Below are 57,671 nucleotides of genomic sequence, written 5' to 3'. Positions count from 1 at the left end.
ATCGAGCGAAACATGATGGCCAATATCCCCGCCAGCACCCCGGGGCCGAAGATCGCCACGAACAGCAGCGCCCAGATGATGGTGTTCACCGAACGGCTGGCGACCAGGATGAAGCGGCCCAGCCACAGGCAGGCTCGGTTAGGGGTAGTGTTCTGGGCCGCGATGTAGGAGACCGGCAAGGCGATGAAGATTGTCAGCGCAGTGGCCAGGGTGGCGATGTGCACCGTTTCGAGCAGCGCGTTGGCGATCGCGGCGAGTCGCGAGGGGTCGGGCGGCCACATGCGCGCCCCGAGGCTCGAAATCTGGTTCGGCGCATCCCACACCCAGGGCCAGAAGATATCGATGTCGCGTACCGCCCAGTAAACCACCATCACGGTGACCAACAGCACGGCGTAGCGGATCAGGCGCTGCTTGCGGTCGTAGCGTTGCCAGACGCGGTCGGCCAAGGCATCGGCATGATCTACCATATCTTCTTCCTCACCCAGCCGCTGATGCCTTCACTGATCAGGATCACGGCAATGATCGTGAGCAGGATGGCAAAGGCGAAATCGTAGTCGTAGCGGCCGAAGGCGTTCATCAAGGTGCCGCCGATACCCCCGGCGCCGACGATGCCCACCACCGCCGAAGCGCGCAGGTTGCTGTCGAGCTGATACATGGAGAGCCCCACCTGGCGCGGCAGGATCTGCGGAAACACAGCGTAGACCAGGGTGGCGAGGTAGCCCGCCCCGGCGGCCTTCATCGCCTCCACCTGGCCCCAGTCGATCTCCTCGATCTCCTCGGCGAGCAGCTTGCCGACGAAGCCGATCGAATAGATCGTCAGCGTGAGGATGCCGGCCAGCGGGCCGAACCCCACCGCGGCGACGAACAGGATGGCGACGATGACCGGATGGAAGCTGCGCGAAATGATGATCACCGCACGCCCCAACAGGTAGATGGGCTTGGGCGCGACGTTCTTGGCCGCCATCACCGCGAAGGGGATCGACAGCGCCACCCCCAGCAAGGTGGCCAGGATAGCGATCTGGAAGCTCTCCTTGAAGCCGGTGATCAGCAGGCCGCTACGTTCGAAGCTGGGCGGAAAGCCGCCGCCGAAGATACGCGCCGCCCGTGGCAGACCCTCGCTGATGCGCGCCCAGTTGAACGGCAGCGAGCCGAAGGCCCACACCAGGTAGACGATCACCACCAGCCACAGCCCATAGCGCAGCAGCGGGTTGGCGATGAAGGGCGGCTTGCGCCAGGTGCGCGCTGCGGCGGTATGGTCAGGGCGAGTCATGCGTCACCCCCTGCGTCGTTTGCCCGGGCTCCTCGGTGATCTCGTCCTCTGCCGTCTCGATGCCGCCGTAGATGGCATCCAACGCCTCTTTGCCGAAGTCGGCCGGCAGGCCGTCAAAGATCATTTTGCCGTGACGCAGCCCGACGATGCGCTCGGTGTAGGCCTTGGCCTGGGCCACGTTGTGAATGTTGATCAGCACGGGCAGCGAGAGCTCGCTGGCCAGGCTCTGCAGCAGCTTCATGATCTGTTCGGAAGTGCGCGGGTCCAGCGATGCCGTCGGCTCGTCGGCCAGCAGTATCTCGGGTTCCTGCATCAGCGCCCGTACCACGCCGACGCGCTGGCGCTCACCGCCCGAGAGCTCGTCGGCGCGCTTGTTGGCGTAGTGGGCGATACCCACCCGATCCATCAGATGAAAGGCGCGCTCGATGTCGCTCTGGGGATAGCGCCGCGTGATCGCCTGGAACAGGTTGACGTAGCCGAGCCGCCCGGCCAGCACGTTTTCCATCACCGTGAGCCGGTCGATCAGGTTGAAGCCCTGGAAGACCATGCCGATCTTGCGCCGGGCGCGGCGCAGCTCGCCCCCGCGAAGATTGACCAGCTCGACTCCGTTGAGCTTGATCGAGCCGGAGGTGGGCTCCACCAGGCGGTTGATACAACGCAACATCGTGCTCTTGCCGGCGCCGGAGGCTCCGACGATCGAGACCACACTGCTACCCTCGACCGTCAGGTCCAGCTCTTTCAGCACCGGCTCGTCCCGGCCATAGCGCTTGACCAGTTTCGAAATTTCCAACATTGAACTACCTCACGAAACGAGAGAACGGAGTTGCCCCCGGCTACGCCGAGGGCTTTGGCGACTTGCCTGCCAGGTTTACTCCTTCTCCAGATCCTCGCGGGTGTAGCGCACGTCGTTGGCGGCCTGGATGGTGCGGATGACCTCCCAGTGCTCCTGGTAGTTGATGGGAATGAATTTCTCCACGCCCTCGAACTCCTCGCCCAGGGCGGTACCTGCGAAGTCGAAGCTGAAGAAGGCTTCCTCGATCTTCTCTACCAGATCGGGATGCAGGTTGTGGGCGTAGTTGTAGGAGGTGGTGGGGAAGCGGTCGGATTCGTAGATCAGGCGTACATCCTCCTCGTCGTAGAGGCCCCGCGCCGCCATGCGCTCGACCACCTCGGAAGCCACCGGGGCGGCATCGTAGTCGCGGGCGACCACGCCGAGCATCGACTGGTCGTGGCTACCCGAATAGACCACCTCGTAATCTTCGTCGGGCACCAGACCGAGTTCCGGGAACAGCGCGCGTGGCGCCAGGTTGCCCGAGTTGGAGGTGGGCGATGTATGGGCGACGCGCTTGCCCTTCAGGTCCTCCATCTGCTCGATGTCGGAGTCGACGTGGGTGAAGACCTGCAGGGTGTAGCCGAACTGGCCGTCGTCGGAGCCCATCAGGGCGAACGGCACGGCACCGGCCAAGTTCACGGCGAACGGCGTGGGTCCGGTGGAGAAGCCGGCAATGTGCAGGCGACCGCTGCGCATCGCCTCGACCTGGGCCGAATTGGACTGCACGGCGAAGAAGCGCACGTTGCGACCGGTCACCTCCTGCAAGTGATCGATGAAGGGCTGCCAGATGTCGGAGTAGATCGCCGGATCCTCCACCGGCGTGTAGGCGAAGATCAGCGTGTCGGGATTCGCCCATTGGGACTCGTCGGTGGGACGGTCGGCGACCATATCGCCATCCTCATCGCAGAAGAGCGAATCCAGGTCGCCTCGTGGGCAATCGGCCTGGGCCTGGGCCGACACCAGCAGGGCGAGCGGCAGTAGCGAGGAGAGGGCCAGGGTGGCGAAAGGGAAGCGGCCGAGTGTCTTGGATGTTGTCATTGGCGTGTCTCTCTGTATCACTGTAATTATTTGAGTCGATGTCGTCATCGTCATTATGGCAGGATCGAATGAGTTGGGTGATTCCATCCATCCTGATCGGAAGCGAACATACGCAAGCCATAATGCTCGTAAACGAAACTAACCACCAATCTAGGTAGTATGACAATACGATGTCAATCCGATTTCACGCCGCCTCGGGTCAACGCTGCAATCGCTACCTGCTGATGCGGCATGGCCACAGCCAGGCCAATGCGCAGCACTTGATCATCAGCACTCCGGGCCGGGGGCTCGCATCGTTCGGCCTCTCCGAGCAGGGCGAGGCGCAGCTGAAAGCGCTGCTCGCCGCATGGCGCTGGCCGGCACCGACCCGCATCCTGCATTCCGACTTCCTGCGCACTACCGAAACCGCCGGGCGAGTGGCCGCTCACTTCGGCCTCGAGCTGCAGCCCGAGCCACGCTTGCGCGAACGCAACTTCGGCGCTTTCGAAGGTCTGGCGGATAGCCATTATCACGATGTCTGGGTACACGACGCTCGCGACCCGGAGCATCGCGAATACGGCGTTGAAAGCGTGGCCAGCGTCGCCGCCCGCATGCAAGGCGTGGTTGCCTCGCTGGAGCAGTCACTGCGCGATGAAACCGTACTGCTGGTGAGTCACGGCGACCCGCTGCAGATCATGCTGACCGCTCTCGAAGGCCGCCTGCTGAGCAAACATCGCGACCGTGAGCCGCTGCTACCGGCCAGCATCACCGTGCTCGACTGAGCAGAAACTGCGGTTTCCCGATGTAACGGCTGACGCTCGTCACGATCTGCGGTAGCATCGGAACACCGGCAGGGATGTCGGTCACCTCATCGTCCTGCGATGCGTCAACGGGAGGACCCCGATGCGACAGTTCCTGTTTCCCCGCCGCCCGATGTCCCGCGGCGTATTGCTCTTCGTGCATTTCTTCCTGCAGTTGGCCCTGGTGTCGGCGGCCATGCTGTGGCTGCTGCCACGCAGCCCGTGGTTCGCCGCCATCGACTGGCACCAGGCCTGGCCAACCCTGGCGCTGGGCGCCGGGCTCTGGCTGGCTGCGGCCCTGGGCCTGCGTCTTGTCGTCGAGCTCTGCCTGCTGCCTCATCACCTGGGCGCCCGGGTCGGCTTTGCCCCTGGCGACGTGGTCACGCGCTCGTTCGAACGCCGACCGGCCGTACACGACAGCCAGGCAGCCTGGACCAGCGAGGCACGCTCGATGGAAATCGAACCCAGCGTTCTCGGCAATGCCCGCGTGACACGCCCCGCAGAGCCCCTCAAGCCTCAGGGAAGCGTCTGAGCGCCGCTCCAGGGATGGCTTAGGCTTACCCACCTACCCGTCAGGCAAACTCACACAAGTTACGTGGGACCACCGGACCCGCATCATGCCGCGGACCCGGCGGAGTCATCCATTCAGTGGCCGAGGATCTGGCTGAGGAAGAGCTGGGTGCGCTCGGACTGGGGATTGTTGAAGAAGGGCTCCGGTGCGTTCTCCTCGATGATCTGGCCCTGATCCATGAAGATCACGCGGTCGGCCACGGTCTTGGCGAAGCCCATCTCGTGGGTCACGCAGAGCATGGTCATGCCCTCGCGCGCCAGTTCGACCATAACGTCGAGCACTTCCTTGATCATCTCCGGATCGAGCGCCGAGGTGGGTTCGTCGAACAGCATCACGTCGGGATGCATGCACAGCGAGCGGGCAATCGCCACGCGCTGCTGCTGGCCACCGGAGAGCTGGCCGGGATACTTCGTGGCCTGCTCGGCGATCTTGACCCGCTCCAGGTACTGCATGGCGAGCCGCTCCGCCTCGCGGCGCGGTTTCTTCTGCACCCACTTCTGCGCCAGGCAGCAGTTCTCGAGTACCGTGAGGTGCGGGAAGAGGTTGAAGTGCTGAAACACCATTCCCACGCTGCGGCGGATCTGCTCGATGCGCTTGACGTCCTGGGTCAACGGCACGCCGCCGACCACGATCTCGCCGGCCTGATGCTCCTCGAGATGATTGATGCAGCGGATCAGGGTCGACTTGCCCGAGCCCGATGGCCCGCAGATGACGATCCTCTCGCCGCTCTTTACTTCGAGGTTGATGTCGCGCAGCACATGGAAGTCGCCGTACCACTTGTTGACGCCACGCATCTCGACCATGAGGGTCTCGGCGCCGGCCTGGGTTGCTTGTTCAGTCATTGTTCTCGTTCCTCACCGCTTGTGGCCGGTATGCAGTTTTCTTTCCAGATATTGGCTGTAGCGCGACATGCTGAAGCAGAAGATCCAGAACATGAACGCCGCGAACACGTAACCTTCCAGGGAGAAGCCCAGCCAGCGGGAATCCGACAGGGCCGCCTGCACGATGCCCAGCAGGTCGAACAGGCCGATGATCATGACCAGGGTGGTGTCCTTGAACAGCGAGATGAAGGTGTTGACGATGCCGGGGATCATCATCTTCAGCGCCTGGGGCAGCACGATCAGGCCCATGCGCATCCAGTAGCTCATGCCCAGCGCCGCTGCCGCCTCCTCCTGGCCACGGGGAATGGCCTGCAGCCCGCCGCGTATGACCTCGGCCATATAGGCGCTCTGGAACAGGGTAATGCCGATGAAGGCCCGGATCAGGCGGTCGACGCTCACCCCGGTCGGCATGAACAGCGGCAGCATCACCGAGGCCATGAACAGCACCGTGATCAGCGGCACGCCGCGCCAGAACTCGATGAACACCACGCAGAAGCTCTTGACGATGGGCATCTGCGAACGGCGCCCCAGCGCCAGCAGAATGCCGATCGGCAGCGCCCCGACCATGCCCACCACGGCCAGCACCAGGGTCAGCATCAGGCCGCCCCAGCGGTGGGTAGGTACCACTGGCAGGCCGAAGTGGCCACCGTAGAGCATGAAGTAGGCGAAGATCGGGAACGCCACCAGTGTGGCCAGTGCCACCCAGCGCTTGAACGGCAGCCGCGGGATGGCCAGCCAGGCGATCAGCACGGCAAAGGTGACAAACGTCACGTCGACCCGCCAGATCTCACCGCGCGGATAGAGGCCGTAGATGAACTGGGTGAAACGGGCGCTGACGAATACCCAGCAGGCCCCTTCACGGGAGCAGTCATCCCGCGTGGTGCCGATCCAGTCGGCGTTGATGAAGGCCCACTGGATCGTTGGCGTCAGCAACAGATAGAGCAGGTAGATCCCCAGCAGGGTGAAAAAGCTGTTCACCGGTCCGCTGAACAGATTGGCCCGCAGCCAGGCCACTGGCCCTACCGTATTCTTCGGCGCCGGGCGCGCCTCGATCATCTTGCGTTGAATCGTCATGGCGCCTCTCCTAGCGTTCCACCAGCGCCACGCGGGCGTTGAACCAGTTCATGAACATCGACACCAGCAGACTGATGGTCAGGTAGACCGCCATGGTCATGGCGATGACCTCGATCGCCTGGCCCGTCTGGTTGAGGGTCGTGCCGGCAAATACTGAAACCAGGTCCGGATAACCAATGGCCGTGGCCAGCGAGGAGTTCTTGATCAGGTTGAGATACTGGCTGGTCAGCGGTGGAATGATCACGCGCAGGGCTTGGGGTACCACCACCAGGCGCAGCACCAGGTTCTGCGGCAGGCTGAGCGCCTGGGCCGCCTCGGTCTGGCCGTGGGGGATCGCCTGGATACCGGAGCGTACGATCTCGGCGATGAACGACGCCGTGTAGATCGAGAGCGCCAGCCACAGGGCGAGGAACTCCGGGATCACCGTAATGCCACCGCGGAAGTTGAAGCCACGCAGCTCCGGCACGTCCCAGGTGACCGGCACGCCGGTTGCCACCAGCACCAGCAGCGGCAGGCCGAGGATCAGGCCCAGCGAAATCCAGCCCGCCGGCAGGCGCTTGCCGGTCGCCTCATGGCGTCGCTTGTTCCAGATCGTCAGCGCGATGCTGGCCACGATGGCTACGCCAAAGGCCAGTGGAATCAGGCCGAAGCCGGACTCGAACAGCGGCTCCGGAATGTAGAGACCGCGCACGTTGAGGAAAATGACCTCGCCGAGCGAGTAGCTGTCCCGCGCCGAGGGCATGGCACGCAGTACGGCGAAGTACCAGAAGAAGATCTGCAACAGCAGCGGGATGTTACGGAAAATTTCGATATAGCCAGTGGCCAGCCTGGCAATCAGCCAGTTGGGCGAGAGCCGGGCAATACCGACGATGAAACCGATGATGGTCGCCGCGATGACCCCCAGCGCGGAAACCAGCAAGGTGTTGAGCAGGCCCACCAGGAAGGTGCGGCCGTAGGAACTCTGCGACGAGTAGTCGATCAGGCTCTGGACGATACCGAAGCCGGCGGTATTGGTTAAAAAACCGAAGCCGGTGGTGATGCCGCGGGCTGCCAGGTTGGCCTGGGTATTGCCGACGATGTAGAGCAGGAAGGCCACTACCGCCGCGATCAGCAGGGCCTGGAAGATCAACGCCCGCTTGGCGCGATCGCGCCAGAAAGGCGGTTTTGGGCCTATGGATGGGGCCTTGGGTCGAACGGACATGAAGGGACTCTCCGCCTGGATCCGTCAAGCAAGTATCAGCCATCCGGCCCGGGAGGTATCCGGGCCGGGGCAGTACGAGGATCGGGGCATCTCGCGATGCCCCGGGCGGTACGATCAGCGAATCGGCGGAGCGTACTGGATGCCGCCAGCGTTCCACAGGGCGTTGATGCCGCGTTCGATCTGCAGCGGTGAGTCCATACCGACGTTACGCTCGTAGCTTTCGGCGTAGTTGCCCACCTGGCTGATGATGTTATAGGCCCAATTGGCGTCGAGACCCATGCCCTCGCCGTAGTTGCCGTCCTGACCCAGCAGGCGGGCAATATCCGGATCCTCGGAGTTGCGCATCTCATCGGCGTTCTCGCTGGTGACGCCCATCTCTTCGGCGTTGAGCATGGCGAACAACGACCACTTGACGATGTTGAACCACTGATCGTCGCCCTGACGCACTACCGGGCCCAACGGCTCCTTGGAGATCACTTCCGGCAGGATCACGGACTGGTCCGGATCGGAGAGCTGGATGCGCAGTGCGGCCAGCTGGGAAGTGTCGGAGGTCAGCACGTCGCAGCGTCCGGCCTCGTAGCCACCCACGGTCTGCTCGGAGGTATCGAAGACGATGGGATCGAATGTCATGCCGTTGGCACGGAAATAGTCGGCCACGTTGAGTTCGGTGGTGGTGCCGGACTGAACGCAGATGGCCGCGCCATCGAGATCCGTGGCGCTTGAGACACCGAGATCGCGGTTGATCATGAAGCCGATGCCGTCGTAGAAGTTCACGCCGGCGAAGTTGAGGCCCAGGGTGGTGTCGCGGGTGGTGGTCCAGGTGGTGTTGCGTGAAAGAATGTCGACCTCACCGGACTGCAGGGCGGTGAAACGCTCCACGGCGTTCAACGAGATGTAGCGTACCGCCTCGGCGTCGCCGAAGACTGCCGCGGCCACGGCACGGCAGACGTCGACGTCAAGACCCTGCCACTCACCCTGGTCGTCAGGCGCAGAGAAGCCCGGCAGGCCGTCACTCACGCCACACTGCACGGCACCACGCTGAAGGGTGTTCTGCAGGGTGTTGGCCGAGGCCAGGGAAGCAGTACCCAGAGCCAGTGCGGCTGCGGAAGTGAGCAGCACCCACTTGTTCTTGTTGTCGCGCATGTAAAGATCCCTCGTAGATGATTTGGAGTTCTTGAAATCAGCATGCCGAAGCATGTGCCTGCACCTTAGCAAGGTTTGTTCCAAGGCAGGGATAGTGCAGGCAAAACTCTTATTCAACGCTCACGGTGGAGAGGATACTTCCTGAACCGTTGCCCCGCTTTGGTGCGACCGGGTGTGCCTCAGCGCACCGGTGGCGCATAGTGCAGCCCACCTTCGGTCCACAGTGCATTCAGGCCACGGACGATATTGAAGTCGGAGCCGGCACCCACGTTGCGCTCGAACATCTCTTCGTAGTTGCCTACCTGCTTGACGATCCGGTAGGCCCAGTCGGCGGTGAGCCCCATGCCCTCGCCGTAGTTGCCATCGCGGCCCAGCAGGCGAGCGACATCCGGATCTTCGGATTCGAGCATCTCGTCCACGTTGCCCTGAGTGATGCCCAGCTCCTCGGCATTGAGCATGGCGAACAGCGACCACTTGACGATGTTGAACCACTGGTCGTCGCCCTGACGTACGGCGGGCCCCAGCGGCTCCTTGGAGATGACTTCGGGCAGTACCATGGCGCTATCGGGGTCGGCAAGCTGCATACGTTGGGCGTAGAGCTGGGAAGCGTCGGAGCTGAGCACGTCACAGCGCCCGGCCTCGAAGCCTGCGATTGCCTGCTCCGGTGAGTCGAACACCACCGGTTCGTACTCCATGCCATGGGTGCGGAAGTAGTCGGCCAGGTTGAGTTCGCTGGTGGTGCCCGACTGGGTGCACACCGCGGCACCGTCGAGCCCCATGGCGCTTTCCACACCCAGGTCGCTGGCCACCATGAAGGCCTGCCCATCGTAGTAGCTGACGCCGGTGAAGTTGAGACCAAGCGTCGTGTCGCGGCTCGAAGTCCAGGTCGTGGTGCGCGAAAGCACGTCCACCTCGCTCGACTGCAGGGCCGTGAAGCGTTCCACCGAGTTCAGCGGCACGAATTGCACCTTTTCGGCGTCGCCCAGCACCGCGGCGGCAATGGCCCGGCAGACATCGGTATCCAGCCCTCGATAGTCATCATCGTCGTCCAGCGCCGAGAAGCCCGGCTGGGCAGCGTTGACGCCACAGCGCAGCTGATCTCGCTCACGCACGTCGTCGAGCGTGGCCGCCTGGGCCAGGCCGATGCTGCCAAGCATCAATGCAGCCGGAGCCAACCAGGCCAGCCTGTCGTAATGGGTCATGTCGTTCCCTCGTTGTCGTTGCCCATGGAGGCCTTTGGTTAGGCCTCGCTTATGATTAGCGCATCTCCAGGCTAAGTGCACTGCACTTCACGGTACACAGCGCTTTCTTCTCTGATACGGAATCTCCCATGACATGACGAAACGCCCCGCAGGCCAGGCCTGCGGGGCGTTCGGGTCACGCATGAGAAGGAAGCGTGGACAACGGGGGCGCTTGTCCTGCCGAGGCAGGCTGTGTCAGTGCCGGATGAGATAGTCGAAGGCACCCAGGGCGGCCTTCGAGCCCTCGCCCATGGCGATGACGATCTGCTTGTAGGGCACCGTGGTCACGTCGCCGGCCGCAAAGATGCCGGGCACCGAGGTCATGCCGCGCTCGTCGATCACGATCTCGCCGCGCTGCGACAGCTCGATCGACGAGTCGGTGAGCCACTCGGTGTTGGGCACCAGCCCGATCTGTACGAAGATACCTTCCAGCTCGAGCGTCTTGATGGCGCCGCTGGCGCGCTCCTCAAAGGTCAGGCCGGTGACGCGGGTGCCATCGCCGTTGACCTCGGTGGTGCGGGCGCCAAGCACGATCTCGACGTTGGCCAGGCTACGCAGTTTCTTCTGCAGCACCGCGTCGGCACGCATCTCGTCCATGAACTCGATCAGCGTCACGTGGCCGACGATGCCGGCCAGATCGATGGCCGCCTCGACGCCGGAGTTGCCGCCGCCGATCACCGCCACGCGCTTGCCCTTGAACAGCGGGCCGTCGCAGTGGGGGCAATAGGCCACGCCCTTGTTGCGGTATTCGGCTTCGCCGGGCACGTTCATCTCACGCCAGCGGGCGCCGGTGGAGAGGATCAGCGTCTTGCTCTTGAGGCTGGCGCCGGATTCGAACACCACCTCGTGCTCGCCGCCCTGATCGGCTGCCGGAATCAGCTTCACCGCACGCTGCAGATTCATGATGTCGGCTTCATACTCCTTGACGTGCTGCTCCAGCGCCGCGGCCAGCTTGGGGCCTTCGGTGTAGGGCACGGAGATGAAGTTCTCGATGGCCATGGTGTCGAGCACCTGGCCGCCGAAGCGCTCGGCCGCCACGCCGGTGCGAATGCCCTTGCGCGCGGCATAGATAGCCGCTGCGGCACCGGCCGGGCCACCGCCCACCACCAGCACATCGAACGGCGCCTTCTCGTTGAGCTTGGCCGCCTCGCGCTTAGCCGCGCCGGTGTCGACCTTGGCCAGGATCTGTTCCAGGCTCATGCGACCCTGGTCGAAGAGTTTGCCGTTGAGATAGATGCTCGGCACCGACATTACCTGCCGCTCTTCGACCTCGTCCTGGAACAGCGCACCGTCGATGGCGACGTGGCGCACGCCGGGGTTGAGGATCGCCATCAGGTTCAGCGCCTGCACCACGTCGGGACAGTTCTGGCATGACAGCGAATAGTAGGTCTCGAAGTGCAGCTCGCCTTCGAGGTTACGGATCTGCTCGATGGTGTCGTCGCTGACCTTGGGCGGGTGGCCGCCGACCTGCAGCAGCGCCAGCACCAGCGAGGTGAATTCATGGCCCATGGGGATGCCGGCGAATACCAGGCCGGTATCCTCGCCGAGACGATTCAGCGCAAAGGAGGGCTTGCGCGCGTCTTCACCGTCCAACCGCAGGCTGATCTTGTCGCTCAGGCTCTTGATGTCCTTGAGCAGCCCGTGAAGCTCCTGGGACTTGGCGCCGTCATCGAGGGACGCGACGATCTCGAACGGCTGAGTAACCTTCTGCAGGTAGGCTTTTAGCTGGCTTTTCAGATTGTCGTCCAACATGACCGCGGTTTCCTTCATGTCTGGCTCAAGAACGACGGCAAGAGATGTCCCGAACGCGGATCGTGATCAGCGCAGGTAAGGGCTTGCTCGTCTTGGAAAGAGCGCCCGGGCAGTGAATTGCCCGGGCGTGGTACACGCGAGGTCAGAGGATAGCCTCGCGGGTCGCAGGATCGATTAGATCTTGCCGACCAGATCCAGGGAAGGAGCAAGGGTCTCTTCGCCTTCCTTCCACTTGGCGGGGCAGACTTCGTTCGGGTTGGCGGCAACGTACTGGGCGGCCTTCAGCTTGCGCAGGGTTTCCGAAACGTCGCGGGCGATCGCGTTGTCGTGGATCTCCAGGGTCTTGATCACGCCTTCCGGGTTGATCACGAAGGTGCCGCGCAGGGCCAAGCCAGCTTCCTCGATGTGCACACCGAAGGCACGGGTCAGCTGGTGAGTCGGGTCACCGACCAGCGGGAACCGGGCCTTGCCTACCGCCGGTGAAGTCTCGTGCCACACCTTGTGCGAGAAGTGGGTGTCGGTGGTGACAATGTAGACTTCGGCACCGGCCTTCTTGAACTCCTCGTAGTGCTCGGCGGCGTCCTCGACTTCGGTCGGGCAGTTGAAGGTGAACGCGGCCGGCATGAAGATCACAACGGACCACTGGCCTTTCAGGTTCTCATTGGAAACTTCGACGAACTCGCCGTTGTGGAAAGCGGTGGCCTTGAACGGCTGGACTTCGGTGTTGATCAGGGACATTCAGCAAAGCTCCATGTCAGTCATTGGTGGGTGATCCGAATACGGGGCATATCATATCCATCGCAACCGATAGGCCAAAATTGATTGGCGCCATGGTTCCGATAAGGCTTGTCTATGGTGGCGCCCACGCCTTATTGCAAGGCTACTGCCTCACCCTGGCGGTTCAGCGCCAGAAAAGCCTGGGTGTTGCCCATTTGCAGCGATTCGACCATGCGCTGCAGCTGTCGTTCGACGGCATCGTCGGACACGGCCTCGCCACCGCTGCCTGACAGGGCTCCGACGAAAACGATGTCCCATTCGATCCCCGTCTTCTGCGATTCGGCCGTCAGCGCCGCCATGTCGTTGAGTTCATCGGGGGTCTTGTCGACGCACAGCACGGGGGTCAATACGCCGCCCTCCCCTTGCTCGAAGCGCTGGCGCTGCTCCGCGGTGGGGTTGTCCGGCAGTTCGGCGCGAGCGAAGACGAACAGCAGCCGCTGTGGTTCGGATTGGCGCCGAGCCTCATCCAGCAGGTCGGCGAAACGGGAAATGGCCAAGATGACTCTCCAGGAATGACCGCCCGCCAACGCGGGCACATGAAACGTTAGCCGGGCGCTCCCGGCATGGTTCCCGACACGATAGCGCACCCCACACTGATACGCACAAGCGATCAGAGCGACCAATCGACGCGTAGAGCAGTCTCGTCGAGCGGCCAGATGCCGCTGGCCGTCTCGGCGCCATCCAAGACCAGATAGCTGTGCGCCAGCTGGTGGCGCAGGCTGCCCAGCAAGTGCGCAAGGGTTTCACGATCGTCGCCGCTGATCGCCACTACCGCCGTGCCCGGCAACGCCCAGGCCCGCGCCTGGCCGCGTCGCGCCATGTCGGGCACGGCGGCATCGAGCCCCTCTCTCTTGAGCCCCTCTCCCTCGAGCCAGTCAGCCACTTGACCGGTCGAACCCACTACCAGCAGTGGCGGATTCCCCGCACCCAGAGATGGAGTTCCTGCCACCGAGGGCAACGGGGCGCCCAAGGCCTCCCTGACCGACTCTGCCAGAGCAGTATCCAGCGCCAGCAGCCGGCTCGCGGGGTCCAGCACTACTTGACGGAGAATCGGCGGTCCCTGCAACTGACGCAGCAGATCGAAATCGGGATCGACGCGCAGCGAGAGCGGCTCCTGCTCCAGCCTCAGGGAGAATTCGCCACGCCTCTCCTCGAGTGCCACCGTGTCCCACTCCAGCCCAGTCGCGGTTTCGATCGCGACAGGTATGGCAAGAGGCCAGGGCGCACCCGCACCGACCTGGTCGAGAGTACCCTCTATCATCCAGCCATGCGGCGTCTGGCTGCGCGCGGCCTCGACGCTGAGCGCAGGACGCCCGGGCCGCTGCGTCCAGGCGTCGACGAAAGGCTGCAGCGGCTCTCCAGCGGCCTCGCTCAGGGCCGCCGCAAGATCGTCCCAGCGGGCTTGGCGATGCATGTGGTGCGCGGCGAAGCGACGCAGCCCCGCGTCGAAGGCCTGGTCGCCGATGCGCCGGCGCAGCATGTGCAGCAGCATGGCGCCGTGCTGATAGCCCAGCAGTCGCAGCGCCGGGTCGCGCTGGCCCTGGAAGTCGACCAGACGCTGGTCGAAGGCATCAGGCAGCGCGGCCAGATCGAGCAGCCAGCGTCTTCGGGTCTCCCGCGCCTCGCCGTGGGCTTCGTCGAGGGCGTAGTCGGCGAGATAGGTGGTCAACGCCTCGGCCCAGTTGCCGTGAGCATAATCGACCAGCACCCCGGCGCCCCACCAGGCATGCATCAGCTCGTGAGCCAGCGAGGTGCGGGGAATGAACGGCAGCGGAATGACCCGCTCGCCGAGCAGGGTGAAACCGGGGTAGGCCAGCCCCACCGGGGCCGGCGAGGCGGCAATGGTGAAACTCTCGAAGGGATAGGGACCGACACGTTGGGCAAAGCGCGGCAAATAGTCGGCGGCGTGATCCAGGTAGGTCCCGGCGTGGGCGTCATCGAGCGTTGCGGGAAACAGCGTGCGCAGCCTTACGCCATCGACCTCACGACTGCGCTCGCGCCACGGGCCGGCGGCCAGCTCCACCACTGCCGTGCGTGGGTGCGCGTGGCGTACGCGATAGCCCGACTCACCGTCCAGCGGCTCGCCCTGCAACGAACCGGTGCCCACTGCCCGCTGCCCTGGCGGCACCGTGACCTGCAGCGACAAGGCAAAGGGCCCCAGATCCTCGAAGCGGGGATACCAGCCACCATGCGCCGGCAGCAGGCTGCCGCGAGGCGAGACCATGAAATGCTCATGACCATCGAGCCGGCCCTGCCAACGCAGCACCAGCGACTCTGCCCCGTGCGGCAGGGTCACGCGATGGCCACCTTCACTATCGGCTTCGACTTCCAGCGCTTCACCCTCCGCTTCGGCAGCCACCACCTCGAGACCGGGTAGCAGTGTGAAGGCCGCCGAAGGCGGTGGCGGCGTGAGCGTCATTTCACCCTCGAGCCGCCCGCTGATGGGGTCGAGCAAGACGTCGAGCCGGAGCTCGGGTAGCGCTTCGGCCTGCAGCGTGCCGACGCTGGAAAGCAGGACGACCAGCGTCAGACCCGCCCATGAGCGCACCAACGAACGCAGTGGACAGCGGTTCGGCATGTTCAGCCGCCGCCGTTACGTGGCGGGAAGCGAGCCAGGATCTCTTGCTGCACCTCGCCCCGGCGTATCTCCAGTGGCAACAGGGAGCCGGGCGGCTGTCGCTGCACCAAGCGGGTGAGATCGGCGGGCCGCGCCAGACGCTCGCCGGCCGCTCGCAGGATGACATCCCCCTCCTCGAGACCCGAACGCTCGGCCACGGAATCTTCGAGCATGCCATGGACTTCGACCCCGTCTTGATGGGGCACGACGAAGATACCCAGCTGCATCGGCGGCAAGGCTTGCGCCGGGGACTCGCCAAGCGCGAACAGCGCGCTTGCCAGCTCGCCCGGGGGTGGCTCGCACTCGCCGCCGCTGGCCACAGGCCATGGCAGCAGGGTGGCGTGCTCGCCGACACCCAGATCATCGAGCTGATAGGGCACGCCGTGACCGTACTGCAGGTGCCCCTGGCCGATCAGACCGACTACCAGCTCGTCGCCGGTAGCAGCCTCCGCCAGCCCGGCAGCCATGGCGCGGTCCCATACCAGCTGCGCCGCGATGAAGCGTTCGAGACCATCACCGTTCTCTCCATCTGCCGTTGGGTGCTGGGCCTGAATGGCCGCAAGCCGCTCGCGGTAGTCGGGCAACGCCTCGACCGGGGGGGAAATGCCGAAGCGCTCGGCTTCGGGTACCGCCGGCCAGCCCTCCTCGACCAGCCGGCCGCGCAGCTCGGGCGTGACGTTGATCGCCTTGAGCGGCACCTGGTGCAGGCGCGCAAAGTGCAGAATCGGCAGATACAGCGCCGGATCGAAGCCCCAGGCGGCATGCCAGTTGCTGCGATCCAGGAACTCCGCTTCGTCGAGCTCACCGGCGACCCAGGCATCCAGCGCCGGCTGAGCCTCGCGGGGCAGCATCTCCAGGCCGATCACCATGGCGGGGCGATGGGCATGCAGGCCGGCCAAGGTGTGCAGCTGCCAGCGGTGGTGGTCCATGTTGTCATGCTGCTCCCCGAGGAGCACGACGTCGCGCCCGGCCAGCTCGGCAAACAGCGCAGCGCTATCCAGCAGCTTGCCGCCGGGCAGGTACCACTGGCCGGGATCGGGGCAGGTATCGGCACGCACCGGCAGGTGCGCAAGTATCATGGGCATGCAGATCAGCAGTGCCGGCACACGGAACAAGGCGGACGAGAATCGCATCGGTATCTCCCTATCGAGTCGACCCCATCATGTCGCATTGCGCCTCGTCAGGCAGCCTCCTCCTGCGACTCGTCGCCCCCCTCTTCGAAGTGGAACTCCATCTGGGTCGGCTCCAGGCGCGGGTCGAGTTCGGTGAAGTGCGGCGTCTCCAGGGTCGGCACCGCCACGAAGGGCTCCTGCTCGACCTTCTCGACCGGCTCGCCGGGGCGGCGGCGCAGCCGCAGCGCCACGAACAGCGCCAGCGCGAGCGAGGCGCCGCCGAGGAAGACCCACAGCCCGTCGGGACCGATCGCCTGCATCACCAGCGAGGCCGAGAAGGGACCGATGATCGAACCGATACCGTACCAGATCATCAGCTTGGCATTGGCGGCGACGATTTCACCGGGCTCCAGCCAGTCGTTGGTGTGGGCCAGGCTCAGGGCGTAGAGGGTATGCAGCATGGCGGTGTGGAAGCAGGCCGCCAGCACCAGCATCCAGAAGTCGATGCGCACCATCATCGACACGAAGGCACCGGAGATCGTCATCACCACGGCCATGCCCAGGATCACCTTGCGCCGGTCGATACGATCGGAGAGACGCCCGAGGCCCCACTGGGCAAACAGCGCCACCATGGTGGTGATCGCCATGAAGCGGGCCGTCTCGCCGGTGGTCAGGCCGATCTCCTGGCCATAGAAGGGTGTCATGGCGAAGAAGGACTGAACCATCAGGCCGGCGGTGAAGGCGCCCACCAGCCCCACCGGGGCACGCTTGAACAACGCCTTCAGGCGAATTTTCTGCGGCTGGATGTCGTGGGTCTGCCGCGGCCCGTGGATACGCACGATCGACAGCGGCACCAACGCCAGGGCGAACAGCATGCCGACGAGGGAGAACAGCGCCGGCCCGGCCGGGTCGGACAGGTTGAGCATCCACTGCCCGCCGGCCAGCGACAGGGTCGATATGATCATGTAGATCGCCAGCACCCGGCCACGGTTCTCGTTGGTCGACTCCCCCGATACCCACGACTCCATCACCATCAGCATGCCTGCCGTGGCCACCCCGCCGAGCAGGCGCCAGACCAGCCAGGCCCAAGGATTGACCCATAGGCCATGGAGCATGGCGGTAACCGCCAGGATGCCGGCACAGGCGGCAAATACGCGAATGTGACCGACGCTGCGGATGCGCTTCTCCAGCATGTAGCTGCCCAGCACGAAGCCCAGCGAGAAGCTCGACATCAGCAGGCCCGCCATGTGCGAGGGGAAGCCCTCGATGGACATGCGCACCCCGAGCAGGGTCATGATCAGGCCATGCCCGAGCAGGAAGCTGATTTCGCAGACGAAGAGGATCGGTAGGGTTGCCGGTAGACTGCGCAAGGTGTCACTCCATTGACGATGCCGGACGCGAACGAGCCCACGCTGTCCGAGGGGCTGCTGGGCCAAGTGTAGGAAGGCCGCCGTGCTTCTGGCCAGTTCCCCTTGAGCCGCTTCGCTACCGACCTGGGCCGCCAAGGTCTACGCTGGGAAGCAAGGAGCTCTAAGCCGTCACCGAGCGTGCAGTACGCAAGGAGGCAATCCATGACAGGCAAATTCCCACTCCAGCTTCTTCCTCTTCTGCTAGCCATGGGTTGGGCCACTCCTGCCCTGGCCGCCGACCCGGCCACGCCGGACGAGAGCGCTGCCGGCATGGACCCTGCCGAGATCACCGAGGCGCCCGACATCACGCCCGGAGGGGCCGGCACCACCAGCGGCATCACCGGTGCCGACATGGATGAAGAGGATCAAGGCAGCGGCAGCGGCGAGACCCAGGGTGACGAGCTGTTCCAGACCCCACCCGCCGCTTCGGACGCAGGCCCGGCCTACGAGACCCAGTCGCCCGAGCGCGAGGATGAAGACGACGGGCAAGCCATGCCCGATGAACCGCTGGGTGCCGAAGACACGGGTCGGCGCGAGAATGGTGAGCCGCAGAGCAGCGCCGAGCACTCACCGGAGTGATGATTCGTTACGAACCGAAACAATACGCGTGCTCCAGCACGGGCCGAAGCCACTAAGCTTTGTGTACTGAGCAAGAAAATCCAGCGCCTGAGAGTACAGCGCATCCTCGCGCTCACTCGCGGAAGTCGGCACGCCCGCAGCCACAGGCGCCAGCGCGACGGGCAACCGAGTCGGCCATAGAGCCGGACGCTACGAGACAGTGACGATACCAACGACAAGAGGGCGGAAGAGCCAGGCAGGAGGCCTCATGACCCTACGGGTAACACGCAGACAATTCTTCAAGCTCGGTGCGACAGGCATGGCCACGTCCAGCCTGGCCATGATGGGCTTCACACCGGAGCCCGCCGTGGCTTCCATTCGCCACTTCAAGCTGACCGGCGCCAAGATCACCCGCAGCAACTGCACCTACTGCTCGGTGGGCTGCGGCGTGCTGCTCTACAGTCGCGGCGACGCAGCGATCAACAATGTCGATGACGTCTACCATGTCGAGGGTGACCCGGATCATCCGGTGAGCCGCGGCTCGCTGTGTCCCAAGGGCGCGGGACTACTCGACTATATTCGCAGCGAGTCGCGACTGCGCTACCCCCAGGTGCGCGAGGCCGGCAGCGACGAGTGGAAACGGATTACCTGGGACGAAGCCTTCGATCGCATTGCCCGGCACATGAAGGATGATCGCGACGCCAACTTCATCACCGAGAACGAAGAGGGCGATACGGTCAATCGCTGGACCACGACCGGCATGCTGGCGGCTTCTGCCTCGACCAACGAAACGGCCTACTGCACCCACAGGATCGTCCGCAGCCTCGGCATGGTGGTGTTCGACAACCAGGCGCGTGTCTGACACGGACCGACGGTGGCAGGTCTTGCCCCAACATTCGGTCGCGGTGCCATGACCAATCACTGGGTCGACATTCGCAATGCCGACCTGATCATCGCCATGGGCGGCAACCCTGCCGAGGCCCACCCGGTGGGGTTCCGCTGGGTGATGGAAGCACGCGAGCACAACGACGCCCGGCTGGTGGTGGTCGATCCGCGTTTCAACCGCACGGCGGCGGTGGCCGACTACTATGCCGAGATCCGTACCGGCACCGACATCGCCTTCCTCGGCGGCCTGATCCACTACCTGATCGAGAGCGGCCGCTTCCAGCGCGACTACGTACTCGCCTACACCGATGGCAGCCTGATCGTGCGCGAGGACTTCGGCTTCGAGGACGGGCTGTTCACCGGCTACGACGCCGACAACGGCGAGTACGAGATGGAGACCTGGCAGTACGAGTACGACGAGGATGGCCACGCCCTGCGCGACCCGACCCTCGAGCATCCGCGCTGCGTGTTCCAGTTGATGCGTGAACACTACAGCCGTTACACCCTCGAGCTGGTGTCTTCGGTATGCGGCACCCCACAGGAGAAGATCCAGCGCGTGTGGGACATGGCCGCCGAGACGGCCGCCCCCGACAAGACCATGACCTTCCTCTATGCGCTGGGCTGGACACAGCATTCGATCGGCTCGCAGATCATCCGCACCGCGGCCATCGTCCAACTGCTGCTGGGCAACATGGGCATGCGCGGCGGCGGGGTCAACGCCCTGCGCGGTCACTCCAACATCCAGGGGCTGACCGACCTGGGACTGCTCTCCGACCTGCTGCCGGGCTACCTGTCGCTGCCCAGCGAAGACGAGCAGGACTACGAGGAGTACATCCTCGAGCGCGCCCGGCCTCCGCTGGGGCCCGGCGAGGTCTCCTACTGGCGCCACTACGAGCGCTTCCACGTCAGCCTGATGAAGGCGTGGTACGGCGACGCCGCCACCGAGGCCAACGACTGGTGCTACGACTGGCTGCCGAAGCTGGGCGAGGATCTCTATGACATCCTGCATACCTTCGAACGCATGCACCAAGGCGAGATAACCGGCTACCTGTGCCAAGGCTTCAACCCGCTGGCGGCCTTTCCGCACAAGGCCAAGGTCACCGAAGCACTCGCGCGGTTGAAGTTCCTGGTGGTGATCGATCCGCTGCGCACCGAGACCGCCGAGTTCTGGAAGAATCACGGCGAGTACCACGATGTGGACCCCACGGCGATCGACACTGAGGTGTTCCGCTTGCCGACCACCGCCTTCGCCGAGGAGGACGGCACCATCGTCAACAGCTCGCGCTGGCTGCAATGGTTCTGGCAGGCGGCACCGCCGCCGGGCGAGGCCAAGCCCGACACGGCGATACTGGCCGGCATCTTCCTGCGCCTGCAGCGGCTCTATCAGGAGGAAGGCGGCGCCTTCCCCGACCCCATCCTCAACCTGCACTGGCCCTACCGCCGGCCCGAAGAGCCGAGCCCCGAGGAGCTGGCACGGGAGTACAACGGCTGGGCGCTGGAGGACGTCTTCGACGAGGACCGCAACCTGGTGGTGCGCGCCGGCGAACAGATCGAGGATTTCGGCATGCTGCGCGCCGACGGCTCCACCGCCTGCGGCTGCTGGATCTTCGCCGGCTGCTGGACAGAGGCCGGTAACCAGATGATACGCCGCGACAACTCCGACCCCTATGGCACCGGCCAGACCCTGGGCTGGGCCTGGGCGTGGCCGGCCAATCGCCGCATTCTCTACAACCGCGCCAGCGCTCGCCCCGACGGCACGCCCTGGGCAGCCAACAAGGCGGTGGTGTGGTGGAACGGCCAGCGCTGGGTCGGCAACGACATACCTGACTTCCCGGAGGAGTCGGCCCCCGACGAGAACCAGGGGCCGTTCATCATGAACCAGACCGGACGCGGCCAGCTGTTCGCCCGCGACCGCATGAAGGAAGGACCTTTCCCGGAGCACTACGAGCCGTTCGAGACGCCGATCGCCAACAACCCGTTGCACCCTGACAATCCGCTGGCCAAGCACAACCCGGGGGCTCGCGTATTCGCCCAGGACCGCGAGAACTTCGGCACCTTCGAGGAGTTCCCCCACGCCGCGACCAGCTATCGCCTGACCGAACACTTCCACTACTGGACGATGCACAACCGGCTCAACGCCATCGCTCAGCCGGAGAAATTCGTCGAGATCGGCGAGACCCTGGCCCAGGAGCTGGGCATCGCCAAGGGCGACCGGGTTCGGGTCAGCTCCAAGCGTGGTCACATCGACGCGGTGGCGGTGGTGACCAAGCGTATCCGCCCGCTGCAGGTGGCCGGCAAGACGGTACACCAGATCGGTATTCCGCTGCACTGGGGCTTCCTCGGCGAGACCAAGAAGTCGTACCTGACCAACACCCTGACACCGTCGGTCGGCGACGCCAACACCCAGACGCCTGAATACAAGTCGTTCCTGGTGCGCGTCGAGAAGCTGTAGGAGGAGGTCAAGGATGAGAGGCGAACAGATCAACCTGCAGAACGTCATTGCCCGCTCGGCCAGTCAGGTGCCCTCGCCGCAGGAGCGCACCGGCGGCATCGACCGCGTGACCAAGCTGATCGACGTGTCGCGTTGCATCGGCTGCAAGGCGTGCCAGGTCGCCTGTGCCGAGTGGAACGACCTGCGCGACGAGGTCGGCGAGTGCGTCGGCGAGTACGACAACCCGCTCGACCTCTCGCCCAACACCTGGCAGGTGATGCGCTTCAACGAGTACGAGGACGAGCAGGGCAACCTGGAGTGGCTGATCCGCAAGGACAACTGCATGCACTGCGCCGATCCCGGCTGCCTCGAGGCGTGCCCGGCCCCCGGCGCCATCGTGCAATACGCCAACGGCATCGTCGACTTCAACTCCGAGCACTGCATCGGCTGCGGCTACTGCGTCACCGGCTGCCCGTTCGACGTGCCGCGCATCTCGGAGAAGGACGGCAAGTCGTACAAGTGCACGTTGTGCTCCGACCGGGTGTTCCACGGCCTGGAGCCGGCCTGCGTGAAGTCATGCCCCACCGGGTCGATCATGTTCGGCACCCGCGACGACATGCTCGACCTGGCCGAGACCCGTACCGCCTTCCTCAAGAGCCGCGGCTTCGATAACGCAGGGGTCTACAACCCGGAAGGCGTCGACGGCACCCACGTGATCTACGTACTGCAGCATGCCGACAAGCCGCAGATCTACAACGACCTGCCGGAGGATCCGAGCATCAGCCCCATGGTCAGTGCCTGGAAAGGCGTGACCAAGCCGTTGGCCTCGGCGGCGCTCGGCCTTGCCGCCCTGACCGGTTTCCTCCACTACGTCACCGCCGGGCCCAAGGAGTACGGCGAGGAGGACGAGCAGGCAGTGCGTGACGACGAGGCCCGCCAGAGAGAGCGGGAGGCCATGGAAGAGCAGGAGAAAAGGGAGGAGCGTCCATGAGCCTGGCCAAATCGGACCCGCATCTACGGCGCTACAGCCTGGGAGAGCGCCTCACCCACTGGCTGGTGGCCATCAGCTTCGTGCTTCTGGTGCTCAGCGGGCTGCCGTTCTTCCACCCCTTCTTCTGGTCGCTGACGGGACTGTTCGGCGGGCCGACCATGACCCGCATCCTGCATCCCTGGATCGGCCTGTTCATGGCGCTGATGTTCGTGATCATGGCGATTCGCTTCTTCAAGGAGAGCCTGATACGCCGCCACGACATCCAGTGGCTCAAGCAGATCAATGACGTCTTGGCCAACCGCGACGAGAAGCTGCCACCGGTGGGCAAGAACAACGCCGGGCAGAAACTGGTTTACTGGATCATGCTGGGCTGCATCGTCCTGCTGTTGATCACCGGCGTGATGATCTGGCAGCCCCTGGTTGGCGAGGCGATGCCCATCACCCTGCGCCGGCTGGCCTCGATGGGCCATGCCTACCTCGCCTTTCTCGCCATCATTACCCTGATCATCCACATCTACTCGGGCATCTGGGTCAAGGGCTCGTTCCAGGCCATGATTCGCGGCCGGGTCAGCAAGGCCTGGGCACGCCACCACCACGACCTGTGGTACGAGGAGGAGATGGAGAAGGAGCGCAAGCACCGCGAGATCAGCCGTCGTCATGACCACAGCGGACAGGAGACGCCGTGACACACCCTTTCGGCAACGCCCCCACGGGGGTCATGCACCCGCCCGAGGTCAGGCTGCCCGCCGAGGACCACTTCGCCCGCCGCGCCCGGCGCCTGCAGGCACTCGCCGAGCATAACGAGCCGCTGCGTGACTTCCTCACCTTCATGGCCCAACTGGCCACGGCCCAGCAGGTTGCCCTGGAGCGTGCCACGCCGGGCTGGCAGCCTGAGCCGGAAGCCTTTGCCCTGGCCCTTGAGCACGGCATGCCGCCACTCAACGTGCAGGCGCTGCAGGACGACATCGATCTGCCCAGCGAGCTTGAGGCCCTGCTCGGTGCGTTGGAGCTTCACGTCGGCGAGGCCCAGCGCCCGCTGCTCGCCGCCCTGCGCGAGCTACCGGAGAAATCGCTCAGGCAGTTGGCCCGCCAAGTGCTGGCGGGCGAGGCCGGAGAGGAACGGGCACGCGGCCTGATGCCGCTGGTGGCCGCCGCCCTGCAGGTGGCCTGGCTGCGCCTGGTACATACCCTGCCTCAGGCCCCGGGGCGGCCCAGCGGCGAAGTGCGCACGCTGTGTCCCAGCTGCGGCTCGCCTCCGGTGGCCAGCGTGGTCGAGACCGACCCTCGCAGCAGCGGGGTACGCTATCTGCAGTGCGGCCTGTGCGCCACCCAGTGGTACCTGGAGCGCTCCATCTGCAGCGTGTGCGAACAGAGCGGCAAGCTCGACTACCTCAGCCTGGCTCCTGAAGCGGGGGATGGCGCCGAAGAAGGGCTCTCGGTGGCCCAGGCCGAAGCCTGTGGCGATTGCGTCAGCTATCTGAAGATATTCCCCCGCGCCCTGGATGCCGAGGTCGAGCCGCTGGCCGACGACCTGGCCAGCCTGACGCTGGACCTGCTGCTCGGTGAAGAGGGGCGCTACCGCCGCAGCGGCTTCAATCCCCTGCTCATCGTCGAGGGCTGAAGTCGCCCGTTGGACGCGTTCGGCCCGACATGCTATCCCATAGGGACCCGATCCCGGCATGGACATGAAGGCGACCATGGACGTTCGACGCAGCCTGCCCGCGGTGGACACACTGCTGGCTCACCCTTCCGTGCAAGCGGCTCGCCAACGGCACGGCCACTGCCTCACCCGGCGCGCGGTGCGCGAAACCCTCGACGAGACCCGCAACCACCTGGCAGGCGCCGACACGGCACCACCCGGCATCGAGACCCTGGCCGAACTTGCCAGGTCGAGAGTGGCCGAACTGGCGCGCCCCGCCAGTCGTGCGGTGTTCAACCTCACTGGCACGGTGATCCACACCAACCTGGGACGCTCGACCCTCGCCGAAGCGGCCATCGCCGCCATGGCCGATGCCGCGCGCCACCCCACGGCGCTGGAATACGACCTGGAGGATGGCGGGCGCGGCGACCGCGACCGCCTGGTCGAGAATCTGCTGTGCGAGCTGACCGGCGCCGAGGCCGCCACCGTGGTCAACAATAACGCCGGCGCCGTGCTGCTGGCTCTGGGTGCGTTGGGTACCGGCCGCGAGGCGCTGATCTCCCGCGGCGAGCTGATCGAGATAGGCGGCGCCTTCCGCATGCCGGACATCATGCAGGCCGCCGGCTGTCGGCTGCGCGAGGTCGGCGCCACCAACCGCACCCACCCGCGGGACTTCGAGAACGCCATCGGCGAGCACACCGGACTTGTCGTCAAGGCGCACACCTCCAACTACGCCATCACTGGCTTCACCGCGAGCGTGCCCGAAGCGCAGCTGGCCGAAATCGCCCATGCCCATGGTCTCCCCTTGCTGGTCGACCTGGGCAGCGGGGCGCTGGCCGACTTCACCGCCCTCGGTCTGCCCTACGAAGCGCAGCCGAATGATGCCATCGCTGCCGGCGCCGATGTCGTCACCTTCAGCGGCGACAAGCTGCTGGGCGGCCCTCAGGCCGGCATCATCGTCGGTCGCCGTGAAGCCATCACCACCATCAAGCGCCACCCCCTCAAGCGCGCCCTGCGCCTGGACAAGCTGACCCTGGCCGCCCTGGAGGCCACCCTGCGCCTCTACCGCGACAGCGACGCCCCCGAGCGCGATATCCCCACCCTGGCGCTGCTGACCCGCTCCGAGCAGGAAATCGCCGCCACCGGCGAGCGTCTGTTACCCCACTTTCAGCAACTGCTGCCTGAGTTCTCGGTCAAGCTGGCGGCGTGCCAGAGCCAGCTCGGCAGCGGTTCGCTGCCGGTGGATCGTCTGCCCAGCCGGGCGCTGGTATGGCGCTCCCAGACCGGACAACGACGCCAGCGCGAGCGCGCGCTACGCCGATTGGAGGCCGCCCTGCGCCAGCTGCCGCGCCCGGTGATCGGACGTATCGGCGATGGCGCCCTGCACCTCGACCTGCGCTGCCTGACCGGCGAGGCGGAAATCGCCGTCTTCATCGGTCAATTGGAGCAACTGCCCCGCCTCTATGGCGCTGCCCCGTCGGGAGACAGGCCGTGATCGTCGGCACCGCCGGCCACGTCGACCACGGCAAGACCGCCCTGATCCGGCAGCTCACCGGTATCGACACCGACCGGCTGAAGGAGGAGAAAGCGCGTGGGCTGACCATCGAGCCCGGCTTCGCCTACCCCGTGGTGGCCGAAGGCATCGAGCTCGGCTTCGTCGACGTGCCCGGCCACGTGCGCTTCCTGCACCATATGGTGGCGGGCAGCGTCGGCGTCGATACGGTGCTGCTGGTGGTGGCCGCCGACGACGGCGTGATGCCGCAGACCCTCGAGCACCTCCAGATTCTCAGCCTGCTAGGACTCGACCGCGGCCTGGTGGCCATGACCAAGATCGACAGAGTCGACAACCCGCGCAGGCGCCAGGTGCGAGAAGATATCCATACCCTGCTGGCCGACACGCCGCTGGCCGGCGCGCCCGTTCACGAGGTGTCGAACCAGACGGGCGAAGGCGTGGAAGCCCTGCGCGACCATCTCTGGACCCTGGCCGCAAGGCAGCACGATGCGCCTGTTCAGGGACGCTTTCGACTCGTCGTCGATCGGGTCTTCACCAAGAGCGGCGCCGGGATGGTGGTGACCGGCACCGCCTTTGCCGGCCGGGTGAGCCGTGACGACACGGTACGCCTGGAGCCCTCCGGCATCACGGCGCGGGTGCGCAGCCTGCGCCGCCAGCATCGCGAAAGCGACCACGCTCGCCAGGGCGACCGCGTGGCGCTCAACCTGGCCGGCGCCGACGTCAGCCGCGATGTCGTGGGTCGTGGCGACTGGGTCGTGGCGGAGGCCCTGGAAACGCCTCTGTTCAAGCGCTTCGACGCCGATCTGCGCTTGCTCGACACAGCCCATTCGCTCAAGCACTGGTCGCCGGTGCACGTTCACCTGGGTGTGGCCCGCTACAGCGGCCGCGTATCGCTGCTGGAAGGGCAACGTCTCGACCCCGGCGAAGGCATGCTGGGCCAGTTGGTGCTCGACGAACCGGTACACGCCTGCCTGGGCGATCGCTGCGTGATTCGCGACCCGAGCGCGGGCCTGACGCTGGGCGGCGGCGTGGTGCTCGAAGGCAACCCGCCGCGGCGCGGCCAGCGGCGTTCCGAGCGGCTCGCCTGGCTTGCCGCGCTGGTTGAGTGCACCGCCACCGCGCCGCTCGATCTGACGCCGGCACTGAAACAGGGGCTGCAGCTGCAAGCCGGCGTCGACCTACGCGCCCTGGCCCGCAATGCCAACGCTACCCTGCAGGCTCTGGTCGAGGCGGTTGCGGCGTTGGGGGGTGAGACCCTGGAGAGCCGTGAGCAGAGCCGCGCCTTCTCTGGTGAAACCATCACGGCGCTACAGGGCCGGCTGGTCGAAACCGTGGCGGCCAACCATGAGCGCGAGCCCTCGATGCTCGGCATCGAGCGCGGCCGGCTGGCACGACAGTCCCTCCCTCAACTGCCCGAAGCGATAGCCAGGCAGCTGATGGAGCGTCTGATCGAGCGCGGCGCGCTGATCGCCAATGGCCCCTTCGTCGCCCTGCCCGGCCACCGCGCCACGCTCAGCGAGGCCGACGAAGCGCTGTGGCAGCGGCTTGAGCCGCTCATCGCCGCGGCGCCCTTCCAGCCGCCGCGGGTGCGCGACCTGGCCGCGAGCGAAGGCCTCGACGAAGCGCGCATCCGTGAGGTGCTCATCGCCTGCGCCCGCCTCGGCCGGCTCTACCAGGTACGCCGCGACCACTTCTATACGGCCGAGACGGTCGCCGAGATGGCTGCCATCGTGCAAACGTTGCAACAGGAGCACGACCGGATACGTGCCGCCGCCTTTCGCGACCGCATCGCCACCGGCCGCAAGCTGGCCATTCACATACTCGAATTCTTTGATAAGGTAGGCTTCACGCGCCGCATCGGAGACGAGCGCGTGATACGCAACGCCGAGATGTGGCAGTAGGGCAATGGCCCTAGGCTGAAGAAGCACTCAAGGAAGAGGATCGACCCCCGGTGGGGCGGCCAGACTTCAAATCTGGCAGGGGCTGCCAGCGGTCCCTGGTGGGTTCGACTCCCACGCTCTTCCGCCAGCCCGCGCCTGTCTCAGCCCTTGATCACCACCCGCGTACCGATCCTCAGCCACGGATCCAGCGCACGAATCTCCTCGTTGCTGACCGCCACGCAGCCCTCGGTCCAGTCGAAGCTGCGGTGCACGTCGGGATCGCCCTGCCCCAGGCCATGGATACCGATCAGCCCGCCCAGTGACGTGGTGTGCGGTGCCCGGCCGTGACGCGCACGGTAGTTCTCGATGTACCAGTATTCCTGCAGCGTGATCTTGCCGGTGCGCAGAGCCTCTTCGGCGACTTGGGCATTGGGGTAGTCGAAGCCGAAGAACAGGCCGAAGCGCGAGGCACGATTGATGCGGTCGACGCGGAACTCTCCCAGCGGTGTCATCGAACTGCCCCTGGCTCGCAGCGGCGCCGCACCGCCGGCACCGAAAGCCAGGTGCTCGATGCGCTTGATCACATGCTCACCGCGGAAGACCCTGACCTGACGACTGCGCAGATCGATGCTGAGCCAGACCTCATCGGCCGTGAGCCCCTCGGGCATGGCAACCGCATCCAGCACCTGCCAGAGCGTTGGCTGGCCGGCCAGCATGGCATCGAGTTCTTGGGAGGGATCGGGAATGTTGGCCTGTGCCGTCGACCCGAACGCGAAGAAGCCTGCCGTCAAGGCGGCAGCCTGGAAAAAAGCCCTGTTCATGAAGCCCCTGCCCGTGCGTAGTAGCGTTATATGCGTCGGCTTTGAGCCGATCGGTTATTCATGAGGCCTGCCGTGGCCCGCGCCATGAACGTCATGGCACGACTCCCTTCGACGGATGCTTCGCATGGCAAGGGCATGAAGGAGCGCGATGCGGCGCTCCTGGAGTTAGCCTTCGCACGGGCCCATGGCCCGTCGGCACGGCCACCGGCCGGGCCATGAGACGCATGGCATGAATATACCACAGGGGAATTAAGGCGAAAGAGGGGGAGCGCCTGGTACCGTTGAAAAACGTGATCTCACCGGCTCAAGCGCTCGCCGGCCGAACCTCTTCCTGAGATTGTGCCAGCCGCTCGATGGCCTGATGGGCCAACGGCGACAGCTGAGAGCCGTCCTGGTGAAGGTACTCGACGATCTGGCGCTTCATGCTCCGCGCCCAGAACTTCTTCAAGTGAGTGTGGATGCGTTCGACGGAGTCATCGTAATGCGCATTGTTGATGGCAATCTGGTTCGCCATGTGGATCAGGGTATCGAGCTGGCTGCGGCTCATGACGATATCAACCTCCGCTGGCATGAAAGACCGGCGCTATCTCGGCGGCCGGCTGATGATAGATGACATGGCGTCCCGTACGGGCGAAGCCGACCAGCAGCAGGCCGGCCTGGCGCGCCTGCTCGATGGCAAGCGAAGTGGGCGCCGAGACGGCGACCAGACAGCCGATGCCGACACTGGCACTTTTTTGCACCATCTCGTAACTGGCCCGGCTGGAGACCAGAGCGAAGCCTTCCCGTGGGACGAAACCTCTGCGCACCAGTGCGCCGATCAGCTTGTCCAGGGCGTTGTGGCGACCGACGTCCTCGCGTGCCAGCCGTACCTGCCCATCGAGGTTGCACCAGGCGGCGCCGTGGGTGGCACCGGTCTCGCGCTGCAGCGGCTGGTGCCACTTCAGCGCCTCCAGCCCATGCTGAATGGCACCGTCGGCGACCACGGGCGCCGCTACCGAAGCGACCGGACGGATCGCCTGCTCCAGCGACTCGGTACCGCACAGGCCACAACCGGTGCGCCCAGCCAGGCTGCGACGACGCTGCTTGAGCTCCATGAAGCGCTGGGCAGCAATATCGAGATGCACACTGATCCCGGCGGCTTCCTCGCGCACCTCGATATCGTAGAGTTCGTCCGCTGCCTGCAGGATGCCTTCGGTGAGACTGAAGCCGAGGGCGAAATCCTCCAGGTCGGCGGGGGTGGCCATCATCACGGCATGGGAAATGCCGTTGTAGACCAACGCCACCGGCATCTCCACGGCGATGCTGTCCTCGAGCCGCTCGGCGCCGCCGGCCCGGCGCACGTCCACCGGGGCCCGGCAGCGGCTGGGGTCGTCACTCATTGGCACGCTCCGCTGAGGGCTGCTCGCCCACCTCTCCCGCTTTACCGCGCAACAGCTCCAGCTGCAGCCGGTCGAAGCTCTGGAACTGGCGCTGCCAGGCAGACGGCTGGCTGACCTTCTCGACCTGCACCGCGGTCACCTTGTACTCCGGGCAGTTGGTCGCCCAGTCGGAGCTGTCGGTGGTGATGACATTGGCCCCGCTGCCCGGGTGGTGGAAGGTAGTGTAGACCACCCCAGGTGGCATGCGGTCGCTGACCCGGGCGCGCAGTACCGTCTGGCCGGCACGGCTGGTGATGCCGACCCAGTCGCCATCGCGCACGCCACGCAGCTCGGCGTCGGCGGGATGCAGCTCGAGCACGTCCTCGTCGTGCCAGGCCTGGTTGTCGGTGCGCCGGGTCTGGGCGCCGACATTGTACTGGGAGAGGATGCGCCCGGTGGTCAGCAGCAGCGGGAAACGGCGGTTGGAGCGCTCTTCGCTGGCGATGTAATCGGTGATGGCGAACTGACCCAGGCCGATGGGGAAGTCCTCGATGTGCATGGTCGGCATGCCCTTCGGGTGCGCCTCGTTGCATGGCCACTGGATGCTGCCCAGCTCGTCGAGCCGCGCGTAGCTGATGCCAGTGAAGCTTGGCGTGAGGCTGGCGATCTCGTCCATGATCTGCGCCGGGTGTTCGTAGTGCATGGGGTAGCCCAGCGCATTGGCCAGGTCCACAGTCACTTCCCAGTCCTGCTTGCCGGCCAGCGGCGGCATCACCTTGCGCACCCGGTTGATGCGCCGCTCGGCGTTGGTGAAGGTGCCGTCCTTCTCGAGGAAGGAAGAGCCCGGCAGCAGCACGTGGGCGAACTTGGCCGTCTCGTTGAGGAAGATGTCCTGCACGATCAGGCACTCCAGCGAGCGCAGCGCCAGCTCCACGTGCTGGGTGTTGGGGTCGGACTGGGCGATGTCCTCGCCCTGCACGTAGAGCGCCTTGAATTCGCCGGCAACCGCGGCGTCGAACATGTTGGGGATGCGCAGCCCAGGCTCGTCGTCGATGGGCACGCCCCAGGCCGCCTCGAAGCGTTCGCGCACGGCGGGGTCGCCGACATGCTGATAGCCCGGCAGCTCGTGGGGGAAGGAGCCCATGTCGCAGGAGCCCTGGACATTGTTCTGCCCGCGCAGCGGGTTGACGCCCACGCCCTCGCGACCGATGTTGCCGGTGGCCAGGGCCAGGTTGGCGATGCCCATCACCATGCTCGAGCCCTGACTGTGCTCGGTGACGCCAAGACCGTAGTAGATCGCGCCGTTGGGTGCGTTGGCGTAGGTGCGCGCCGCACGGCGTACCTGCTCGGCGGGCACGCCGGTAATCGCCTCGACGCTCTCGGGCGAGTGGCGCTCGTCGAGGATGAACTCGCGCCAGGCCTGGTAACCCGACTCGTCGCAGCGCTTGGCGATGAACTCACGATCCTCCAACCCCTCGCTGATCACCACGTGGGCCAAGGCATTGATCATCGCCACGTTGGTGCCGGGGCGCAGGGCAAGGTGCTGGGCGCCATGATGATGCGGCGTCTTGAGCAGGTCGATGCGCCGCGGGTCGACGACGATCAGATCGGCGCCCTGACGCAGGCGGCGACGCATCTGCGAGGCGAACACCGGGTGGGCGTCGGTGGGGTTGGCACCGATGACGACGATGGCATCGGCCTTCATCACCGAATCGAAGGTCTGGGTGCCAGCGGACTCGCCCAGGGTCGCCTTGAGGCCGAAGCCGGTGGGCGAGTGACACACCCGCGCACAGGTGTCGGTGTTGTTGTTGCGGAAAGCTGCGCGCACCAGCTTCTGCACCAGGTAGGTCTCCTCGTTGGTACAGCGCGACGAGGTGATGCCGCCGATGCTCTCGCGGCCATACTTGGCCTGGATCGCCTTGAGCCGCTCGGCGGCGAAGGCGATCGCCTCTTCCCAGCCCACCTCGCGCCAGGGCTGGTCGATCGACTCGCGGATCATCGGCGTCTTGAGCCGGTCCGGATGGGTGGCGTAGCCGAAGGCAAAGCGACCTTTGACGCAGGAGTGACCGTGGTTGGCGTCGCCGCCCTTGTACGGCACCATGCGCACCACCCGGTCGCCCTGCATCTCGGCCTTGAACGAGCAGCCTACGCCGCAGTAGGCGCAGGTGGTGACCACGCTGTGCTCCGGCTGGCCCTGCTCGATCACCGATTTTTCCATCAGCGTCGAGGTCGGGCAGGCCTGCACACAGGCGCCACAGGAGACGCACTCGGAATCCATGAACGCCTCGCTCTGCCCGGCGGCGACCTTGGACTCGAAGCCGCGCCCCTCGATGGTCAGGGCGAAGGTGCCCTGCACCTCCTCGCAGGCGCGCACGCAGCGCGAGCAGACGATGCACTTGCTGGGGTCGAAGCTGAAGTAGGGGTTGGAGTCGTCGGTCTCGGCGGCCAGGTGGTTCTCACCGTCGAAGCCGTAGCGCACCTCGCGCAGGCCCACCGCACCGGCCATGTCCTGCAGCTCGCAGTCGCCGTTGGCCGGGCAGGTCAGGCAGTCCAGCGGGTGGTCGGAGATGTAGAGCTCCATCACGTTGCGCCGCAGCTTGGCGAGCCGCGAGTTCTGCGTGGTGACCTGCATGCCTGCCTCGACCGGCGTAGTGCAGGAGGCTGGCAACCCGCGCCGGCCCTCGATCTGCACCGCACACAGGCGGCAGGAGCCGAACGCCTCGAGGTTGTCCGAGGCGCACAGCTTGGGAATGTTGATGTCGGCCAAGGCCGCTGCCCGCAGCACCGAAGTGCCCGCGGGCACGGTGATCTCGGTGCCGTCGATCTCGAGGGTGACGAGCTTCTCGGAGAGCCGCGCCGGGGTGCCGAAGTCGCGCTCCGGTGAAACGTGCTTGGGATCGTAATAGTGCAACATGTCGTACCTCCTCCCGCTCAACGCTGCTGCGCGTCGCGTTGCAGGTCTTCGGGAAAGTGTCTCATCACGCTCTGCACGGGGAAGGGCGTCATGCCACCCATCGCACAGAGGGAGCCGTCCACCATGGTCTCGCACAGGTCACCCAGCAGCGCGAGGTTGGCCTCGCGGTTGTCGCCCGCGCGAATGCGGTCGATCACCTCGACGCCGCGCACCGCGCCGATACGGCAGGGGGTGCACTTACCGCAGGACTCCACGGTGCAGAACTCCATGGCGAAGCGTGCCTGTTCGGCCATGTCCACCGTATCGTCGAACATCACCACGCCGCCGTGGCCGACCCCCGCACCGACTGCGGCGAAGGCTTCGTAGTCGAGCGGCAGGTCCCACTGGCTTTCGGGCAGGTAGGCGCACAGCGGGCCGCCTACCTGCACCGCGCGCAGCGGCCGTCCGTTGAAGGTACCGCCACCGAAGTCCTCCATCAGCTCGCGCAGGGTAGTGCCGAAAGCCAGCTCCACCAGCCCGCCGCGCTTGACGTTGCCGGCCAGCTGCAGCGCCAGGGTGCCCCGCGAACGGCCCATGCCGTAGTCGGCGTAGGCCGTGGCTCCGTGGGCGAGGATGAAGGGCACCGCGGCCAGCGACAGCACATTGTTGACCACCGTGGGTTGGCCGAACAGGCCCTCGATCGCCGGCAGCGGCGGCTTGAAGCGCACCATGCCGCGCTTGCCCTCGAGGCTTTCGAGCAGCGAGGTCTCCTCGCCGCAGATGTAGGCGCCGGCACCGAGCCGAACCTCGAGATCGAAGCGCCGGCCGCTGCCGAGGATATCGGCGCCGAGATAGCCGGCGGTCTCGGCCCGAGCGATGGCCTTATCGAAGATCTCGTGAGCCAGCGGGTATTCCGAGCGCAGGTAGACGTAACCCTGGGTGGCGCCCACGGCGAGGCCGGCGATGGCCATGCCCTCGATCAGCAGATAGGGGTCGCACTCCATCACCAGGCGGTCGGCAAAGGTGCCGGAATCGCCCTCGTCGGCATTGCAGACGATGTACTTCTGCTCGGCCGGAGCATCGAGCACGGTCTGCCACTTGATACCGGTGGGAAACGCCGCCCCACCGCGGCCGCGCAGACCGGAAGTCTTGACCTCGTCGACGATGGCCTGGGGCGAGAGAGAAAGCGCCCGTTCCAGGCCACGGAAACCGTCGTGGGCGCGGTAGTCGTCGATGGAGAGCGGGTCGGTGACGCCGATGCGCAAGAAGGTCAGGCGCTGCTGCGCCTGCAGGTAGGGAATCGACTCGATCGGCCCCTGGCAGAGGGGTGGCATATTGCTGCCCTCAAGCAGCCCGGCATCGAACAGGCCGGCTACATCACCGGGCTCGACCGGCCCATAGGCGATGCGCCCCGCAGCGGTTTCGACCTCCACCAGCGGCTCCAGCCAGAACAGCCCGCGCGAGCCGTTGCGCACCAGCTCGACTTCGACACCGCGTGCGGCCGCCTCCGCCTCGATGCGTGCAGCGACCTCGTCGGCACCCAGCGCCAGCGCCGTGGTCTCGCGGGGAACGAAGATTCTGACGCTCATCAGCTCACCTCCAGCACTTGGGTGGTCATCTCGTCGACCAGGCGATCGAATTTCTCGGGCGAGACCCGCCCGTGAATGCTGTCGCCGATGCGCAGCGACGGGCCGCAAGCACAGTTGCCCAGGCAGTAGACCGGCTCCAGAGTGATCTCGCGATCGGCAGTCGTCTGGTGGTAGTCGACGCCGAGCGTTTCCCGCGCATGCATCTCCAGCGCTCGCGATCCGCGTGCCTGGCACGCCTCAGCGCGGCAGATCTGCACCACGTGGCGCCCCGGTGGCGCACTGCGGAAGTGGTGGTAGAAGCTGATCACGCCGTGCACCTCGGCACGGGTCAGCTGCAGCGATTCGGCGATGATCGGCACTGCCTCGCGCGGTATGTAGCCGCAGCGATCCTGGATCGCATGGAGGATGGGCAGCAGGGCCCCCGGCTTGTGTTTCAGGGCGTCGATCTCGTCCCGAACCAGTTGGGGGGTCCACGGTTGGAAGGTGCTGTTGAGCATGGCCTGGCCTCGAAGCGAACGTATGGAACAAGTCTCCTTGCGCCGGTACGTTCGAAGCTGCTGGTTACGGTCTAGTTATGTACTACAGTGCATATATTGGATAGAGTGCCTGTAGTATCTCTTACTCATGCGTACGGGTACGTACTTGTGAAGGTAGCAGCACTGCCTTCGTTACGAAATATGAAAAACACAGCATATGAAACGCATTCGAATCGAACCGGCCTGGTCGTTCACCGACGAAGCGGGTAACCGCTTGGATCCACAGCTGTTCGGGCTGCTGCAGGGCATTCATCGCAGCGGCAAGCTGACCGAGGCCGCCGCCGAGGCTGGCATCTCCTATCGCCACGCCTGGAACCTGCTCAACAAGTGGGCGGACTTCTTCGGCGCAGCCCTGGTAGAGATGCAAAAAGGGCGTGGCGCACGGCTCTCGCCGCTGGGCGACAAGCTGCTGTGGGCACGCCAGCGGGTGGCTGCCCGGCTCGGCCCGCAGCTCGAGAGCCTGGGCTCGGAGCTCAATCTCGAACTTCAGCAGCTGTTCGAGGGCGTCGAGCCGGTACTCCGCATGCACGCCAGCCACGGCTATGCGGTGGCGCTGCTGCCCCGCTTTGCCAGCGACTTCCAGCTCGACCTGCAGTATTGCAGTCCGCAGGAGGCGCTGGCCGCCCTCAACCGCGGTGCCTGCGACGTGGCCGGCTATCACATGCCGACCTCGGCGACCCACGGCCCACTGATGCAGGGCTACCGCCGCCAGCTGCGCCCGCGCAGCCACTGCATCATTCGATTCATCACCCGCTGCCAGGGACTCATGGTGCGGCCAGGCAACCCCAAGGGCATCGCCGGCCTGGCCGACCTGTCACGCGGCGACGTACGCTTCATTAACCGCCAGAAGGCATCGGGCACCCGGGCGCTGCTCGACATACTGCTGCGTGACGCCGGGCTCTCGTCACAGCGGATCCCTGGCTTCGAGCTGGAGGAGTACACCCACTCCGCCGTGGCCGCCTACATCGCCGCCGGCATGGCCGACGTCGGCTTCGGCGTCGAAGCAGCCGCGCACCAGTTCGGCCTGGCTTTCCTGCCCCTGGCCCAGGAGCACTATCTGCTGGTGTGCCAGCGCCGGAGCCTCGCCGACCCCAGCGTCAAGCGCCTGCTCGAGATGATCCGCAGCGAGCCGTTCCTGCAAGCCGTCAGCGAGCTGCCCGGCTATTCACCGAATCGCTGCGGTGAGGTATGCAGCGTCGACGAGCTGTTCGGCGAGGCCCAGGGCGACTGAGCCTCGCCCTGGCCAGGCATCAGAACTCGACCACCACGTTGCCGAGCGGTTTGCTGCAGCAGGAGAGGATGTAGCCCTCCTCGACATCTTCGTCGGTAATGCCGCCGTTGTGCTCCATGTCCACCTGGCCGGAGGCCAGCGGTACCCGGCAGGTGCCGCAGATTCCCATGCCGCAGGCCTTGGGAATGTGCAGTCCCAGCTTGGCGGCGGCGGCGTGCACCGTCTCACCCGGCTGGATGCGCACGCTCTTGCCGCTGGCGCTGAACTCCACGACCAGCGCTTCGGCGAGATCCGGCTCCTCGGCGCCAGCGATCTCGGCGAGTTCGAGCGCCTCCTCCTTGACCTCGACCGGCGTGGCACCGAAGGACTCCTCGTGGTAGCGGCTCATGTCGAAGCCGTTGTCCTTGAGGAGATGCTTGACGGCATTCATGTAGGGCGTGGGGCCGCAGCAGAAGATCTCCCGCTCGAGGTAGTCGGGAGCCATCAGCTCCAGCATCTGCTGGCTGAGGTAGCCACGGAAGCCGGCCCAGGCATCGCCCATCTCGTCGCTGCGCTCGCAGACGATATGCAGCTTGAACTCGGGAATGCGCGAGAAGATGTGCTCCAGCTCGCGGTGATAGATAATGTCCCTAGGGGTACGTGCGCTGTGCACGAATTCGATGTCCACCGCGGCATTGGTATCGAAGTACCAGCGCACCATGGACATCAAGGGGGTAATACCCACCCCACCGGAGAGCATCAGAATCTTCTCCGCCGGATAGTCGATGGCGTTGAAGTTGCCCACCGGGCCGTGCACCGCCAGCTCGTCACCCGACTTGAGGTTGTCGTGGAGCCAGTTGGATACCTTGCCGCCGGGTACCCGCTTGACGGTGATCGAGAAGCTGTAGGGAACCGAGGGCGAGCTGGAGATGGTGTAGGAGCGCATGATCGGCTCGCCATCGATCTCAAGCTCCAGGGTCACGAACTGCCCCGGTTTGAAGAAGTACAGTACCGGCTGCTCGGCCATGAAGCAGAAGGTACGGACGTCCCAGGTTTCCTGGATCACCTTGACGCAGCGCACCAAGTGGCGGCCGTTGGTCCAGGTCTGGGTCGTGACGGGGTTGAGAAAGTTCATGGTCATGTCGAGTCGCCTGGCATTGATCAGCGTGGAAGGCTCCGACTGCGGAACACCGCCTGCCGTTAAACGAATTCTGCGCCAGTCGGCAAGGCCCCGACTTGCCTGACTGCGACACAGGCATGCCCATGTCTCCCACTGGGCGTGTCTTTTCTCCCTCCATACGTCGCGCCTGCATCCATGCTTGTCGTCGGCAGACAACTGGGCGCTCGGCGGCTGATCCACACTCGCCGTAGCACCGGCAGCCCACACAATTACGACGCCGAATCTCTGACGACATTAACAAGACACCAACAATCCGACCGATGCCGCAGACGCGGCCAGCAATTGAGGAAGCTTTCCATGGACACACCCTCTCCGGCTCCCCTTGACGATCCACTGGATTCGGCGCGGCAAGCCACTGCCAAGATGCTTGCCGAGCGAGCGCCCAACTTCTCGCTGCCCCAGCCCTTCTACAACGATGCGCGGCTGTTCGCCCTGGACATGCAGGAGATCTTCGGCAAGGAGTGGCTGTTCGCCGGCATGACCTGCGAAATTCCCGCCAAGGGCAACTACATGACCCTGCAGGTCGGCGACAACCCGGTGCTCCTGGTACGCGGCGACGGCGGTGCGATCCATGCCTTCCATAACGTCTGTCGTCACCGCGGCTCGCGGCTGTGCGTCAGTGACAAGGGCAAGGTGGCCAAGCTGGTCTGCCCCTACCACCAGTGGACCTACGAGCTCGATGGTCGCCTGCTGTTCGCCGGCAGCGACATGGGCGAGAACTTCGACCTGGCCGCCTATGGCCTCAAGCCGATCCACGTGCGCACCGGCGGTGGCTTCATCTTCGTCAGCCTGGCCGAACAGCCGCCGACCATCGACGACTTCCTGATCACCCTGGAGCACTATCTCGAGCCCTACGAGATGGGCAACCTCAAGGTCGCCGTGGAGTCGAACATCGTCGAGCAGGCCAACTGGAAGCTGGTCATCGAGAACAACCGCGAGTGCTACCACTGCAACGGCGCCCACCCGGAGCTGCTGAACTCGCTGCAGGAGTTCGACGACACCGACGACCCGCGCGCCACGCCCGCCTACAAGGCGCTGGTGGCAAAGAAACAGTCCGACTGGGACGACCAGCAGATTCCCTGGCAGCTCAAGCGCTTCGGCAAGCGCAACCGCCTGACCCGCACGCCGCTGCTGGATGGTGTGGTCTCCATGACCATGGACGGCCAGCCGGCCTGTCGCAAGCTGATGGGCCGCCTGACCAGCCCCGACATGGGCTCGCTGCGCATCCTGCACCTGCCCAACTCCTGGAACCACTTCATGGGCGACCACGCCATCGTGTTCCGCGTGCTGCCGCTGGGCCCCCAGGAGACCCTGGTGACCACCAAGTGGCTGGTGCACAAGGACGCGGTGGAAGGGGTCGACTACAACCCCGATGAGATGCGCCGGGTATGGGACGCCACCAACGCCCAGGACAAGCGCCTGGCCGAGGAGAACCAGCGCGGCATCAACTCCAAGGCGTACCAGCCGGGCCCCTACTCGGAAACCTATGAGTTCGGCGTGATCGACTTCATCGACTGGTACAGCGAGCGGATGCAGGAGAACCTGGGCCACAGCGCCCCCCACCTGCAAATGGTGAAGGGCTAGACGCCTATCACTTCTTGCGACCAGTGAAATCGCCCCCGGCCAAGGCCGGGGGCGATTCGTTTCATACCGGTCGAGCGGCCAGCAACTAGCCGACGGCAGGCTGCAGATGACTAACCAGTGCCTCGCGCACCTCCGGCAGCATGACACTGGCTTGGGCCTCCAGCTCGGTGACCAGCGCCGCCAGACCGGGCACTTCCGCCTCGGCCTGCCGCTGAGCGGCAAGCCGAGCGCAGGTGTCTGGATCGGCATCGACAGGTAGATCGATGCCCAGCGCCACCAGGCGCTGGCGGAAGTCCTCCGCATCGATCAAGTCAGCGTACATCATCTCTCTCACCTCCCGCTGCCGCTAGCTGTCGTTTACTCCTCTAGGTTACCCGCTCGGGGGTCAGGCAGCCACGCTGCCGTGGGGATCGATACCCGAAATGGCTCGCCGCGCCGCCTTCTGCGCATCGTCGGCGAGCTCGGGTTCCATTTTACGCAGCCACGCTACCGTGGGGGTCGATGACGAATTTCTTCGCCGCGCCGCCATCGAAGTCGGCATAACCCTGCGGTGCCTGATCCAGCGAGATTATCTGCACGTTGACCGCGTCGGCGATCTTGACCTTCTCGAACAGGATCGCCTGCATCAGCGGGCGGTGGTACTTCATCACCGGGCACTGGCCGGTATGGAAGGAGTGGGACTTGGCCCAACCGAGGCCGAAGCGCATGCTCAACGCACCCTGCTTGGCGGCATCGTCCACGGCGCCCGGGTCTTCGGTCACGTAGAGGCCTGGAATGCCGATCTGGCCACCGGCACGGGTCATCTGCATCGCCGAGTTGAGTACAGTGGCGGGAGCTTCCTTACCATGGTTGCAACCACAGGCATGGGCCTCGAAGCCGACGCAGTCGACGAAGGCATCGACTTCGCGCTCGCCGAGAATCGCCTCGAGCTTGTCGGCCATGTCGCCGTCCTGGGTCAGGTCGATGGTTTCGCAGCCGAAGCTGCGCGCCTGGGCCAGGCGCTCTTCGATCATGTCGCCGACGATTACGCAGGCCGCACCCAGCAGCTGGGCCGAGACTGCCGCCGCCAGGCCCACCGGACCAGCTCCGGCGATATAGACGGTGCTGCCAGGCCCGACGCCGGCCGTCACGCAGCCGTGGAAGCCGGTGGGGAAGATATCCGAGAGCAGGGTGAGGTCACGGATCTTGTCCATGGCCTGGTCGGTATCCGGGAACTTCAGCAGGTTGAAGTCGGCGTAGGGCACCATGACGTATTCGGTCTGGCCACCGACCCAGCCGCCCATGTCGACGTAGCCATAGGCTGCGCCCGGGCGCGCCGGATTGACGTTGAGGCAGATCCCCGTGCGGCCTTCCTTACAGTTGCGGCAACGTCCGCAGGCGATGTTGAACGGCACCGAGACCAGATCGCCCGGCTTGATGAACTCGACGTCGCGCCCGCACTCGACCACCAGACCAGTAATCTCGTGGCCCAGAACCAGGCCGGACGGCGCGGTAGTGCGTCCACGCACCATGTGCTGGTCGCTGCCGCAAATATTGGTGGTGACCACCTTCAGGATCACGCCATGGTCGCATTTGCGGTTGCCGATGGCGAGTTCCGGATAGGGAATGGATTCGACGTCGACCTTACCCGGGCCCTTGTAGACGACTCCTCGGTTGGCTTGGCTCATGTCAGGCTCCAGTTCGTTGTTGTCTTGTAGCGGCACATTCCGCCCGCTTCAGCCTATGCCCTCCACTCTGTCGCACTTGCCCCATAGAGACATCCACATGCCTGCCTGAGACATCCCACCGCGGCGATGAGCCAATGGATAGCTGGAGGTCGCTTTCACGACACTCCCGGTGCCCGCCTGACCCAACAATGACTCGCCCGGAGCGCGCGACGCTTGCGGACTCCAACAACAACATGCGAGGAATCCCCATGAAGCATGACGATGCACCGATCCTTTCGCCCGGGCAGGACAATGCCCAAGTGCTGGGGATGGATTTCCATCATCCCGTCTTTCCTCTCTCGGCCCTAGCCATCCTGGCCTTCATCCTCTACGCACTGATCTATCCCGACGCCGCCAACAGCCACCTCACCGCAGCCCGCGGCTGGTCGATCGAATACTTCGATTGGCTGTTCATGATTGCCGGCAACCTCTTCGTGCTGCTGTGCCTGGCGCTGATTGCCATGCCGGTGGGGCGCATTCGCCTGGGCGGCATCCAGGCCCGGCCGGAGTACTCGACGCTCTCCTGGTTCGCCATGCTGTTTGCCGCCGGCATGGGCATCGGCCTGATGTTCTGGAGCGTGGCCGAGCCGGTGGCCTATTACACTGACTGGTACGGCACCCCGCTCAACGCCGAAGCGCATACCCCGGCCGGGGCCAGCGCGGCCATGGGCGCCACCATGTTCCACTGGGGCCTGCACCCCTGGGCGATCTACGGCGTGGTTGGTCTGTCGCTGGCCTTCTTCGCTTACAACCGCGGCCTGCCGCTGACCCTGCGCTCGGCCTTCACGCCGATCCTCGGTGAGCGCGTGCGCGGTTGGTTCGGCCATATCATCGACATCGTCGCGGTGCTGGCCACCATCTTCGGCCTGGCCACGTCGCTGGGCTTCGGTGCCTCCCAGGCGGCGGGGGGTCTCAACTACCTGTTCGACATACCCAATACCATCGGTACCCAGCTCGCGATCATCGTGGTGGTCACCGCAGTAGCACTGTTCTCGGTGTGGCGCGGCATCGATGGCGGCGTCAAGCTGTTCTCCAACATCAACATGGTGATCGCCCTGGCGCTGCTCACCTTCGTGATCGTCACCGGCGGCGTGCTGCTGTTCGTCAACAACCTGTGGAGCACCACCCTGGCCTACGTCGGTCATATCGCACCGCTCTCCAACTGGATCGGCCGCGACGACACCACCTGGTACCACGGCTGGACGGTGTTCTATTGGGCCTGGTGGATCTCCTGGTCGCCCTTCGTCGGTATGTTCATTGCACGGGTTTCCCGTGGGCGTACGGTGCGCGAGTTCCTGATTGCCGTGCTGCTGGTGCCGACCCTGGTTACCCTGGTGTGGATGAGCGCTTTCGGCGGCACCGCCCTGGGCCAGTCGGTCGCAGGCGTCGGCGCCCTGGCCGACGGCATCAGCGACGTCTCGCTGGCGATGTTCCAGATGCTCGAGCACCTGCCGCTGACCACCCTGACCTCAAGCCTGGCGATCCTGCTGGTGCTGATCTTCTTCATCACCTCGTCGGACTCCGGCTCGCTGGTGATCGACAACATCACCGCCGGCGGCAAGACCGACGCACCTCGCGGCCAGCGCGTGTTCTGGGCGGTGCTGGAAGGCGTGATCGCAGGCATCCTGCTCTACGGCGGCGGTAGCGCGGCGCTGGGCGCGTTGCAGGCGGGTGCCGTGGCCACCGGGCTGCCCTTCACCCTGGTGCTGCTGGGCATGGCCTTCTGCCTGGTGAAAGGATTACTGGAAGAACAGCGTGGGCTGGCGGCAGCCAAGCCGGCCTGATACTCAAGCTGCCCTGCCCCAAACGCAACAACCCCGGCCTTGGCCGGGGTTGTTGTTTGTGAGGGTGGTTTAGAGAGATGCGAACGGTCAGGAGAACTCCGCTTCATGTCGCAAGCAATGGGGACCTGAGCGCCGGCACGTCACCCTCGCAGTGCCACGCATGCTGCATGAGCACAGTGGCGATGGGTTAAACGCAAAGACCCCGGCCTTGGCCGGGGTCTTTGCTTGGTCAGCTGCTTCGCACAAGTCTAGCGAAGCACACCCTCTTCTTTCAGTAATTTGTAGATCGCCTCGGCGCCCTGCTCCGGCGTCACGTCGGTGAGCACCTGGCCACTGCCGCCCTCGGCCTTGGCCGCGGCGGCCTTGAAGCGTTCCCGCGCCGATGTCGCCTTGACGATCTTGAGCCGCTTGGGACGCTTGCGGGCTGGCGTCTCGCTCCATTCCGCCTGGGCCTCGTCCCATACCACCGCGGCGGTCTCGACCGCGATCTCACCGCGCCGGGCCGGCCCGAAAGCGCTCTGGCGGGCCGTCGCAGCAGCGGCATCGACGGTGACGATAGCGGGCAGACGCACCTGGAGCCGACGGCGCTGGCCGCGCGGCAAGGCCTGAAGCAGCGTGGCGACGCCGTTCTCGATCTTTTCCACCCCGGCCAGGCCACTGACCAGCGGCCAGCCCATGCGTTCTGCTAGCAGGTAGGGCAACAGCCCCGATCCCTCTCCCTGCTCGGCACGCTCACCGGCGATGATCAGCTGTGGCCTTGCCTCATCCAACACACCGGCCAGGGCAGGTATTACGTCGGTGCCGGACGGCTGTTCGACCAGGGTCAGCTCCGGCAGGCCCATACCCAGGTAGCCGCGCAGGGCGTTCTCGCTCTGCTCGTCGAGCGCTCCCGCATGCAGCAGCGTGATACTCGCCTTGTCGAGGGACATGGCCAGTTCCACGCCGCGGGCGTCCTGGTCGGCGCGACGGCCGCGGCCGGTCAGCGGATGCCGGCCGACGGAAACCAGCACCGCCACTTCGAGTACCGCCTCTTTTTGCGCTTCAGGCTGCATCGCGCTTCTCCTGTCGTTGCCGCTCAACCAGCTCGACCAGCGCCGCGAGAATGCGCGACGAGTCTCCGATTACCGCCAGATCCGCGCGCTTGATCATGTCGCATCCCGGGTCGAGATTGATGGCGACGACCTTCTCGCAGCTCTGGATACCCTGCAGGTGCTGGATGGCACCGCTGATACCCACCGCCACGTAGATCCGGGCTGTGACCCAGGTGCCGGTGGCGCCCACCTGGCGGTCACGTGGCATGAAGCCGTCGTCCACCGCGACCCGCGAGGCGCCTTCGGTCGCTCCCAGCACCTTGGCGGCATGGTGGAACCCTTCCCACTCCTTGACGCCGTTGCCAGCGGAAAGGATGAACTCGGCCTCGGCCAGGGCCACGCCGGCCGGATCGACGGCCACCTGGCCGCGATCCTCGATGCGCGTCAGCAGGGCAGGCAGCGGCTGGGACAGCGCGAGAGGACGGGCCGCATGGCGGGTTTCGGAAACGGGCTCGGCACATTCGGGCAATGCCAGTACGACACGCGGCAGGGCGCGCTGTATATCGGTGGTGCCGGCGGCCCCCCGCCCCGTACAGCGCCAGCCCAGCGGCGCCGTGGCTTCGGGCTCGATCTGCCACACGCCAGCGGCGGGCCGCTCCTGGAGACGTGCCGCCAGCCGCCGCCCCAGGTCGGCACCGCCCAACTTGGAATCGGGCAGCAGCCAGTGCCGCGGCGTAAACTCATCCTCGACAGCGACGAGCGCCGCCAGGCGGGCTTCCGGCGCATAGCCATCGAACAGAGCGTCATCGAGATGCAGCAGGCAGTCGACTCCGGCCTCGCCGAACGACTCTTCCTTATGGCTGCCGAAGACTATCGCCAGCACCGCCCCCGGCCGCTCGCCATCGGCGTCGGCCAGCTGCCGGGCCAGGCCCAGCAGGTCGCGGTCGTGGGCCGAGAGGCGCCCGCCGGAAATGTCCGGTACCACTGCCACCAGGAAGGCCGGCTCGGCAATCGTCACCTGACGGCGGCTGTCCTTCGTCTCCGCCGTGCCGGTGGCGGCATGGCCGCCCTGCTGAGCGCCGCTGCGGTCGATGCGCTTGATGCCGTTGGGGCCGATGAAGCCCACTGCATGGGGATTCTTGCGGATCACCCCGTTGGGGCCCATCCACTCCGTCGCTGCGGACGTACCCTCGCCGAGCTCTGCCAGCACACTCAAATGTTCGGGATGCAGGCGGTTGCGGGCGATCCACTCCTTGCGCGGATCGCGGCGCTGGATATCGCTCATGGTGTCACCTCCTCGACGGATGACTGCGGTGCCCGGGCGTTACCTGAAGCAGCGGCAGCGGGACGCTCCACCAGGGCATCAGCGACCAGTTCGGCGATGTCGCGCACCTCGGCGCTGGCATCCACCACGCCTTCGAGCATGGCGGTACACTGCGGGCATCCCACCGCGACCAGCTCGGCTCCCGTCTCGCGCACGTCGTTCATGCGCATGTCGGGTATCCGCTGCTTGCCGGGAATATCGGTGATCGGCGCGCCGCCGCCGCCGCCGCAGCAGCGCGAGCGGAAGCCGGAGCGTTCCATCTCCTTGACCTCGATGCCCAGTGCCCTGAGCACGTTGCGCGGCGCCTCGTACTCACCGTTGTAGCGGCCCAGGTAGCAAGGGTCGTGATAGGTGACCTTGCCGCCTTTCCAGGGCGCAAAGTACAGGCGCCCCGCCTCATACAGTTCGGCGATGTAGGTACTGTGATGGCGGACTTCATAGTTTCCGCCCAGCTCACCGTACTCGTTGCCGAGCACGTGGAAACTGTGGGGGTCGCAGGTAACGATATGCTGGAAGCGGTACTGCGACAGGGTGGCGATATTGCGTTTGGCCAGCGACTGGAACGTTGCCTCGTCGCCCAGGCGCCGTGCCACGTCGCCGCTGTCGCGCTCCTCGTTGCCGAGCACGGCGAAGTCGACCCCCGCCGCACGCAGCACCTTCACCAAGGCCCTTAGCGTCCTTTGGTTGCGCATGTCGAAGACACCATCGCCCAACCACAGCAGCACGTCGACCTGTCCCACCTCGCGCATCAGCGGCAGGCTGAGGTCCGCGGCCCAGTGCATGCGCGAGCCGGGATCGAAGCCGCCCGGGTTGTCGGTGGCGATCAGGTTGTCGAGCACTTCGGCCCCCTTGTTGGGGGTATTGCCATGCTCCAGCGTCAGGAAACGGCGCATGTCGACGATGGCATCGACGTGCTCGATCATCATCGGGCACTCTTCGACACAGGCACGGCAGGTCGTGCAGGACCACAGCGTTTCGGCATCGACCAGCGCGGTGCCCTCGCGGGCCACGATGGGCCCGTGAGGGGCGCCCTGGTGCTTGCCTACCGGTTTGCCCGGGTAGGGAGAACCGGCATACCCGGCATCGCTGCCCCCGGCCATGCCGACCACCATGTCCTGGATCAGCTTCTTGGGGTTGAGCGGCTGGCCGGCAGCGAAGGCCGGGCAGACCGCCTCACAACGGCCGCACTGTACGCAGGCATCGAAGCCGAGCAACTGGTTCCAGGTGAAATCGCTGGGCGTCTCGACGCCGAGCGGGGCCTTGGGATCGTCCAGGTTCAGCGCCTTGAGGCCGGTGGAGCGCTTGCCCTCACCGAAGCGCTCGGGGCGGCGATGGAAGGCCAGGTGCAGGGCACCGGCGAAGGCGTGCTTCATCGGCCCGCCCCAGGTCATGCCGAAGAACATCTCGCCCAGGCCCCAGGTCAATACCGCGGCCAACGCCAAGGCGAGGATCCAACTGCCCGTTCCTTCGGGGAGTACGCCGACCGTCGGCAGAGTGATCAGGAAGACGCTCAACGAAAACGCCATCAGGCTCTTGGGCAGCCGCATCCACGGCCCCTTGGAGAGCCGTGCGGGAGGGTTGCGCCGCCGCTTGGCGACGAACAGGCTACCCACGAACATCAGCGCACTGGCGGCCAGCAGCAGCCCGCCCAGCACGGGATTGGCAAGCCCCAGGCCATGCACCAGGATCATCAGTACGGCAGCCGCCACGAAGCCACCGGCGGTGGCCACGTGGGTGTTGGACATGACCTTGTCGCGCGCCACCACATGGTGCAGGTCGACCAGGTAGCGGCGCGGCATGGCCGCAAGACCTTGAAGGATAGGCACCGACGATGGCCGCCCTTGGCGCCACAGGAGAATGCGTCGCACGGCACCGATCACGGCCAGCGCCAGGGCGGAGAAGATCAGTATCGGCAGGAGGGTGTCGAGCATGGTGCTCACCTCGTCTCATAAGCCGTTGGCTTTGGCGTTAGCTTTGGGTCGGGCTTTACCGGCGGCAGGCCTATGCGAGGGCGCTGTGGACCCTTCCCTGGGCGCTACATTTGCCATCCATGGCAAATGACCCTCGCGACGGCCTGCCCCCGGCGCCCCTCACCGTTGGTGGCTTTCGCCAACTCAGAGGTCTTTACACAGCCGCAGGGCGTCATAGATCGCGGCATGCGTATTGCGCGGTGCGGTGCAGTCGCCCAGGCGGAACAGCAGGTAGCCGTCCCCCTGCTCGCTCAGGCAAGGCTGCGCCTTGGCGGCATAGAGCGCCTCGAGATCCACCTGGCCACCATTGCGCGCGCGATCCTTGAGCGCGTAGTAAAGCGCCTCGTCGGGCCGCACGCCGTTCTCCACTACTACCTGGTCGACCACGCGCTCTTCCAGCGCGCCGGTGTACTCGTTCTCGAGTACCGCCACCAGGCCGCTGCCCTCGCGGTAGACCTTGTGCAGCATCAGGTCGGAGGTCATGATCACCTCCTTCTCGTAGAGGCTGCGGTAGTAGGTGGGGAAGGTGGTACCACCCACCGCTGCACCGGGCTTGATGTCGTCGGTGACGATCTCGACCTTGGCGCCCTTGTCGGCCAGGTAGTCCGCCGCCGAGACGCCGGAGAACTCGCAGATGGCGTCGTAGATCAGCACGTTCTTGCCCGGCGCCACCTTGCCCGAAAGGATGTCCCAAGTGCTCACCACCAGGCTCTCCTCGGGATTCTCCGAATAACCCCACTCGGGATACTGGCTGAGGAAGGGTTGACCGCCGGTAGCGAGAATCACGACGTCGGGGCGCAGATCCTCCAGGGTCGCCTCGTCGGCGCGGGTGCCCAGGCGCAGGTCGACACCGAGGCGCGCCAGTTCGAGCTGATACCAGCGCGTGATGCCGGCGATCTGGTCACGCTGCGGGGCCTGGGCGGCAATGGTGATCTGTCCGCCCAGCGCCTCAGCGGCCTCGAACAGGGTCACGTCGTGGCCGCGCTCGGCAGCGACGCGCGCCGCCTCCATGCCGCCGGGGCCACCTCCCACCACCACCACCTTGCGCTTGGGACCTTCGCTCTTCTCGATGATGTGCGGCAGACCCATGTATTCCCGCGAGGTGGCGGCGTTCTGGATGCACAGCACGTCGAGGCCCTGGTACTGACGATCGATGCAGTAGTTGGCGCCGACGCACTGCTTGATCTGATCGATCTGGCCCATCTTGATCTTGGCAATCAGGTGCGGATCGGCGATGTGCGCCCGTGTCATGCCCACCAGATCGACGTAGCCCCCTTCGAGGATACGCTGGGCCTGGTTGGGGTCCTTGATGTTCTGGGCATGGATCACCGGTACGCTGACCACTTCCTTGATGCCCGCCGCCAGGTGCAGGAAAGGCTCCGGCGGGTAGGACATGTTGGGAATGACGTTGGCCAGGGTATTGTGGGTATCGCAGCCGGAGCCGATCACGCCGAAGAAATCCACTTGGCCGGTGGCGTCGTAGTAGGCGGCGATCTTCTTCATGTCATCATGGGACAGACCGTCCGGATGGAACTCGTCGCCGCAGATGCGCATGCCGACGACGAAATCGTCGCCGACTTCTGCGCGCACCGCCTTGAGCACTTCCATGCCGAAGCGCATGCGGTTCTCGAAGCTGCCGCCCCACTGGTCGGTGCGCTTGTTGACCCGCGGGCTCCAGAACTGGTCGATCAGGTGCTGGTGCACGGCAGACAGCTCGACGCCATCGAGACCGCCCTCTTTCGCCCGCCGCGCGGCCTGGGCGAAGTCGCCCACGATGCGCCAGATCTCCTCCTCCTCGATGGTCTTGCAGGTGGAGCGGTGCACCGGCTCGCGGATACCCGAGGGCGACACCAGCGTGGGCCAGTCGAAACCGTCCCAACGCGAGCGCCGACCCATGTGGGTGATCTGGATCATGATCTTGCCGCCGTGCTTGTGCACGGCATCGGCGAGATTCTGGAAGTGCGGGATGATGCGGTCGGTGGAGAGGTTGACCGAACTCCACCAGCCCTGGGGGCTGTCGATGGAGACCACCGACGAGCCGCCACAGATGCACAGGCCGCAGCCGCCCTTGGCCTTTTCTTCGTAGTATCTGACGTAGCGCTCAGTGGTCATGCCGCCGTCGGTGGCGTGCACCTCGGCATGAGCGGTACTGACCACGCGGTTGCGGATGGTCAGCTTGCCGATCTGGATCGGCTCGAAAATCGCATCGAATGCCATGGAAACCTCCTCAAACCTGGGCGCTGGCCAGCGGCTTAACAGTGAAGATGCCTACTTCGCAGTCGGGCTCGGCGGCGCTCTGGGTCTGCTCGGCAACGGTGCGCAGGCTGCTGCCGCGGGCGGCGAGGATCTGGTCCATGGCACCGGCGAACCAGCCGGTGAACATGTACTCTTCCTTTTGCCCCGTCTTGCCGAGCTGGTAGACGAAGGCGCTGTGCTCCAGGCGTACCCGCGCGGTACCGGCCTCGAGATCGATCTCTTCGGTCACGAACTTGCCCCAGCCGCGCTGGGAGAGCCGCAGCATGTAGTGCTCGAACACTTCCACCCCGGCCAGGCCGTGCAGTTCGGCTTCCTTCTCGCACCAGTGCCAGGCGCTCTTGTAGCCGGCGCGGTAGAGAATCTCGGCATACTTGTCCACACCCAGCGCTTCAGCGACGGCGGTGTGGTTGTTGATAAAGAAGTGGCGCGGCACGTAGAGCATCGGCAGGGCGTCGGTGGTCCATACGCCGGTCTCGCTATCCACTTCGATGGGAAGCTCGGGGGTCATCTTGGTCACGGTCTTGTTCCTCAAAATCGTTGTTCTTGGCAGTCGCCATCTGGCTTGGCAGTTTCGGGGCTTCCGGCGACAGGTCTTTGCGAAGGCGCTGTAAACCCATCCCTGGGCGCTACATTTGCCATCCATGGCAAATGACCTTCGCTACGACCTGTCCCCGGCGCCCCGATCGGCCCGATGTCGGCCTTGGCTAAATCAGGCGCCCCATACGTCCTTCAGGATGCGCACCCAGTTCTCGCCCATGATCTTGCGCACCTGAGTTTCACTGAACCCACGGCGCAGCAAGGCTTCGGTGAGGTTGGGGAACTCGCCGATGGTGCGAATGCCCTCGGGATTGATGATCTTGCCGAAGCTGGTCAGGCGACGGGCGTAGCCCTTGTCGTGGGTCAGCCACTCGAAGAAATCCTTGCCGTGGCCCTGGGTGAAATCAGTGCCGATGCCGATGGCATCCTCGCCGACGATGTTCATCACGTACTCGATGGCCTCGACATAGTCGTCGACGGTGGCGTCGATACCGGCGCGCAGGAAGGGGGTGAACATGGTCACGCCGACGAAACCGCCGTGCTCGGCGATGAAGCGGAGCTCCTCGTCGGACTTGTTGCGCGGGTGCTCCTTGAGGCCCGAGGGCAGACAGTGGGAGTAGCAGACCGGTTTCTTGGATTCGAGGATGACCTCCTCGGAGGTCTTGGAACCGACATGGGAGAGGTCGCACATGATGCCCACGCGGTTCATCTCGGCGACGATCTCGCGGCCAAAGCCGGAGAGCCCACCGTCGCGCTCGTAGCAGCCGGTGCCCACCAGGTTCTGGGTGTTGTAGCACATCTGCACGATGCCCACGCCGAGCTGCTTGAAGATCTCGACGTAGCCGATCTGGTCCTCGAAGGCGTGGGCGTTCTGGAAGCCGTAGATGATGCCGGTCTTGCCCTCTTCCTTGGCCCGGGCGATGTCGGCGGTGGTACGCACCGGGCGCACCAGATCGCTGCACTCGGCCATCAGTTGGTTGGACTTGACGATGTTGTCGACGGTGGCCTGGAAACCCTCCCACACCGAGACGGTGCAGTTGGCCGCGGTGAGCCCACCGCGACGCATGTCCTCGAACAGCTCGCGGTTCCACTTGGCGATAATCAGGCCGTCGATGACGATGGCGTCGTCGTGCAGGTCATGGGGGGTCATGAGGCGTGCTCCGGATCGGGGTTGACTGATGGCAGCATAGCGCCGGCCAGGCATACCTCGACTTCTGGAAGCGACGGCGATAATTCCAAAAGCGTCATTCCTGTCGTGACTGCGACGAACGGCATGATTTTGACGCCGAAAACAGAAAAAACGAGGGCACAAGCAAGCCGCCTCCCGCGGAAGTGGGAGACGGCGGCAACGCTGGGAGAAGAAGGAAATCGCTCGCGGCGCCGTGGCCGCGAGCCGTCGGCCTCAGTGGTCCAGGCGAACGCTGGCGTAGGTCGGCTCGCCACGGGCCTGGTCGAGCGCCATCAGCGCTGCAGAGATCGGTTGCTCCGGCACGGGCTGGAAGGCAACCGGTTGCAGCAGGAGACTGCCGGCTGGCTGTTCGGGCAGCACGGGGGGCCGCAGCGGGCTCACGCCCAAGCGCTCCTCTCGCGGCGGCAGGCCGAAGAACTCCCGGTAGCACTTGGAAAAATGGGGAGTGGAGACGAAGCCGCAGGCCGAGGCCACCTCGATGATCGACATCGAGGTCTGCTTGAGCAACTGGCGTGCCCGGGTGAGGCGCAGCTTGAGGTAATAGCGCGACGGCGAGCAGTCGAGGTACTTCTGGAACAGCCGTTCGAGCTGGCGGCGCGAGACGTCGACGTATGCGGCCAGTTCCTCGAGCGCGATGGGCTCCTCCAGATTGGCCTCCATCAGCGCGACGATCTCCAGCAGCTTGGGTTGGGTGGTACCCAGCACGTGCTTGAGCGGCACACGCTGATGGTCGTTTTCACCGCGCATGCGGTCGCAGATGAACATCTCGGAGATGCCCGCCGAGAGATCACGACCATGCTCGCGGCTGATCAGGGTCAGCATCATGTCCAGCGGCGCGGTACCGCCCGAGGCAGTGGCCCGGTCGCGGTCGATGGAGAACAATCGAGTGGTCAGCACCGTGCGAGGAAACGACTCGCGCATCGCCGCAATACACTCCCAGTGCACGCTGGTCTCATAGCCATCCAGCAGCCCCGCCTTGGCCAGCGCCCAGCTGCCGGTGCAGATGCCGCCCAGCCGACGCGACAGGCGCGCCTGGGACTGCAGCCAACTGACATGCTCGCGCTGCACGGCGCGGGCTGGCCCCACCCCACCGCAGACGATGACCATGTCCAGCGCCAGCGGCATGGTGATGGCACCGTCCGGGGTAACCCGCAGCCCATCGCTGGCCGAGATCGGCCCGCCATCCACGCTCAGCGTGAACCAGCGGTACAGCTCGCGCCCGGCCAGTTGGTTGGCCATGCGCAACGGCTCGATGGCCGAGGCCAGCGAGAACAGCGTGAAGTTTTCCAGCAGCAGGAAGCCCAGCGTCTGGGGAGCCGGCTCCTTGCATGAAGTCTGGGAGGAGGAAGCCTGGGTGGACGTCGCCATCGTCATACTCCAATGCCGTGTGTCGTTATGATTATCGGCATGTTTACCCGTTAGGGTGCTGTGTCAGGGTCATGGGCAAGTCGTGGGTCATGGGGTCTTGGATCGGTGCGCCGAGATGTCGCGATCAGGCAAGCCCTACCTTTGACAATATTACAAGTTGTCGCTCTCGGATATGTAAAAATCGGTCAAATCGTGAGCGACCGCTAGTCTTACGGTCGCAAAATGTCGCAATTGGAACGACTGAAGGTCGCCCTCAGGAAAACCCAGGTGACTCGTCTCGCTCGATATGCCATGACATGCCCCTCCGGTCACACGAGGCCGGCCCATCGAGACTCGCTGGAGCCAGCAGTTGGACTGGGGTCGCAACGAAGCGCTGCAACGAAAAAGCCCCACGGCATGTGAAAACCGTGGGGCTTTGAATTCATGGCGCGCCCGGCAGGATTTGAACCTGCGACCTTTGGCTTCGGAGGCCAACACTCTATCCAACTGAGCTACGGGCGCTTATGCAAGGTGACGTTGGAAGCCTTGTCGACTCCGCACGCCGGCAGCGCGTTGCGCTGCACAACACTCCCCTCCGGCTGCGCCTTCGGGTCCGGCCTGGTGCGCTGCATCGCACCGGTCGCTTCGCCGGGCAGAAGCTGCGCTTCTGCGGTTCCGGCTACGCCCAACTGAGCTACGGGCGCTTTACTTGCTGTGAAGCGGCCAACATCGTAACCGCCGGGGCCTGAGCTGTCCAGCCTGGCGCGCCGCTACGAGCGGGTCAGCTCGACTGCACCATCTCGCCGACCTTCTCCAGGATGTGCCGGCCAATGGGCAGCGCCGAGGTGGCAGCCGGTGACGGGGCGTTGCAGACGTTGACGGTGCGCCGGGTATTGACGAACAGGAAGTCGTCGATCAGCCGGCCGTCGCGGGAGACGGCCTGGGCGCGCACGCCGGCGGGCCAGGGTTCGAGATCCTCCAGCGTCAGGCCGGGACAGTACTTGCGCACCTCATTCAGGTAGCCCTGGCGCCATAGCGAATTCTTCAGTTCCTGCAGGCCGGGCCGCAGGTTGCGCCCCAGCACCTTGAGGATGCCGGGATTGCTGAACATGCGCGCCATATCGAGTATCGATACGTCGCCTTTGCGATATCCCTCGCGCTTGAACGCCAGCACCGCGTTGGGCCCTACGGTCACCGAGCCGTCGATCATCCGCGTGAGGTGTACGCCGAGAAACGGCATGGAAGGATCGGGGATCGGGTAGATCAGGTGTTTGACGATATCGCTGTGGCGATCGGGCAGCCGGTAGTACTCCCCGCGGAACGGGCAGATGGTGAAACCGGGATTTCGTCCCAGCAGCCGCACGATGCGATCGGCCATCAGCCCGGAGCAGGTCACCAGGTAGCGGCTGTTGAATTCACCCTGGGAGGTATCGACGAGGACCTCCCCGGTACGCTCGGCGATCCCGGTAACCTCATGGTCGTAGCGGATCTGGCCGCCACGACGCTGGAACTCATCAGCCATGGCCTCGGCCACCCGGGCATAGCTGACGATACCGCTGGAAGGGACGAAGATGGCGCCGAGCCCGGTGATATGGGGCTCGCGCTCATTCAGCTCCCCGGCAGAGAGCCATTCCCGCTCCAATCCGTTGGCGGCAGTACGCTCCCACAGCGCCTCCATGCGCTGTATCTCCTGCGGGTTGGTCGCCACCAGCAGTTTGCCGCAGACCTCATAGGGAATGGCATGGCGGTCGCAGAATGCCTTGGTAGCGCGGTTGCCCTCGAGACAGAAACGCGCCTTGAGGCTGCCCGGTGTATAGTAGACACCGGCATGAATCACGCCGCTGTTGTGCCCGGTCTGGTGCCGCGCGGGCCCACTCTCCTTCTCCAGCAACAACATTTTCTTGTCGGGATAGCGCTCGGTGAGCTGCATCGCGGTGGAAAGGCCGAGAATGCCGCCACCGAGGATGATGAAATCGTACACGCGGGCCTCGCGTCGCCAGTGGATATACCGAAGGATCGTCACTACGATACTCGTCGGCCGCGGCGCTGGCCAGCCAACCCGAGCCGCTCCGCTTCCTCATGCCAAAGGCGTGGGCAACGGCGTTTTCCAGCGGTTGGCTATATCGGTATACTATCGCCCATCATGGCGCTCCGGCCGTCGCTAGCCGACATCGCCAGAAGATTACGATTACAGGACCGTCGAGAGGTGGTGAGAGTGAAATCCAGCAAACTGATCTTGGGGTGTCTGGCCACCGTCGGCCTGACCGTGGGCGCCGTGTCCGCACAGGCTGAAGTGGACCGCGATGCCATCGCCGAACGCCTGAAGCCAGTCGGCCAGCTCTGCCTGCAAGGCGAGGAGTGCGGTACCGCAGCGGCAGCCGAAAGCAGCGGTGGCAACGGCGATGGCGGTATCGATGGGGCCGGCATCTACAATCAGGTCTGCATGGCCTGTCACGAAACCGGCGCTGCTGGAGCCCCACGCCGCGGCGAAGAGGGCGAGTGGGCCGAGCGTATCGACCAGGGCTGGGAGACCCTGCTGGATCACTCCATCAATGGCTTCAACGCCATGCCGGCTCGCGGTGGTAACCCCAACCTTTCCGATGAGGAAGTCGCTGCCGCCACTGCGCACCTGCTCGAACCGGTGATGGATGTGCCGGAAGTGGGTGGCGATGAAGCGGCTGACGAAGAAGCCACCGATGAAGAAGCCCAGGCCGAGGATGGTGCGGCCGATGAAGCCGTGACCGAAGAGGGCGCAGTGGACGAGGAAGCCGAAGCCTCCGCCGTAGCCGCTGATGACGCCACGGAAGAGGAAGCTGCCGAAGACGCCGCTGCCGACGAGGAAGCCGCAGGTGATGAAGAGGCTGCCGGCGCCTCCGACATCGACGGCGAAGCGATTTACAACCAGGCCTGCATGGCCTGTCACATGACCGGTGCCGCCGGCGCTCCGCGCCGTGGTGAAGCGGGCGAGTGGGAAGGTCGTATCGACCAGGACATCGACACGCTGTACGAGCACGCCATCAACGGCATTGGCGCCATGCCGCCGAAGGGCGGGCACACCAACCTGTCCGATGACGAGGTCAAGGCCGCCACCGACTTCCTGGTCGAGCCTGTGCTCTGATCGGCAAGTCGCGGTAATGACGAACGGGGCGCCTTTGGCGCCCCGTTCGCGTTGGTAGCAATAGCCCTCAGCCCAGCAAAGAGCCCTCAGCCAAGCAGAGAGCGCAGCCCGGCAATGGCATCCTGCCCACGCGCCTGCTTCTTCTCCGGGTCCTCGCGGTCCGGCCGCCCTTCCCACTCCAGGTCGTCCGGCGGCAGCTCGTCGAGGAAGCGGCTGGGTAGGCAGTCCATCAGTTCGCCGAAGGCCTTGCGCTGACGTGCCAGGGTCAGGGTCAGGGTCTGGCGCGCCCGGGTGATGCCGACATAGGCCAGGCGACGCTCCTCCTCCACCGTACCGGCCTCGATGGCATTGCGATGGGGGAGCAGCTCCTCCTCGAGTCCCATCAGGTAGACATGGGGAAACTCCAGCCCCTTGGAGGCATGCATGGTCAGCAGCTGCACCTTGTCGGTGTCGTCCTCCTCGGCCTGCTGTTCGAGGATGTCACGCAGCACCAGGCGCGAGATGGCCGCCTCCACGTCGTCGGTCTCGGCGGCGTCCTCTGCTTCGATCTCCTCGGGAGCGCGTCTCATCGACTTCTCGAGCTGGTCGATCAACGTCCAAACGTTGGCCATGCGCCGCTCGGCGATGGTGGGCGCGCTGGCGTTCTGGTAGAGCCACGCCTCGTAGTCCATCTCGTGCAGCATGCCGCGAATGGCGGTCAAGGCGTCGCCCTCGTCCATGCGCCGGCGCACGCCGTCGATGAAATGGGTGAAACGCGCCAGTCGCTCCACCGCACGCGCCGGCAACTGCTGCTCCAGGCCCAGCTCGTGGCAGGCATCGAACAGCGAGGCGCCACGCTCGGTGGCGTAGTTGGCCAGCTTCTCCAGGGTTCCGGGGCCGATCTCGCGGCGCGGCACGTTGACGATACGCAGGAAGGCGTTGTCGTCGGCCGGGTTGATCAACAGCCGCAGGTAGGCCATGGCGTCCTTGATCTCGTTGCGCGAGAAGAAGGAGGTGCCACCGGAGAGCTTGTAGGGAATCTGGTAGTGCTGCAGCTTCAGTTCGAGCAGCCGGGCCTGGAAGTTGCCGCGGTAGAGCACCGCGAAGTCGCGCCACTCGGCCCGCTCCTTGATACGCCGGGTGAGGATCTCACTGGCCACCCGCTCGGCCTCGGCCTCCTCGTGGCGGTTGACCACCACGCGGATCGGCGCGCCCTGGCCCATCTCCGACCACAGCGTCTTCTCGTAGACGTGGGGATTGTTGGCGATCAGGGTATTGGCCGCGCGCAGGATGGTGGCGGTGGAGCGATAGTTCTGCTCCAGCTTGATCACGTTGAGACGCGGGAAGTCCTCGCCCAGGGTCACCAGGTTCTCCGGCCGCGCGCCCCGCCAGGCGTAGATCGACTGATCGTCGTCGCCCACCACGGTGAAGGTCTTGCGCTCCTCCATCAGCAGCTTGACCAGCAGATACTGGGAGACGTTGGTGTCCTGGTACTCGTCCACCAGCATGTAGTGGATCTTGCGCCGCCAGCGCGCCAGCACTTCGGGATCGTTCTTGAGCAGCACCACCGGCAGCAGGATCAGGTCGTCGAAGTCCACCGCGTTGTAGGCCTTGAGATGGCGCACGTAGGCCTCGTAGACGCGGGCGGCGTAGTGCGCGTCCTCATCCACGGCGTGGGATAGCGCCTGGCCAGGCAGTACCAGGTCGTTCTTCCACTCCGAGATCTGATGCTGCACGGTATTTATCTGCTCGGCATCGACCTGGGCATCCTTGTTCATCAGGTCGCGCAGCAGCGCCTTGGCGTCCTCGGGATCGAACAGCGAGAAACCCGGCTTGTAACCCAGCGCCTTGAGCTCGCCACGAATGATGTTGAGCCCCAGGGTATGGAAGGTCGAGACGGTGAGCCCGTGGCCCTCCTTGCCCTTGAGCATCTGCCCCACCCGCTCCTTCATCTCGCGGGCGGCCTTGTTGGTGAAGGTCACCGCCGCGATACGCCGGGCGCTCATGCCGCACACCTGCACCAGGTAGGCGATCTTGGTGGTGATCACGCTGGTCTTGCCCGAGCCGGCCCCCGCCAGCACCAGGCAGGGGCCGTCGATGTAACGCACGGCTTCCTGCTGACGCGGGTTGAGCTTGGCCAGACGCTGCTGAATGCTCATGGACGTGCCTCGCTGGGCAGATCGTGATCCACCGCGCCGGCAAAGCCCAACTGACGCCAGGCCTCGAATACCAGGATGGCGCAGGCGTTGGAGAGATTGAGGCTGCGGCTGTCGGGCAGCATGGGGATGCGCAGGCGCTGCTCGGGCGGTAGCGCGTCGAGCATCACCTGGGGCAAGCCACGGGTTTCGGGGCCGAACAGCAGCACGTCGCCGGAGCGATAGCTCGGCTCATGGTAGCCGGTGCGGCCGCGGGTCGATACGGCGAAGACTCGCTGAGGCTTCACGGCCTCGAGAAAGGCCGGCCAGTCGCGGTGCACGCTGACGGCAGTCCACTCATGATAGTCGAGCCCGGCGCGGCGCAGCCGCTTGTCGTCGAGCACGAAGCCCAGTGGTTCGATCAGGTGCAAGCGGAAGCCGCTATTGGCACACAGCCGGATCAGGTTGCCGGTATTGGGCGGGATCTCGGGTTCGAAGAGCACGACATCGAGCATGGCAACTGCCTCAAC

Annotated in this window: 48 protein-coding genes and 2 tRNA genes (1 of these 50 only partly in view); 15 read left to right on the top strand and 35 right to left on the bottom strand. The window is 65.2% G+C overall.

The window, feature by feature from the left end:
- The 4 genes from phnE (SPH52_RS14000) to phnD all read right to left on the bottom strand — a co-directional run.
- On the bottom strand, window positions 1-467 hold the 5' portion of the coding sequence (gene phnE, locus SPH52_RS14000; protein WP_411795642.1) for a phosphonate ABC transporter, permease protein PhnE. The gene continues 343 nt to the left of window position 1, outside the view; 467 of the gene's 810 nt are visible here — the first part of the coding sequence; its start codon is at window positions 465-467; its stop codon lies off the left edge, out of view.
- On the bottom strand, window positions 461-1,270 hold the full coding sequence (gene phnE / locus SPH52_RS13995) for a phosphonate ABC transporter, permease protein PhnE (RefSeq protein WP_411795641.1): 810 nt from the start codon (window positions 1,268-1,270) through the stop codon (window positions 461-463). The genes phnE (SPH52_RS14000) and phnE (SPH52_RS13995) overlap by 7 nt, the downstream gene beginning before the upstream one ends.
- Window positions 1,257-2,063 (bottom strand): phosphonate ABC transporter ATP-binding protein, encoded by an 807-nt coding sequence (gene phnC / locus SPH52_RS13990; RefSeq protein ID WP_411795640.1) that lies wholly within the window; start codon window positions 2,061-2,063, stop codon window positions 1,257-1,259. Before phnC ends, phnE (SPH52_RS13995) begins: the two co-directional genes overlap by 14 nt.
- Window positions 2,064-2,138: 75 nt before the next feature.
- A complete protein-coding gene (phnD, locus tag SPH52_RS13985) occupies window positions 2,139-3,140 on the bottom strand; it encodes a phosphate/phosphite/phosphonate ABC transporter substrate-binding protein (protein ID WP_411795639.1) in 1,002 nt (333 codons plus the stop codon).
- 170 nt (window positions 3,141-3,310) lie between these two features.
- On the opposite strand from phnD, the gene SPH52_RS13980 reads away from it, so the two are divergent.
- The gene (locus tag SPH52_RS13980) at window positions 3,311-3,901 is read left to right on the top strand and encodes a histidine phosphatase family protein (RefSeq protein ID WP_411795638.1); all 591 of its coding nucleotides are present in this window, start codon (window positions 3,311-3,313) and stop codon (window positions 3,899-3,901) included.
- A 121-nt stretch (window positions 3,902-4,022) separates the two neighbouring features.
- Complete coding sequence (locus tag SPH52_RS13975) at window positions 4,023-4,451, top strand: hypothetical protein (protein WP_411795637.1); 429 nt, start codon at window positions 4,023-4,025, stop codon at window positions 4,449-4,451.
- Window positions 4,452-4,564: 113 nt separating this feature from the next.
- On the opposite strand, the gene SPH52_RS13970 is transcribed toward SPH52_RS13975, so the two are convergent.
- From SPH52_RS13970 to SPH52_RS13920, 11 genes are all read right to left on the bottom strand, one after another.
- Window positions 4,565-5,293 carry an amino acid ABC transporter ATP-binding protein gene (locus tag SPH52_RS13970; protein ID WP_411795704.1) on the bottom strand — a complete coding sequence of 243 codons (729 nt, stop codon included), beginning with the start codon at window positions 5,291-5,293 and terminating at the stop codon, window positions 4,565-4,567.
- A 51-nt stretch (window positions 5,294-5,344) separates the two neighbouring features.
- Complete coding sequence (locus SPH52_RS13965) at window positions 5,345-6,445, bottom strand: amino acid ABC transporter permease (protein ID WP_411795636.1); 1,101 nt, start codon at window positions 6,443-6,445, stop codon at window positions 5,345-5,347.
- A 10-nt stretch (window positions 6,446-6,455) separates the two neighbouring features.
- Window positions 6,456-7,646 (bottom strand): amino acid ABC transporter permease, encoded by a 1,191-nt coding sequence (locus tag SPH52_RS13960; RefSeq protein WP_411795635.1) that lies wholly within the window; start codon window positions 7,644-7,646, stop codon window positions 6,456-6,458.
- A 114-nt stretch (window positions 7,647-7,760) separates the two neighbouring features.
- Complete coding sequence (locus tag SPH52_RS13955) at window positions 7,761-8,789, bottom strand: amino acid ABC transporter substrate-binding protein (RefSeq protein WP_411795634.1); 1,029 nt, start codon at window positions 8,787-8,789, stop codon at window positions 7,761-7,763.
- Between the two features lie 179 nt (window positions 8,790-8,968).
- Window positions 8,969-9,991 (bottom strand): amino acid ABC transporter substrate-binding protein, encoded by a 1,023-nt coding sequence (locus tag SPH52_RS13950; protein ID WP_411795633.1) that lies wholly within the window; start codon window positions 9,989-9,991, stop codon window positions 8,969-8,971.
- A gap of 234 nt (window positions 9,992-10,225) precedes the next feature.
- Window positions 10,226-11,782, bottom strand: coding sequence for an alkyl hydroperoxide reductase subunit F (gene ahpF / locus SPH52_RS13945; protein ID WP_411795632.1), 1,557 nt, complete (start codon window positions 11,780-11,782; stop codon window positions 10,226-10,228).
- A gap of 174 nt (window positions 11,783-11,956) precedes the next feature.
- Window positions 11,957-12,520, bottom strand: coding sequence for an alkyl hydroperoxide reductase subunit C (ahpC, locus tag SPH52_RS13940; RefSeq protein ID WP_411795631.1), 564 nt, complete (start codon window positions 12,518-12,520; stop codon window positions 11,957-11,959).
- 131 nt (window positions 12,521-12,651) lie between these two features.
- The gene (locus SPH52_RS13935; protein WP_411795630.1) at window positions 12,652-13,056 is read right to left on the bottom strand and encodes a ribonucleotide reductase subunit alpha; all 405 of its coding nucleotides are present in this window, start codon (window positions 13,054-13,056) and stop codon (window positions 12,652-12,654) included.
- Between the two features lie 113 nt (window positions 13,057-13,169).
- Complete coding sequence (locus tag SPH52_RS13930; RefSeq protein WP_411795629.1) at window positions 13,170-15,137, bottom strand: M1 family metallopeptidase; 1,968 nt, start codon at window positions 15,135-15,137, stop codon at window positions 13,170-13,172.
- Window positions 15,138-15,139: 2 nt separating this feature from the next.
- On the bottom strand, window positions 15,140-16,309 hold the full coding sequence (locus tag SPH52_RS13925; RefSeq protein WP_411795628.1) for a ChaN family lipoprotein: 1,170 nt from the start codon (window positions 16,307-16,309) through the stop codon (window positions 15,140-15,142).
- A gap of 47 nt (window positions 16,310-16,356) precedes the next feature.
- Window positions 16,357-17,658: an MFS transporter gene (locus SPH52_RS13920; protein ID WP_411795627.1), complete on the bottom strand. Its 1,302-nt coding sequence runs from the start codon at window positions 17,656-17,658 to the stop codon at window positions 16,357-16,359.
- Between the two features lie 201 nt (window positions 17,659-17,859).
- Between SPH52_RS13920 and SPH52_RS13915 the strand changes: the two genes are divergently transcribed.
- From SPH52_RS13915 to SPH52_RS13880, 8 genes are all read left to right on the top strand, one after another.
- On the top strand, window positions 17,860-18,276 hold the full coding sequence (locus SPH52_RS13915; protein WP_411795626.1) for a hypothetical protein: 417 nt from the start codon (window positions 17,860-17,862) through the stop codon (window positions 18,274-18,276).
- 247 nt (window positions 18,277-18,523) lie between these two features.
- Window positions 18,524-21,592 carry a formate dehydrogenase-N subunit alpha gene (fdnG, locus tag SPH52_RS13910; RefSeq protein ID WP_411795625.1) on the top strand — a complete coding sequence of 1,023 codons (3,069 nt, stop codon included), beginning with the start codon at window positions 18,524-18,526 and terminating at the stop codon, window positions 21,590-21,592.
- 13 nt (window positions 21,593-21,605) lie between these two features.
- Complete coding sequence (fdxH, locus tag SPH52_RS13905; RefSeq protein WP_411795624.1) at window positions 21,606-22,562, top strand: formate dehydrogenase subunit beta; 957 nt, start codon at window positions 21,606-21,608, stop codon at window positions 22,560-22,562.
- Entirely contained in the window at window positions 22,559-23,248 is a 690-nt protein-coding gene (locus SPH52_RS13900) for a formate dehydrogenase subunit gamma (RefSeq protein WP_411795623.1), read from the top strand. Before fdxH ends, SPH52_RS13900 begins: the two co-directional genes overlap by 4 nt.
- On the top strand, window positions 23,245-24,183 hold the full coding sequence (fdhE, locus tag SPH52_RS13895) for a formate dehydrogenase accessory protein FdhE (RefSeq protein ID WP_411795622.1): 939 nt from the start codon (window positions 23,245-23,247) through the stop codon (window positions 24,181-24,183). Before SPH52_RS13900 ends, fdhE begins: the two co-directional genes overlap by 4 nt.
- Before the next feature lie 76 nt (window positions 24,184-24,259).
- Window positions 24,260-25,696: an L-seryl-tRNA(Sec) selenium transferase gene (selA, locus tag SPH52_RS13890; protein ID WP_411795621.1), complete on the top strand. Its 1,437-nt coding sequence runs from the start codon at window positions 24,260-24,262 to the stop codon at window positions 25,694-25,696.
- The gene (gene selB, locus SPH52_RS13885; RefSeq protein ID WP_411795620.1) at window positions 25,693-27,615 is read left to right on the top strand and encodes a selenocysteine-specific translation elongation factor; all 1,923 of its coding nucleotides are present in this window, start codon (window positions 25,693-25,695) and stop codon (window positions 27,613-27,615) included. Before selA ends, selB begins: the two co-directional genes overlap by 4 nt.
- Before the next feature lie 31 nt (window positions 27,616-27,646).
- Window positions 27,647-27,742: transfer RNA gene (locus SPH52_RS13880), tRNA-Sec, on the top strand.
- Between the two features lie 13 nt (window positions 27,743-27,755).
- On the opposite strand, the gene SPH52_RS13875 is transcribed toward SPH52_RS13880, so the two are convergent.
- The 6 genes from SPH52_RS13875 to SPH52_RS13850 form a co-directional block, all read right to left on the bottom strand.
- Complete coding sequence (locus SPH52_RS13875; protein WP_411795619.1) at window positions 27,756-28,415, bottom strand: L,D-transpeptidase family protein; 660 nt, start codon at window positions 28,413-28,415, stop codon at window positions 27,756-27,758.
- A gap of 304 nt (window positions 28,416-28,719) precedes the next feature.
- Window positions 28,720-28,962: a formate dehydrogenase subunit delta gene (locus tag SPH52_RS13870; RefSeq protein ID WP_411795618.1), complete on the bottom strand. Its 243-nt coding sequence runs from the start codon at window positions 28,960-28,962 to the stop codon at window positions 28,720-28,722.
- A 7-nt stretch (window positions 28,963-28,969) separates the two neighbouring features.
- Window positions 28,970-29,794, bottom strand: a complete 825-nt coding sequence (fdhD, locus tag SPH52_RS13865; RefSeq protein ID WP_411795617.1) for a formate dehydrogenase accessory sulfurtransferase FdhD — start codon at window positions 29,792-29,794, stop codon at window positions 28,970-28,972.
- Entirely contained in the window at window positions 29,787-32,687 is a 2,901-nt protein-coding gene (fdhF, locus tag SPH52_RS13860) for a formate dehydrogenase subunit alpha (protein WP_411795616.1), read from the bottom strand. Before fdhF ends, fdhD begins: the two co-directional genes overlap by 8 nt.
- A 17-nt stretch (window positions 32,688-32,704) precedes the next feature.
- Window positions 32,705-34,255, bottom strand: a complete 1,551-nt coding sequence (locus SPH52_RS13855; RefSeq protein ID WP_411795615.1) for a formate dehydrogenase beta subunit — start codon at window positions 34,253-34,255, stop codon at window positions 32,705-32,707.
- Window positions 34,255-34,752 carry a formate dehydrogenase subunit gamma gene (locus SPH52_RS13850; protein ID WP_411795614.1) on the bottom strand — a complete coding sequence of 166 codons (498 nt, stop codon included), beginning with the start codon at window positions 34,750-34,752 and terminating at the stop codon, window positions 34,255-34,257. The genes SPH52_RS13855 and SPH52_RS13850 overlap by 1 nt, the downstream gene beginning before the upstream one ends.
- A gap of 196 nt (window positions 34,753-34,948) precedes the next feature.
- Here SPH52_RS13850 and SPH52_RS13845 point away from each other — a divergent pair, with 196 nt between their 5' ends.
- Window positions 34,949-36,022 (top strand): substrate-binding domain-containing protein, encoded by a 1,074-nt coding sequence (locus SPH52_RS13845; protein WP_411795613.1) that lies wholly within the window; start codon window positions 34,949-34,951, stop codon window positions 36,020-36,022.
- Window positions 36,023-36,041: 19 nt separating this feature from the next.
- Here SPH52_RS13845 and SPH52_RS13840 read toward each other — a convergent pair whose 3' ends face one another.
- Window positions 36,042-37,142, bottom strand: coding sequence for an FAD-binding oxidoreductase (locus SPH52_RS13840; protein ID WP_411795612.1), 1,101 nt, complete (start codon window positions 37,140-37,142; stop codon window positions 36,042-36,044).
- Window positions 37,143-37,478: 336 nt separating this feature from the next.
- Between SPH52_RS13840 and SPH52_RS13835 the strand changes: the two genes are divergently transcribed.
- A complete protein-coding gene (locus tag SPH52_RS13835; protein ID WP_411795611.1) occupies window positions 37,479-38,765 on the top strand; it encodes an aromatic ring-hydroxylating oxygenase subunit alpha in 1,287 nt (428 codons plus the stop codon).
- 85 nt (window positions 38,766-38,850) lie between these two features.
- Here the strand turns inward: SPH52_RS13835 and SPH52_RS13830 are convergent, their stop codons facing one another.
- Together SPH52_RS13830 and fdhA are read right to left on the bottom strand one after the other, a co-directional pair.
- Window positions 38,851-39,090 (bottom strand): hypothetical protein, encoded by a 240-nt coding sequence (locus SPH52_RS13830; protein ID WP_411795610.1) that lies wholly within the window; start codon window positions 39,088-39,090, stop codon window positions 38,851-38,853.
- 148 nt (window positions 39,091-39,238) lie between these two features.
- Window positions 39,239-40,432, bottom strand: a complete 1,194-nt coding sequence (fdhA, locus tag SPH52_RS13825; RefSeq protein WP_411795609.1) for a formaldehyde dehydrogenase, glutathione-independent — start codon at window positions 40,430-40,432, stop codon at window positions 39,239-39,241.
- Between the two features lie 248 nt (window positions 40,433-40,680).
- On the opposite strand from fdhA, the gene SPH52_RS13820 reads away from it, so the two are divergent.
- On the top strand, window positions 40,681-42,255 hold the full coding sequence (locus SPH52_RS13820) for a BCCT family transporter (RefSeq protein ID WP_411795608.1): 1,575 nt from the start codon (window positions 40,681-40,683) through the stop codon (window positions 42,253-42,255).
- 248 nt (window positions 42,256-42,503) lie between these two features.
- Here the strand turns inward: SPH52_RS13820 and SPH52_RS13815 are convergent, their stop codons facing one another.
- The 8 genes from SPH52_RS13815 to SPH52_RS13780 form a co-directional block, all read right to left on the bottom strand.
- On the bottom strand, window positions 42,504-43,307 hold the full coding sequence (locus SPH52_RS13815; RefSeq protein WP_411795607.1) for an electron transfer flavoprotein subunit beta: 804 nt from the start codon (window positions 43,305-43,307) through the stop codon (window positions 42,504-42,506).
- Window positions 43,297-44,571 (bottom strand): electron transfer flavoprotein subunit alpha/FixB family protein, encoded by a 1,275-nt coding sequence (locus tag SPH52_RS13810; protein WP_411795606.1) that lies wholly within the window; start codon window positions 44,569-44,571, stop codon window positions 43,297-43,299. Before SPH52_RS13810 ends, SPH52_RS13815 begins: the two co-directional genes overlap by 11 nt.
- Complete coding sequence (locus tag SPH52_RS13805; RefSeq protein ID WP_411795605.1) at window positions 44,568-46,541, bottom strand: (Fe-S)-binding protein; 1,974 nt, start codon at window positions 46,539-46,541, stop codon at window positions 44,568-44,570. Before SPH52_RS13805 ends, SPH52_RS13810 begins: the two co-directional genes overlap by 4 nt.
- A gap of 183 nt (window positions 46,542-46,724) precedes the next feature.
- Window positions 46,725-48,797 carry a dimethylglycine demethylation protein DgcA gene (gene dgcA, locus SPH52_RS13800; RefSeq protein WP_411795604.1) on the bottom strand — a complete coding sequence of 691 codons (2,073 nt, stop codon included), beginning with the start codon at window positions 48,795-48,797 and terminating at the stop codon, window positions 46,725-46,727.
- Between the two features lie 10 nt (window positions 48,798-48,807).
- Window positions 48,808-49,353, bottom strand: a complete 546-nt coding sequence (locus tag SPH52_RS13795) for a DUF5943 domain-containing protein (RefSeq protein WP_411795603.1) — start codon at window positions 49,351-49,353, stop codon at window positions 48,808-48,810.
- Between the two features lie 192 nt (window positions 49,354-49,545).
- Window positions 49,546-50,523 carry a dipeptidase gene (locus SPH52_RS13790; protein ID WP_411795602.1) on the bottom strand — a complete coding sequence of 326 codons (978 nt, stop codon included), beginning with the start codon at window positions 50,521-50,523 and terminating at the stop codon, window positions 49,546-49,548.
- A gap of 252 nt (window positions 50,524-50,775) precedes the next feature.
- Window positions 50,776-51,930, bottom strand: a complete 1,155-nt coding sequence (locus tag SPH52_RS13785) for a GlxA family transcriptional regulator (RefSeq protein ID WP_411795601.1) — start codon at window positions 51,928-51,930, stop codon at window positions 50,776-50,778.
- Between the two features lie 424 nt (window positions 51,931-52,354).
- A tRNA-Arg gene (locus SPH52_RS13780) sits at window positions 52,355-52,431 on the bottom strand.
- Window positions 52,432-52,433: 2 nt separating this feature from the next.
- Here SPH52_RS13780 and SPH52_RS13775 point away from each other — a divergent pair.
- Window positions 52,434-52,658, top strand: a complete 225-nt coding sequence (locus SPH52_RS13775) for a hypothetical protein (RefSeq protein WP_411795600.1) — start codon at window positions 52,434-52,436, stop codon at window positions 52,656-52,658.
- 32 nt (window positions 52,659-52,690) lie between these two features.
- On the opposite strand, the gene lhgO is transcribed toward SPH52_RS13775, so the two are convergent.
- Entirely contained in the window at window positions 52,691-53,890 is a 1,200-nt protein-coding gene (lhgO, locus tag SPH52_RS13770) for an L-2-hydroxyglutarate oxidase (protein WP_411795703.1), read from the bottom strand.
- A 234-nt stretch (window positions 53,891-54,124) separates the two neighbouring features.
- Here lhgO and SPH52_RS13765 point away from each other — a divergent pair, with 234 nt between their 5' ends.
- Window positions 54,125-55,027, top strand: coding sequence for a c-type cytochrome (locus tag SPH52_RS13765; RefSeq protein ID WP_411795599.1), 903 nt, complete (start codon window positions 54,125-54,127; stop codon window positions 55,025-55,027).
- Between the two features lie 86 nt (window positions 55,028-55,113).
- On the opposite strand, the gene rep is transcribed toward SPH52_RS13765, so the two are convergent.
- Together rep and trmL are read right to left on the bottom strand one after the other, a co-directional pair.
- Window positions 55,114-57,165, bottom strand: a complete 2,052-nt coding sequence (gene rep / locus SPH52_RS13760; RefSeq protein ID WP_411795598.1) for a DNA helicase Rep — start codon at window positions 57,163-57,165, stop codon at window positions 55,114-55,116.
- Complete coding sequence (gene trmL / locus SPH52_RS13755; protein WP_411795597.1) at window positions 57,162-57,656, bottom strand: tRNA (uridine(34)/cytosine(34)/5-carboxymethylaminomethyluridine(34)-2'-O)-methyltransferase TrmL; 495 nt, start codon at window positions 57,654-57,656, stop codon at window positions 57,162-57,164. Before trmL ends, rep begins: the two co-directional genes overlap by 4 nt.
- Window positions 57,657-57,671 lie beyond the last annotated feature (15 nt).

The organism is Halomonas sp. A29 (assembly GCF_046723295.1).
In the GTDB taxonomy this organism is placed as follows: domain Bacteria; phylum Pseudomonadota; class Gammaproteobacteria; order Pseudomonadales; family Halomonadaceae; genus Halomonas.
Note: the sequence above shows the minus strand (reverse complement) of the source record. Positions and strands in the feature narration are given on the sequence as shown.

Coding starts and splice junctions, on each gene's coding strand:
- phnE (WP_411795641.1), bottom strand. CDS start 1,270: ATGACTCGCCCTGACCATACCGCCGCAGCGCGCACCTGGCGCAAGCCG.
- phnC (WP_411795640.1), bottom strand. CDS start 2,063: ATGTTGGAAATTTCGAAACTGGTCAAGCGCTATGGCCGGGACGAGCCG.
- phnD (WP_411795639.1), bottom strand. CDS start 3,140: ATGACAACATCCAAGACACTCGGCCGCTTCCCTTTCGCCACCCTGGCC.
- SPH52_RS13980 (WP_411795638.1), top strand. CDS start 3,311: ATGTCAATCCGATTTCACGCCGCCTCGGGTCAACGCTGCAATCGCTAC.
- SPH52_RS13975 (WP_411795637.1), top strand. CDS start 4,023: ATGCGACAGTTCCTGTTTCCCCGCCGCCCGATGTCCCGCGGCGTATTG.
- SPH52_RS13970 (WP_411795704.1), bottom strand. CDS start 5,293: ATGGTCGAGATGCGTGGCGTCAACAAGTGGTACGGCGACTTCCATGTG.
- SPH52_RS13965 (WP_411795636.1), bottom strand. CDS start 6,445: ATGACGATTCAACGCAAGATGATCGAGGCGCGCCCGGCGCCGAAGAAT.
- SPH52_RS13960 (WP_411795635.1), bottom strand. CDS start 7,646: ATGTCCGTTCGACCCAAGGCCCCATCCATAGGCCCAAAACCGCCTTTC.
- SPH52_RS13955 (WP_411795634.1), bottom strand. CDS start 8,789: ATGCGCGACAACAAGAACAAGTGGGTGCTGCTCACTTCCGCAGCCGCA.
- SPH52_RS13950 (WP_411795633.1), bottom strand. CDS start 9,991: ATGACCCATTACGACAGGCTGGCCTGGTTGGCTCCGGCTGCATTGATG.
- ahpF (WP_411795632.1), bottom strand. CDS start 11,782: ATGTTGGACGACAATCTGAAAAGCCAGCTAAAAGCCTACCTGCAGAAG.
- ahpC (WP_411795631.1), bottom strand. CDS start 12,520: ATGTCCCTGATCAACACCGAAGTCCAGCCGTTCAAGGCCACCGCTTTC.
- SPH52_RS13930 (WP_411795629.1), bottom strand. CDS start 15,137: ATGCCGAACCGCTGTCCACTGCGTTCGTTGGTGCGCTCATGGGCGGGT.
- SPH52_RS13925 (WP_411795628.1), bottom strand. CDS start 16,309: ATGCGATTCTCGTCCGCCTTGTTCCGTGTGCCGGCACTGCTGATCTGC.
- SPH52_RS13915 (WP_411795626.1), top strand. CDS start 17,860: ATGACAGGCAAATTCCCACTCCAGCTTCTTCCTCTTCTGCTAGCCATG.
- fdxH (WP_411795624.1), top strand. CDS start 21,606: ATGAGAGGCGAACAGATCAACCTGCAGAACGTCATTGCCCGCTCGGCC.
- SPH52_RS13900 (WP_411795623.1), top strand. CDS start 22,559: ATGAGCCTGGCCAAATCGGACCCGCATCTACGGCGCTACAGCCTGGGA.
- selA (WP_411795621.1), top strand. CDS start 24,260: ATGGACGTTCGACGCAGCCTGCCCGCGGTGGACACACTGCTGGCTCAC.
- SPH52_RS13875 (WP_411795619.1), bottom strand. CDS start 28,415: ATGAACAGGGCTTTTTTCCAGGCTGCCGCCTTGACGGCAGGCTTCTTC.
- SPH52_RS13870 (WP_411795618.1), bottom strand. CDS start 28,962: ATGAGCCGCAGCCAGCTCGATACCCTGATCCACATGGCGAACCAGATT.
- fdhD (WP_411795617.1), bottom strand. CDS start 29,794: ATGAGTGACGACCCCAGCCGCTGCCGGGCCCCGGTGGACGTGCGCCGG.
- fdhF (WP_411795616.1), bottom strand. CDS start 32,687: ATGTTGCACTATTACGATCCCAAGCACGTTTCACCGGAGCGCGACTTC.
- SPH52_RS13855 (WP_411795615.1), bottom strand. CDS start 34,255: ATGAGCGTCAGAATCTTCGTTCCCCGCGAGACCACGGCGCTGGCGCTG.
- SPH52_RS13850 (WP_411795614.1), bottom strand. CDS start 34,752: ATGCTCAACAGCACCTTCCAACCGTGGACCCCCCAACTGGTTCGGGAC.
- SPH52_RS13845 (WP_411795613.1), top strand. CDS start 34,949: ATGAAACGCATTCGAATCGAACCGGCCTGGTCGTTCACCGACGAAGCG.
- SPH52_RS13840 (WP_411795612.1), bottom strand. CDS start 37,142: ATGACCATGAACTTTCTCAACCCCGTCACGACCCAGACCTGGACCAAC.
- SPH52_RS13835 (WP_411795611.1), top strand. CDS start 37,479: ATGGACACACCCTCTCCGGCTCCCCTTGACGATCCACTGGATTCGGCG.
- SPH52_RS13830 (WP_411795610.1), bottom strand. CDS start 39,090: ATGATGTACGCTGACTTGATCGATGCGGAGGACTTCCGCCAGCGCCTG.
- fdhA (WP_411795609.1), bottom strand. CDS start 40,432: ATGAGCCAAGCCAACCGAGGAGTCGTCTACAAGGGCCCGGGTAAGGTC.
- SPH52_RS13820 (WP_411795608.1), top strand. CDS start 40,681: ATGAAGCATGACGATGCACCGATCCTTTCGCCCGGGCAGGACAATGCC.
- SPH52_RS13815 (WP_411795607.1), bottom strand. CDS start 43,307: ATGCAGCCTGAAGCGCAAAAAGAGGCGGTACTCGAAGTGGCGGTGCTG.
- SPH52_RS13810 (WP_411795606.1), bottom strand. CDS start 44,571: ATGAGCGATATCCAGCGCCGCGATCCGCGCAAGGAGTGGATCGCCCGC.
- SPH52_RS13805 (WP_411795605.1), bottom strand. CDS start 46,541: ATGCTCGACACCCTCCTGCCGATACTGATCTTCTCCGCCCTGGCGCTG.
- dgcA (WP_411795604.1), bottom strand. CDS start 48,797: ATGGCATTCGATGCGATTTTCGAGCCGATCCAGATCGGCAAGCTGACC.
- SPH52_RS13790 (WP_411795602.1), bottom strand. CDS start 50,523: ATGACCCCCCATGACCTGCACGACGACGCCATCGTCATCGACGGCCTG.
- SPH52_RS13785 (WP_411795601.1), bottom strand. CDS start 51,930: ATGGCGACGTCCACCCAGGCTTCCTCCTCCCAGACTTCATGCAAGGAG.
- SPH52_RS13775 (WP_411795600.1), top strand. CDS start 52,434: ATGCAAGGTGACGTTGGAAGCCTTGTCGACTCCGCACGCCGGCAGCGC.
- rep (WP_411795598.1), bottom strand. CDS start 57,165: ATGAGCATTCAGCAGCGTCTGGCCAAGCTCAACCCGCGTCAGCAGGAA.
- trmL (WP_411795597.1), bottom strand. CDS start 57,656: ATGCTCGATGTCGTGCTCTTCGAACCCGAGATCCCGCCCAATACCGGC.